At 58.5% G+C, this 56,555-nt stretch carries 46 protein-coding genes, 2 tRNA genes, 2 pseudogenes and 1 riboswitch (1 of these 51 only partly in view); of the genes and pseudogenes, 19 read left to right on the top strand and 31 right to left on the bottom strand.

The annotated features are described in order from the left end of the window. Nucleotides 1-142: 142 nt before the first annotated feature. From HU755_RS17565 to ltaE, 6 genes are all read right to left on the bottom strand, one after another. Nucleotides 143-219 (bottom strand) — tRNA-Arg (locus HU755_RS17565). Between the two features lie 107 nt (nucleotides 220-326). Next, a tRNA-Ser gene (locus tag HU755_RS17560) sits at nucleotides 327-417 on the bottom strand. 62 nt (nucleotides 418-479) lie between these two features. Continuing rightward, nucleotides 480-668, bottom strand: a complete 189-nt coding sequence (csrA, locus tag HU755_RS17555) for a carbon storage regulator CsrA (RefSeq protein ID WP_002554426.1) — start codon at nucleotides 666-668, stop codon at nucleotides 480-482. A gap of 188 nt (nucleotides 669-856) precedes the next feature. Next, nucleotides 857-2,098, bottom strand: coding sequence for an aspartate kinase (locus tag HU755_RS17550; RefSeq protein WP_016773595.1), 1,242 nt, complete (start codon nucleotides 2,096-2,098; stop codon nucleotides 857-859). Nucleotides 2,099-2,188: 90 nt separating this feature from the next. Then, the gene (gene alaS / locus HU755_RS17545; RefSeq protein ID WP_186634881.1) at nucleotides 2,189-4,807 is read right to left on the bottom strand and encodes an alanine--tRNA ligase; all 2,619 of its coding nucleotides are present in this window, start codon (nucleotides 4,805-4,807) and stop codon (nucleotides 2,189-2,191) included. Nucleotides 4,808-4,953: 146 nt separating this feature from the next. Continuing rightward, nucleotides 4,954-5,958 (bottom strand): low-specificity L-threonine aldolase, encoded by a 1,005-nt coding sequence (gene ltaE, locus HU755_RS17540; protein ID WP_186634878.1) that lies wholly within the window; start codon nucleotides 5,956-5,958, stop codon nucleotides 4,954-4,956. Nucleotides 5,959-6,234: 276 nt separating this feature from the next. Continuing rightward, a riboswitch (FMN riboswitch) is annotated at nucleotides 6,235-6,407 on the top strand. Between the two features lie 103 nt (nucleotides 6,408-6,510). On the opposite strand from ltaE, the gene HU755_RS17535 reads away from it, so the two are divergent. After that, on the top strand, nucleotides 6,511-7,020 hold the full coding sequence (locus HU755_RS17535; RefSeq protein WP_186622111.1) for a 6,7-dimethyl-8-ribityllumazine synthase: 510 nt from the start codon (nucleotides 6,511-6,513) through the stop codon (nucleotides 7,018-7,020). Nucleotides 7,021-7,156: 136 nt separating this feature from the next. Here HU755_RS17535 and astE read toward each other — a convergent pair whose 3' ends face one another. The 7 genes from astE to HU755_RS17500 form a co-directional block, all read right to left on the bottom strand. Then, a complete protein-coding gene (astE, locus tag HU755_RS17530; protein ID WP_186634875.1) occupies nucleotides 7,157-8,167 on the bottom strand; it encodes a succinylglutamate desuccinylase in 1,011 nt (336 codons plus the stop codon). A gap of 12 nt (nucleotides 8,168-8,179) precedes the next feature. Next, the gene (locus tag HU755_RS17525; RefSeq protein ID WP_122612066.1) at nucleotides 8,180-8,470 is read right to left on the bottom strand and encodes a topoisomerase II; all 291 of its coding nucleotides are present in this window, start codon (nucleotides 8,468-8,470) and stop codon (nucleotides 8,180-8,182) included. Between the two features lie 57 nt (nucleotides 8,471-8,527). Continuing rightward, on the bottom strand, nucleotides 8,528-9,874 hold the full coding sequence (gene astB, locus HU755_RS17520; RefSeq protein WP_186634872.1) for an N-succinylarginine dihydrolase: 1,347 nt from the start codon (nucleotides 9,872-9,874) through the stop codon (nucleotides 8,528-8,530). 139 nt (nucleotides 9,875-10,013) lie between these two features. Next, the gene (gene astD, locus HU755_RS17515; protein ID WP_186634887.1) at nucleotides 10,014-11,483 is read right to left on the bottom strand and encodes a succinylglutamate-semialdehyde dehydrogenase; all 1,470 of its coding nucleotides are present in this window, start codon (nucleotides 11,481-11,483) and stop codon (nucleotides 10,014-10,016) included. Continuing rightward, nucleotides 11,480-12,505, bottom strand: coding sequence for an arginine N-succinyltransferase (gene astA, locus HU755_RS17510; RefSeq protein WP_186551455.1), 1,026 nt, complete (start codon nucleotides 12,503-12,505; stop codon nucleotides 11,480-11,482). The genes astD and astA overlap by 4 nt, the downstream gene beginning before the upstream one ends. Before the next feature lie 51 nt (nucleotides 12,506-12,556). Continuing rightward, nucleotides 12,557-13,576 (bottom strand): arginine/ornithine succinyltransferase subunit alpha, encoded by a 1,020-nt coding sequence (aruF, locus tag HU755_RS17505; RefSeq protein WP_186551456.1) that lies wholly within the window; start codon nucleotides 13,574-13,576, stop codon nucleotides 12,557-12,559. 203 nt (nucleotides 13,577-13,779) lie between these two features. After that, on the bottom strand, nucleotides 13,780-15,000 hold the full coding sequence (locus tag HU755_RS17500; protein WP_186634869.1) for an aspartate aminotransferase family protein: 1,221 nt from the start codon (nucleotides 14,998-15,000) through the stop codon (nucleotides 13,780-13,782). A gap of 304 nt (nucleotides 15,001-15,304) precedes the next feature. Between HU755_RS17500 and HU755_RS17495 the strand changes: the two genes are divergently transcribed. After that, complete coding sequence (locus HU755_RS17495) at nucleotides 15,305-23,089, top strand: leucine-rich repeat domain-containing protein (RefSeq protein WP_186634866.1); 7,785 nt, start codon at nucleotides 15,305-15,307, stop codon at nucleotides 23,087-23,089. Here the strand turns inward: HU755_RS17495 and argR are convergent. The 7 genes from argR to acs form a co-directional block, all read right to left on the bottom strand. After that, the gene (gene argR, locus HU755_RS17490) at nucleotides 23,086-24,066 is read right to left on the bottom strand and encodes a transcriptional regulator ArgR (protein ID WP_186551459.1); all 981 of its coding nucleotides are present in this window, start codon (nucleotides 24,064-24,066) and stop codon (nucleotides 23,086-23,088) included. The genes HU755_RS17495 and argR overlap by 4 nt on opposite strands. A gap of 236 nt (nucleotides 24,067-24,302) precedes the next feature. After that, nucleotides 24,303-25,067 (bottom strand): ABC transporter ATP-binding protein, encoded by a 765-nt coding sequence (locus tag HU755_RS17485; RefSeq protein ID WP_007912705.1) that lies wholly within the window; start codon nucleotides 25,065-25,067, stop codon nucleotides 24,303-24,305. 27 nt (nucleotides 25,068-25,094) lie between these two features. Continuing rightward, on the bottom strand, nucleotides 25,095-26,207 hold the full coding sequence (locus HU755_RS17480; RefSeq protein ID WP_186634863.1) for a succinylglutamate desuccinylase/aspartoacylase family protein: 1,113 nt from the start codon (nucleotides 26,205-26,207) through the stop codon (nucleotides 25,095-25,097). 1 nt (nucleotide 26,208) lies between these two features. Beyond that, the gene (locus HU755_RS17475) at nucleotides 26,209-26,907 is read right to left on the bottom strand and encodes an ABC transporter permease (RefSeq protein WP_101155916.1); all 699 of its coding nucleotides are present in this window, start codon (nucleotides 26,905-26,907) and stop codon (nucleotides 26,209-26,211) included. After that, complete coding sequence (locus tag HU755_RS17470; RefSeq protein WP_186551461.1) at nucleotides 26,904-27,593, bottom strand: ABC transporter permease; 690 nt, start codon at nucleotides 27,591-27,593, stop codon at nucleotides 26,904-26,906. The genes HU755_RS17475 and HU755_RS17470 overlap by 4 nt, the downstream gene beginning before the upstream one ends. A 91-nt stretch (nucleotides 27,594-27,684) precedes the next feature. Continuing rightward, nucleotides 27,685-28,458, bottom strand: a complete 774-nt coding sequence (locus HU755_RS17465) for an ABC transporter substrate-binding protein (protein WP_186622123.1) — start codon at nucleotides 28,456-28,458, stop codon at nucleotides 27,685-27,687. 710 nt (nucleotides 28,459-29,168) lie between these two features. Continuing rightward, entirely contained in the window at nucleotides 29,169-31,124 is a 1,956-nt protein-coding gene (gene acs, locus HU755_RS17460; RefSeq protein WP_186551463.1) for an acetate--CoA ligase, read from the bottom strand. Between the two features lie 444 nt (nucleotides 31,125-31,568). Between acs and HU755_RS17455 the strand changes: the two genes are divergently transcribed. Further along, the gene (locus HU755_RS17455) at nucleotides 31,569-31,829 is read left to right on the top strand and encodes a DUF2790 domain-containing protein (protein ID WP_186634860.1); all 261 of its coding nucleotides are present in this window, start codon (nucleotides 31,569-31,571) and stop codon (nucleotides 31,827-31,829) included. Between the two features lie 562 nt (nucleotides 31,830-32,391). After that, entirely contained in the window at nucleotides 32,392-33,642 is a 1,251-nt protein-coding gene (locus tag HU755_RS17450; protein ID WP_095126160.1) for a ribonucleotide-diphosphate reductase subunit beta, read from the top strand. A 121-nt stretch (nucleotides 33,643-33,763) separates the two neighbouring features. Here the strand turns inward: HU755_RS17450 and HU755_RS17445 are convergent, their stop codons facing one another. The 3 genes from HU755_RS17445 to HU755_RS17435 form a co-directional block, all read right to left on the bottom strand. Beyond that, nucleotides 33,764-34,201, bottom strand: a complete 438-nt coding sequence (locus HU755_RS17445; RefSeq protein WP_186634857.1) for a hypothetical protein — start codon at nucleotides 34,199-34,201, stop codon at nucleotides 33,764-33,766. Between the two features lie 107 nt (nucleotides 34,202-34,308). Then, nucleotides 34,309-35,454, bottom strand: coding sequence for a hypothetical protein (locus HU755_RS17440; protein ID WP_186634854.1), 1,146 nt, complete (start codon nucleotides 35,452-35,454; stop codon nucleotides 34,309-34,311). Further along, a complete protein-coding gene (locus HU755_RS17435) occupies nucleotides 35,451-35,948 on the bottom strand; it encodes a DUF4365 domain-containing protein (RefSeq protein ID WP_186634851.1) in 498 nt (165 codons plus the stop codon). Before HU755_RS17435 ends, HU755_RS17440 begins: the two co-directional genes overlap by 4 nt. A 459-nt stretch (nucleotides 35,949-36,407) precedes the next feature. Here HU755_RS17435 and HU755_RS17430 point away from each other — a divergent pair. The 3 genes and pseudogenes from HU755_RS17430 (at nucleotide 36,408) to HU755_RS17420 (ending at nucleotide 39,075) form a co-directional block, all read left to right on the top strand. Next, nucleotides 36,408-36,940: pseudogene (locus HU755_RS17430) on the top strand (Bro-N domain-containing protein). A gap of 114 nt (nucleotides 36,941-37,054) precedes the next feature. Next, on the top strand, nucleotides 37,055-37,789 hold the full coding sequence (locus HU755_RS17425; protein ID WP_186634848.1) for an HNH endonuclease: 735 nt from the start codon (nucleotides 37,055-37,057) through the stop codon (nucleotides 37,787-37,789). Nucleotides 37,790-38,088: 299 nt separating this feature from the next. Next, nucleotides 38,089-39,075 (top strand): hypothetical protein, encoded by a 987-nt coding sequence (locus HU755_RS17420; RefSeq protein WP_186634845.1) that lies wholly within the window; start codon nucleotides 38,089-38,091, stop codon nucleotides 39,073-39,075. A gap of 8 nt (nucleotides 39,076-39,083) precedes the next feature. Here the strand turns inward: HU755_RS17420 and HU755_RS17415 are convergent, their stop codons facing one another. The 4 genes from HU755_RS17415 to HU755_RS17400 all read right to left on the bottom strand — a co-directional run bounded on the left by HU755_RS17415 (nucleotide 39,084) and on the right by HU755_RS17400 (nucleotide 42,360). Next, nucleotides 39,084-40,274: a hypothetical protein gene (locus tag HU755_RS17415; protein WP_186634842.1), complete on the bottom strand. Its 1,191-nt coding sequence runs from the start codon at nucleotides 40,272-40,274 to the stop codon at nucleotides 39,084-39,086. Nucleotides 40,275-40,385: 111 nt separating this feature from the next. After that, nucleotides 40,386-41,078, bottom strand: coding sequence for a hypothetical protein (locus HU755_RS17410; RefSeq protein WP_186634839.1), 693 nt, complete (start codon nucleotides 41,076-41,078; stop codon nucleotides 40,386-40,388). 33 nt (nucleotides 41,079-41,111) lie between these two features. Then, on the bottom strand, nucleotides 41,112-41,474 hold the full coding sequence (locus HU755_RS17405) for a hypothetical protein (RefSeq protein ID WP_186622154.1): 363 nt from the start codon (nucleotides 41,472-41,474) through the stop codon (nucleotides 41,112-41,114). A 70-nt stretch (nucleotides 41,475-41,544) separates the two neighbouring features. Continuing rightward, complete coding sequence (locus tag HU755_RS17400) at nucleotides 41,545-42,360, bottom strand: sulfite exporter TauE/SafE family protein (RefSeq protein WP_186634836.1); 816 nt, start codon at nucleotides 42,358-42,360, stop codon at nucleotides 41,545-41,547. A gap of 111 nt (nucleotides 42,361-42,471) precedes the next feature. On the opposite strand from HU755_RS17400, the gene HU755_RS17395 reads away from it, so the two are divergent. The 4 genes from HU755_RS17395 (at nucleotide 42,472) to HU755_RS17380 (ending at nucleotide 44,369) form a co-directional block, all read left to right on the top strand. Continuing rightward, nucleotides 42,472-43,239 carry a helix-turn-helix domain-containing protein gene (locus HU755_RS17395; RefSeq protein ID WP_186634833.1) on the top strand — a complete coding sequence of 256 codons (768 nt, stop codon included), beginning with the start codon at nucleotides 42,472-42,474 and terminating at the stop codon, nucleotides 43,237-43,239. Nucleotides 43,240-43,332: 93 nt separating this feature from the next. Continuing rightward, the gene (locus HU755_RS17390; protein WP_186551474.1) at nucleotides 43,333-43,650 is read left to right on the top strand and encodes an XRE family transcriptional regulator; all 318 of its coding nucleotides are present in this window, start codon (nucleotides 43,333-43,335) and stop codon (nucleotides 43,648-43,650) included. 43 nt (nucleotides 43,651-43,693) lie between these two features. Next, on the top strand, nucleotides 43,694-44,062 hold the full coding sequence (locus tag HU755_RS17385; protein ID WP_186634830.1) for a type II toxin-antitoxin system RelE/ParE family toxin: 369 nt from the start codon (nucleotides 43,694-43,696) through the stop codon (nucleotides 44,060-44,062). Then, complete coding sequence (locus HU755_RS17380; RefSeq protein ID WP_186634828.1) at nucleotides 44,052-44,369, top strand: helix-turn-helix domain-containing protein; 318 nt, start codon at nucleotides 44,052-44,054, stop codon at nucleotides 44,367-44,369. Before HU755_RS17385 ends, HU755_RS17380 begins: the two co-directional genes overlap by 11 nt. A gap of 10 nt (nucleotides 44,370-44,379) precedes the next feature. On the opposite strand, the gene HU755_RS17375 is transcribed toward HU755_RS17380, so the two are convergent. Continuing rightward, on the bottom strand, nucleotides 44,380-45,435 hold the full coding sequence (locus tag HU755_RS17375) for an MBL fold metallo-hydrolase (RefSeq protein ID WP_186634826.1): 1,056 nt from the start codon (nucleotides 45,433-45,435) through the stop codon (nucleotides 44,380-44,382). A 213-nt stretch (nucleotides 45,436-45,648) separates the two neighbouring features. Between HU755_RS17375 and HU755_RS17370 the strand changes: the two genes are divergently transcribed. Both HU755_RS17370 and HU755_RS17365 read left to right on the top strand, forming a co-directional pair. After that, entirely contained in the window at nucleotides 45,649-46,257 is a 609-nt protein-coding gene (locus tag HU755_RS17370) for a TetR/AcrR family transcriptional regulator (protein WP_186551478.1), read from the top strand. Between the two features lie 243 nt (nucleotides 46,258-46,500). After that, the gene (locus HU755_RS17365) at nucleotides 46,501-47,820 is read left to right on the top strand and encodes a PAS domain-containing methyl-accepting chemotaxis protein (protein ID WP_186634823.1); all 1,320 of its coding nucleotides are present in this window, start codon (nucleotides 46,501-46,503) and stop codon (nucleotides 47,818-47,820) included. Between the two features lie 150 nt (nucleotides 47,821-47,970). On the opposite strand, the gene HU755_RS17360 is transcribed toward HU755_RS17365, so the two are convergent. Continuing rightward, nucleotides 47,971-48,912, bottom strand: a complete 942-nt coding sequence (locus tag HU755_RS17360) for a LysR family transcriptional regulator (RefSeq protein WP_186634884.1) — start codon at nucleotides 48,910-48,912, stop codon at nucleotides 47,971-47,973. 15 nt (nucleotides 48,913-48,927) lie between these two features. Here HU755_RS17360 and HU755_RS17355 point away from each other — a divergent pair, with 15 nt between their 5' ends. After that, nucleotides 48,928-49,632 carry a CTP synthase gene (locus HU755_RS17355; protein ID WP_186634821.1) on the top strand — a complete coding sequence of 235 codons (705 nt, stop codon included), beginning with the start codon at nucleotides 48,928-48,930 and terminating at the stop codon, nucleotides 49,630-49,632. Further along, nucleotides 49,632-49,937, top strand: a complete 306-nt coding sequence (locus tag HU755_RS17350; protein ID WP_186551482.1) for an antibiotic biosynthesis monooxygenase — start codon at nucleotides 49,632-49,634, stop codon at nucleotides 49,935-49,937. Before HU755_RS17355 ends, HU755_RS17350 begins: the two co-directional genes overlap by 1 nt. 126 nt (nucleotides 49,938-50,063) lie before the next feature. Here HU755_RS17350 and HU755_RS17345 read toward each other — a convergent pair whose 3' ends face one another. Continuing rightward, a complete protein-coding gene (locus HU755_RS17345) occupies nucleotides 50,064-50,390 on the bottom strand; it encodes a DUF2025 family protein (protein WP_186634819.1) in 327 nt (108 codons plus the stop codon). A gap of 217 nt (nucleotides 50,391-50,607) precedes the next feature. Between HU755_RS17345 and HU755_RS17340 the strand changes: the two genes are divergently transcribed. Next, the gene (locus HU755_RS17340; protein WP_186634817.1) at nucleotides 50,608-51,735 is read left to right on the top strand and encodes a glycerophosphodiester phosphodiesterase; all 1,128 of its coding nucleotides are present in this window, start codon (nucleotides 50,608-50,610) and stop codon (nucleotides 51,733-51,735) included. Nucleotides 51,736-51,890: 155 nt separating this feature from the next. Beyond that, nucleotides 51,891-52,196: a PepSY domain-containing protein gene (locus tag HU755_RS17335; protein WP_186634814.1), complete on the top strand. Its 306-nt coding sequence runs from the start codon at nucleotides 51,891-51,893 to the stop codon at nucleotides 52,194-52,196. 185 nt (nucleotides 52,197-52,381) lie between these two features. On the opposite strand, the gene HU755_RS17330 is transcribed toward HU755_RS17335, so the two are convergent. Beyond that, nucleotides 52,382-54,004: a methyl-accepting chemotaxis protein gene (locus HU755_RS17330; protein ID WP_186634811.1), complete on the bottom strand. Its 1,623-nt coding sequence runs from the start codon at nucleotides 54,002-54,004 to the stop codon at nucleotides 52,382-52,384. A 276-nt stretch (nucleotides 54,005-54,280) separates the two neighbouring features. Here HU755_RS17330 and HU755_RS17325 point away from each other — a divergent pair, with 276 nt between their 5' ends. Both HU755_RS17325 and HU755_RS17320 read left to right on the top strand, forming a co-directional pair. Continuing rightward, on the top strand, nucleotides 54,281-55,309 hold the full coding sequence (locus HU755_RS17325; protein ID WP_186634808.1) for a transporter: 1,029 nt from the start codon (nucleotides 54,281-54,283) through the stop codon (nucleotides 55,307-55,309). A 225-nt stretch (nucleotides 55,310-55,534) separates the two neighbouring features. Further along, nucleotides 55,535-56,555 (top strand): annotated as a pseudogene (locus HU755_RS17320) (inorganic phosphate transporter) (it continues 589 nt past the right edge of the window).

Below are 56,555 nucleotides of genomic sequence, written 5' to 3'. Positions count from 1 at the left end.
ACTCGACAGGATTCGAACCTGTGACCGCTCGGTTCGTAGCCGAGTACTCTATCCAGCTGAGCTACGAGTGCATTTGTGTTTTTAGCCCAGACCACAACTGGATGAAGCCGAGTTACCTGCATTGCTGCAACCAACTCTTAAATGGTGCACTCGACAGGATTCGAACCTGTGACCGCTCGGTTCGTAGCCGAGTACTCTATCCAGCTGAGCTACGAGTGCATTTGTTGCCGCGCATTATAGGCCGTCTAATCTCTATGCCAACCACTTTTTCTAATAATTTCAACAACTTACAGAAAAAGCCAGATTACGACGTACTAAGCAAATAATGGCGGAGAACGGGGGATTCGAACCCCCGACACCCTTTTGAGGTGTACTCCCTTAGCAGGGGAGCGCCTTCGGCCACTCGGCCAGCTCTCCGCAACACGGGGCGTATATTAACCAGCTTCTTCCCCGTTTGCAAACATAAAAATCGATAAAAATTAATGGCTTGGTTCTTCGTCCTTCTCTTTCTTTATACGCAGGTAAATTTCCTCACGGTGCACGGCAACCTCTTTCGGGGCGTTGACGCCGATACGCACTTGGTTTCCTTTAACGCCGAGCACGGTCACGGTGATTTCGCCATCACCGATAATCAGGCTTTCTGCGCACCGACGAGTCAGAATCAGCATACCTTTCTCCTCATGCATTTCAGTTCAGGGACAACAGTCTGCAAAAAAAAGGCACCCGACCTACAACCGGAGCGATCGTAGCCCTACATGCCTGAGTATTGACCAGCGCGAGCAAAAGAACAGTTCAGGGGCTCGCGCCATTCAAAAATAAAGGGCGCGGTCAGACCGCGCCCTTCACAGAATTGGAATTACTCGCCCTGGCGGGCCGGAGCATCCAGTTCGAAAGCCGTGTGCAGGGCGCGCACGGCCAGTTCCAGGTATTTCTCTTCAATCACCACGGACACCTTGATTTCCGAGGTCGAGATCATCTGGATGTTGATGCTTTCCTTGGCCAGGGATTCGAACATACGGCTGGCCACGCCTGCGTGGGAACGCATGCCGACGCCGACGATCGAGACCTTGGCAATCTTGGTATCGCCTACCACTTCCCGGGCACCGATCTCGCGAGCGGTGTTTTCCAGCACGGTCTGTGCGGCCTGGTAGTCGTTGCGGTGCACAGTGAAGGTGAAGTCGGTGGTGTTATCGTGCGCGACGTTCTGCACGATCATGTCGACTTCGATGTTCGCGGCACTGATCGGGCCGAGAATCTTGAACGCCACGCCCGGGGTGTCTGGCACGCCACGGATGGTCAGCTTGGCTTCATCGCGATTGAAAGCGATGCCGGAAATGATCGGCTGTTCCATGGTTTCCTCTTCATCAATAGTAATGAGGGTGCCCGGACCCTCCTTGAAGCTGTGCAGTACGCGCAGCGGAACGTTGTACTTGCCGGCGAATTCCACCGCGCGAATTTGCAAGACCTTGGAACCGAGGCTGGCCATTTCCAGCATCTCTTCGAAGGTGATCTTGTCCAGACGCTGAGCGACCGGCACGACACGCGGGTCGGTGGTGTAGACACCATCGACGTCGGTGTAGATCTGGCATTCATCCGCCTTCAGTGCTGCGGCCAGGGCCACACCTGTCGTATCGGAACCGCCACGCCCGAGGGTGGTGATATTGCCGTGCTCGTCGACGCCCTGGAAACCAGCGACAACCACCACGCGTCCGGCTTTCAGATCACCCCGGATTTTCTGGTCATCAATCTGCAGGATACGCGCTTTATTGTGGGCACTGTCCGTCAGGATCCGCACCTGATTACCGGTGTACGACACCGCCGGCACACCGCGCTTGATCAGCGCCATGGCCAACAGGGCAATCGTCACCTGCTCACCGGTGGAAACGATCACGTCCAGTTCACGTGGAACCGGTTGCGCCTCGCCACTGATTTGCTTGGCCAGATCGATCAGACGGTTGGTTTCGCCGCTCATTGCAGACAGCACAACCACCAGGTCATCGCCGGCATCGCGGAATTTCTTAACCTTGTCGGCGACCTGCTCGATTCTCTCGACAGTGCCGACCGAGGTGCCTCCAAATTTCTGTACGATCAAAGCCATTTCAAAGCCGCCTCTGCCCATGAAGGGCGCCCAATAATCTTTCGAACAGCCGCCGGATCCGCCACTAGACTGCGGACCCGGCGGGCCGTCTTATAAACCCTGCTCGACGAATGGAACGGTCAGCGCCAGCGCGCCATCCAGCGCGGCGGCATCAACCCCGCCACCTTGCGCCATGTCCGGACGACCACCGCCCTTCCCGCCCACTGCCGCAGCAGCCTGTTTCATCAAATCACCGGCTTTGAGTTGGCCAGTCAGGTCCTTGGTTACGCCTGCAACCAGTACGACCTTTTCCTCATGGACACTGCCGAGCAGGATCACTGCGCGGCCGAGTTTGTTTTTCAGTTGATCGACCAGCGCCAGCAGCGCCTTGCCATCCTGACCATCCAGACGGGCGGCCAGCACCTTCACATCCTTGACGTCCACCGCCGAGGCCGACAGATCGTCGCCCGCAGCGCTGGCTGCCTTGGCTTGCAACTGCTCGAGTTGTTTCTCCAGCAGACGGTTGCGCTCCAGCACAGCCGAGAGCTTGTCGATCAGGTTGTCGCGGCTACCCTTGACCAAGCTGGCCGCTTCCTTGAGTTGTTCTTCGGCAGCGTTCAAGTAGGCCAGTGCTTGCGCCCCGGTGACTGCCTCGATACGACGCACGCCCGAGGCCACACCGCCTTCGCTGATGATCTTCAGCAGGCCGATGTCGCCGGTACGGTTGGCGTGGATACCGCCGCACAGCTCGACGGAGAAATCGCCGCCCATGCTCAGTACGCGCACGCTGTCGCCGTACTTCTCGCCGAACAGCGCCATCGCGCCTTTGTTCTTCGCGGTCTCGATGTCGGTTTCTTCGGTTTCAACCGCGGAGTTCTTGCGGATCTCCGCGTTGACGATGTCTTCCAGTTGCTTGATCTGTTCCGGCTTGATCGCTTCGAAGTGACTGAAGTCGAAACGCAGGCGCTGACTGTCGACCAGCGAGCCTTTCTGCTGCACGTGGTCGCCCAGCACCTGGCGCAAGGCTGCATGCAGCAAGTGGGTGGCCGAGTGGTTCAGCGCGGTGGCGTGACGCACTTCAGCGTCGACATGTGTTTCCACCGGCGCGCCAATGATCAGGCTGCCCGAAGCCAGCACGCCGTGGTGCAGGAACGCGCCGCCGGTCTTGGTGGTGTCGCGCACGTCGAAACGGCTGTTGCCGGCCTGAATGAAACCGCAGTCGCCGATCTGACCGCCAGACTCGGCGTAGAACGGGGTCTGATTGAGGACGATCACGCCCTCCTGGCCTTCGCTCAGAACGTCTACCGACTGGCCATCCTTATAGATAGCGACGATTTTCGCCGAACCGCTGGTGGCCGCGTAACCGGTGAATTCGGTGGCGACATCAACCTTGACCAGGGTGTTGTAGTCCAGACCGAACGAGCTGGCCGAACGCGCGCGAACACGCTGGGCTTCCATCTCGCGCTCAAAACCAACTTCGTCGACGGTCAGGCCGCGTTCGCGGGCGATGTCGGCGGTCAGGTCCATCGGGAACCCGTAGGTGTCGTAGAGTTTGAACACCACATCGCCCGGCACCACGGTGCCTTTGAGCTCGGCCAGATCCTGTTCGAGGATTTTCAGGCCGTGTTCCAGGGTCTTGGAGAACTGCTCTTCTTCGGCCTTGAGCACGCGCTCGATGTTGCTCTGCTGCTTTTTCAGCTCCGGGAAAGCTTCGCCCATCTCGGCGACCAGCGCCGCGACGATCTTGTAGAAGAAGCTGCCGGTGGCGCCCAGTTTGTTGCCATGACGGCAGGCGCGACGAATGATCCGGCGCAGCACATAACCGCGACCTTCGTTGGACGGCAGCACGCCGTCGGCGATGAGGAAACCGCAGGAACGGATGTGATCGGACACCACTTTCAAGGAAGACTGATCGCCGTTTTCGCAGCCGATCGCTTCGGCCGAAGCCTTCAGCAGGTTCTTGAACAGGTCGATGTCGTAGTTGGAGTTGACGTGCTGCATCACCGCACTGATCCGCTCCAGGCCCATGCCGGTGTCCACCGACGGCGCTGGCAACGGATGCAACACGCCATCGGCGGTGCGGTTGAATTGCATGAACACGTTGTTCCAGATTTCGATGTAACGGTCACCGTCTTCTTCCGGTGAGCCCGGCGGGCCGCCCCAGATGTGTTCGCCGTGATCGTAGAAAATCTCGGTGCACGGGCCGCACGGGCCGGTATCGCCCATGGTCCAGAAGTTGTCGGATGCGTAAGGCGCGCCCTTGTTGTCGCCGATGCGAATCATGCGCTCGGCCGGGACACCAATCTTTTGCGTCCAGATGTCATACGCTTCGTCGTCAGTGGCGTAGACAGTGACCCAGAGCTTTTCCTTTGGCAGCTTCAGCACGCCAGTAAGGAAGGTCCAGGCGAAGGTAATCGCTTCGTGCTTGAAATAGTCGCCGAAGCTGAAGTTACCGAGCATTTCGAAGAACGTGTGGTGACGCGCGGTATAACCGACGTTTTCCAGGTCACTGTTCTTGCCGCCGGCACGCACGCATTTCTGGCTGCTGGTGGCACGGGTGTATGCACGTTTTTCCTGGCCCAGGAAGCAGTCCTTGAACTGGTTCATCCCCGCGTTGGTGAACAGCAGGGTGGGGTCGTTGCCCGGAATCAAAGAGCTGGAGGCTACACGGGTGTGGCCTTGCTCTTCGAAGAAGCGAAGGAAGGCTTCACGGATTTCTGCGCTTTTCATTAGGTTCTTCCACGGAGGCTGCGGCCAAAGGCCTGTTCGAAACGTCTACAGACGAAGCGACGGCAAAGGGCCGCATTATATCGGCCCTGCGCGCGGGGTACAGCGTGTTTATACGATAGAAACGCTCAATTGGACGGCTGACGCTGTCACTGGCGCGAAAACTCGATAAATGTCGCGATCACTTGCTCGATTTGCACGCGATTGACGTCCATGTGCGTGACCATGCGCAAACGCGCAGCGGCGCTGAGCTTGATTCCGCGTTCGCCGGCAAAGGCCTTGAGCGCTTCGGCCTTGTCGCCCATTTGCACATAAACCATGTTGGTTTGCACGGGTTCGACGACGAAACCGGCCTCACGCAGACCATCGGCCAAGCGCTGGGCATTAGCGTGGTCGTCGGCCAGACGCTCGACATGGTGATCCAGCGCGTACAAGCCCGCCGCCGCGAGCAACCCGGCCTGACGCATGCCGCCGCCGACCATTTTGCGCAACCGGCGCGCCTTGCCGATCAGTTCGACTGAGCCACACAACACCGAACCGACCGGGGCACCAAGGCCTTTGGACAGGCACACCGACACCGAGTCGAAATACTGGGTGATCTCCCGCGCATCGACACCGAGCTTGACCGCCGCGTTGTACAACCGCGCGCCGTCCAGGTGCAATTGCAGGCCATGATCCTGGGTGAACCGTCGGGCACGCGCCAGATAGTCCAGCGGCAGCACCTTGCCTTGCATGGTGTTTTCCAGTGCCAGCAGGCGGCTGCGGGCGAAATGGAAGTCATCGGGTTTGATCGCTGCCGCCACCTGTTCCAGATCCAGCGAGCCGTCAGCCTGTACCTCCAGCGGCTGCGGCTGAATCGAACCGAGCACCGCCGCACCGCCACCCTCGTACTTATAGGTGTGGGCCTGCTGACCGACGATGTATTCGTCGCCGCGTTCACAGTGCGCCATCAAGCCCAGCAGGTTGCTCATGGTTCCAGTCGGCACGAACAGTGCGGCAGCGAAACCCAGACGCTTGGCCAATTCGGCCTCCAGACGATTGACCGTCGGATCTTCGCCGTAAACGTCGTCACCGGTGTCCGCTGCGGTCATGGCATCGAGCATGGCGGGAGTCGGTTGGGTAACGGTGTCGCTGCGAAGATCGATAACGCTCATGAACCTGGCCTCTGGTAGCAGGGGGAATCCCTTTGTGAAGTGGGATTACTGCGGTCATCGGGCGGATTAATCAAGCCTTCAACGAGGAAAAATCACCACCCTCAGAAAAAAGCACAATCCATGTGGGAGCGAGCCTGCTCGCGAAAGCGGAGTAACAGTCAGCATATTCGTTGGATGTGAAGCCGCTTTCGCGAGCAGGCTCGCTCCCACAGGTTGTGTGCACGGCTGGAAAATATGTGTTACAAACTTGCCGCCGCCCGGCTTATGGGCGGCAAAAAACGTTCTCAGGGCGGGGTGCAATTCCCCACCGGCGGTAATTGCGCGCAATGCGCATAGCCCGCGAGCGCTTGGCGACGCACCCGGCATTGGTCGGTGAGCGGCGGCAAGGTCAGCAGACCCGGTGTGATTCCGGGGCCGACGGTCATAGTCCGGATGAAGAGAGAACGGGATTGACGCCAAAGGGCCGTCCGCGGGCATTCGTGCGTGCGTTCGTACCCTTGAATCCCTTTCGATTCATAACGCCCTGTTTTTCACACAAACAGGAGTCAGAACATGCAACCCACCGCTATCGACAGCAAAAGCAAACACCCGCAGGGCGAGCGCGTCGCGTTCATCCAGGCTTGCTGGCACAAGGAAATCGTCGACCAGAGCCGCAAAGGCTTCGTCGCCGAAATGATCGCCCAGGGTTATCAGGAATCAGACATCGACTTCTTCGAAGTCGGCGGCGCCTTTGAAATGCCCTTGCACGCCAAACTGCTGGCCAAGACCGGCCGTTACGCCGGCATCGTCGCGGCAGCCCTGGTCGTCGACGGCGGCATCTACCGCCACGAGTTCGTCGCCCAATCGGTGGTCAGCGGCCTGATGCAGGTGCAGCTTGAAACCGAAGTGCCGGTGTTCTCGGTATCGCTGACCCCGCATCACTTCCATGCGGGTGAAGAGCATCAGAAGTTCTTCTTCGAGCACTTTGTGCACAAGGGTCAGGAAGCGGCGCGGACTTGCGCGGATACGCTGCAGAAGATTCGTGCATTGCGGCGTACGGAGCCGCGGGCAGTGGCGGTGTAACGACCGACATCGAACCAAAATGTGGGAGCGGGCTTGCTCGCGAAGGCGGTGTATCAGTCAGCACATAAGGCGCTGATAGACCGCTTTCGCGAGCAAGCCCGCTCCCACATTGGGTATTTGCCAGGCCAAGATTGGCTCAGGCGAGGTTTTCGTCGGTGGCCGGGACGATCAGGATGCCGGCGCGCAGGCCGTTCTTGACTTTGGGATTAGGGAAGATGATTCGTGCGCCCTGCTCTTCGATGATCCAGCGGGTATTAGCCAGATCCTCGGCCAACACGTAGCCCATTTCCAGCTCTGAAAAGTTTTCGATGTCCTGCGGCAGGTTGAGGCGGAACGCATCACTGTGTTTGATGATTTCCCGCGCGACGCTGAACAGCTGCAAGCCGTCCAGGTTTTCCTCTTCCGACTCCGGCTCGGTGCCTTCGATGATCTGCTTGAGACGGGTTTCCAGCAGCGAGACGTTGACGCCGTCGTTCTGCCCGAACGGTCGCGCCTTGCCCAGTTCCAGAGTGAAAGCCTCGGCGTCGAGCTTGTCATAAGTGTAGGAACTGAACACGATCGACGGTTTGTTCTGCAACAGCACCGCCTCCATGCCGGCCGCGCGCAGGCGCGCCAGTTCGCGGCGGGAATGCTGACGCCCTTCTTTCCACGGGTACAAGGCGAACTGCTCGATCTTCGAGCCGCGAATCGCCGTGTGCAGGTCGTAGTGCAGACGCTGGCGATCGGGTTTGCTGAAAAAACTCGCTGCCAGACGCTCCAGTTCACAGGCGCGCAAAGCTTCCGAACCACTGCTTTGTTCATGACGGCCGTTGAACAGCCGATTGACGTCCTGCTCGACGAAGCGCTCGCCCTTGCGAATCGCCTCGGGGTTGCCGAACAGAAACAGAATGCGTGCGCGCGGCTTCAAGTCGCCGCGGGCGATGTCGTGCAGCAGCCGATCGAGCAACTCGATCGGCGCGGTTTCGTTGCCATGAATGCCTGCCGACAGCAGCAGGTCCAGGCCATTGTCGCGCGCTTCCGGGGGCCGGACTTCCAGCGCCCCTTCGCTCAACCAGCGCATGCGCACGCCTTCGACAGTCAGTTGAGTCTTCTCCGCCGGTTCGCGGCCGGCGAGGGTCAGTTCAAGCAGTTTGCCGAGGGCGAGCATAGAGCGGTTTCCTTAGTGGTCGTGGTTGCAATCCGGGCCGTGTACATGATCCTCGTCAGCGCCGAGGTCAGCCGGTTCCATTTCCAGTTGCAGACTTACCAGATTAGTCGCCAATGGGCGCAGCAGCAGGTTGGCGTACTCGTCGTCACCTTCCTCGACGTCCACGCCGATCAGCAACTGGCCGCGGCCATCCTGCTGAATCCACAGCTCTTTGCCTTGCCACATGACCGCGACGCGGGTGCACGAGGTTTGCAGTTGCGTGCCGTCGGTGTCTTCAAGGATCAGCTGCAGGGAATCGCTCATGTTTTTACTCTCTTGGGGTGACACGCCGCGCGTCGCGTTCAGGCGACGCGCCGGCCATCAATTGATCTGGAAAGGATAAACCGCGCCCAGTTTAAGGATTTGCGTCAGTTCATCCAATGCCGTCCGGCATTCAAGCAGCAACTGCGGATCCGTCAGATCGGTTTCGCTCAGGCGGTCGCGGTAGTGCTTTTCAACCCATGCGGTCAACGAACCGTACAACGGGGCGGTCATGATAACCCCTGGATTGACCGCCGCCAGTTCGGTTTCATTCAGCGCCACGCGCAGACGCAGACACGCCGGGCCACCGCCGTTCTGCATGCTTTGCTTGAGATCGAAGACTTTCACCTCGCGGATCAGGCCGCCGGCGCTGGTCAGGCTTTGCAGGTAAGTCCATACACGTTCGTTGGCCTGGCACTCTTGCGGCACGATCAGCAGCATCGAGCCATCAGGACGCGACAGCAATTGGCTGTTGAACAGGTAGGAACGCACCGCGTCATCGACGGTGACTGCCGAACGTGGCACGCACACCGACTGGAAGTTACCGCCGACCTTGGCGAGCTTGCCTTGCAGCTCGGCGAGCATCTTGTCGGTCTCAAGGAACGCGTCCTCGTGATAGAACAGCACTTCACCGTTGCCCACGGCGATCACGTCGTTGTGGAACACGCCCTGATCGATCACATCGGGGTTCTGCTGCGCGTAGACCACGCCTTCGTCACGCAGACCGTGCAAACGCGCCACGGCTTGCGAGGCTTCGAGGGTCTGGCGCGCCGGGTATTTCTGCGGTGCCGGGAAACGGTTGTCGAACGCACTGCGGCCGAACACGAAGAACTCGACGCCCGCCTCGCCGTACTCGCGGCAGAAGCGCGTGTGGTTCGCCGCGCCCTCGTCGCCGAACTGTGCCACCGCTGGCAATGCGGCGTGATGGGCGAAGTGCTGCTGATTGGCGAACATTGCACCGAGCACGCGGCTGGTGGTCGGGTGCTCGATGCTGCGGTGGTATTTGCAGTTGAGGTTGGCCGCGGTGAAGTGCACGCGACCGTCGGCTGTGTCGGCACTCGGGCTGACCGTGGCGGCGTTGGCTACCCACATGCTCGACGCCGAGCAACTGGCGACCAGCAGCGGCATGGCCTCTTTGGCGGCGCGCTCGATCACTTGCGCATCAGTCCCGCTGAAGCCCAGACGGCGCAGCGCGGCCACGTCGGGACGTTCCTGCGGCGCCAGCACGCCTTGCTGGAAGCCCATGTCCATCAGCGCTTTCATTTTCGCCAGGCCTTGCAGCGCCGCTTCCTTCGGATTCGAGGATTGCTGGCTGTTGCTCTGCGAGGCGACGTTGCCGTAGGACAGACCACCGTAGTTATGGGTCGGCCCCACTAGACCGTCAAAATTGACTTCATAGGATTTCATCAGCGAGGCTCCACGAGAATCTGTTGTTATAGGCTTCAGGTAACAATTCAGTCAGACCGCGTCGCGGCTATCGCGAGCAGGCTCACTCCTACATGGAAATGCATTCCACTGTAGGAGTGAGCCTGCTCGCGATCGGCCGTTACGCCATCTTCACGCCAGGCGTCAGGGCCGATGGCAACACCAGGCTCGGCGTTTCCAGCGACGCCACCGGGTAGGCGCAGTAATCCGCCGCGTAGTAGGCGCTGGCGCGATGGTTGCCCGAGGCACCGACGCCACCGAACGGCGCGCTGCTCGCGGCGCCGGTCAGTTGCTTGTTCCAGTTGACGATGCCGGCGCGGCTTTCCAGCCAGAACTGCTGATAACGCGCTTCGGAATCCGAGAGCAAACCTGCGGCCAACCCATAAGCGGTGTTGTTGGCTTCGCTGATCGCCGCTGCGAAATCGGCGTAGCGGATCACTTGCAGCAACGGCCCGAACAGTTCTTCGTCCGGACGCTCGGCCACAGCGCTCACATCGAGAATGCCCGGCGTCAGCAACGCCGACTGCGCCTGCGGCTGCGTCATTGCCAGCAGCGACACCGCGCCGTTGGCCAGCAGTTGCTCCTGCGCATCCATCAGCGCTTTCGCCGCGCCGAGGGAGATCACCGAGCCCATGAACGGCGCCGGTTGTTGATCGAATGCACCGACCTCAATCGTTGCACTGACTTCCACCAGACGCTTGAGCAGGCTGTCGCCCCACGCGCCCTGCGGCACCAGCAGACGGCGCGCACAGGTGCAGCGCTGGCCGGCGGAAATGAATGCCGACTGAATGATCGTGTACACCGCCGCGTCGAGGTCCGCGACCTGATCGACCACCAGCGGATTGTTACCGCCCATTTCCAGCGCGAGAATCTTGTCCGGACGCCCGGCGAATTGCTGGTGCAGATGATTGCCGGTACGGCTGGAACCGGTGAAGAACAGGCCGTCGATGCCCGGATTCGCCGCCAGCGCAATGCCGGTTTCGCGCGCGCCTTGCAGCAGGTTCAACACGCCCGCCGGAAGCCCCGCTTCGATCCAGCACTTGACGGTCAGCTCGGCGACTTTCGGTGTCAGTTCGCTAGGCTTGAACAGCACACTGTTACCGGCCAGCAGCGCCGGCACGATGTGACCGTTGGGCAAGTGGCCCGGGAAGTTGTAAGGGCCAAACACCGCGACCACGCCGTGCGGCTTGTGCCGCAACACGGCAGTGGCATCGCCCAATGGACCGCTCTTCTCGCCGGTACGCTCGCGGTAGCTCTGCACCGAGATAGCAATCTTGTTGACCATGCTGGTCACTTCAGTCGCGGATTCCCACAACGGCTTGCCGGTTTCTTCACCGATGGTGCGAGCCAGCTCGTCAGCGTGGTGTTTCAGCGACGCGGCGAAGGCCTCAAGCACGCTGATGCGCTCGTCCAGCGTACGACGGGCCCAGCCCGGAAACGCCTGACGGGCTGCCTGCACCGCCGATTCGACCTGCGCGGCCGTAGCGCCCTCACCCGACCACAGCACTTGCTGAGTCACCGGATTCAGCGACTGAAAGGCCTCGCCCTGACCGGCCAGCCACTCACCTGCGATGTATAGCGAATTCATTATTTCGACTCCCGTGCTGCGGACAACGCCACGGCGCGCACTTGATCACCGGCGTTGAGTTGAAGGCGTTTGGCGGTCTGCGGATCGACCACCAGCGTGCCGGCAGCCAGACGCGCAGGCGCTGCGGTGATGCGGCAATCTTCGCGCTTGCGGTTGTGGATGATGAACGGCGTGGCGTCATCGCCCGGCGTGCCCACGGCCAGCACCAGCGCTTCGCTGTCACGCACTGCGCGGATCTTGCTGGTTTCGCATTCGATGGCCGGACCTGCGTCGAAGATATCGACGTAACCCTGATAGCTGAAACCTTCGCTCTTGAGCATCGCCAGTGCCGGCTCGGTGTCCGGGTGCACCTGGCCAATGACGTTGCGCGCATCCGGCGAAAGGAAGCAGGTATACAGCGGGAATTTCGGCATCAGTTCGGCGATGAACGCCTTGTTGCCAACGCCGGTCAGGTAGTCGGCCTGGCTGAATTCCATTTTGAAGAAGTGCCGACCGAGGCTCTCCCAGAACGGCGAACGCCCGGCGTCATCGGACACACCGCGCATCTCGGCGATGATCTTGTTGCCGAACAGTTCCGGGAACTCGGCGATGAACAGCATGCGCGCCTTGGACAACATGCGCCCGTTCAGGCCATTGCGGTAATCGGCGTGCAGAAACAGCGAGCACAGCTCGGAATTGCCGGTCAGGTCGTTGGCCAGAAACAGCGTCGGAATCTCGCGGTAGATGTTCAGCTCCTGCGAAGCACTGACGGTCAGGCCAACGCGGAAGTTGTACCACGGCTCACGCAGACCGACCGCGCCGGCAATGGCGGAAATCCCCACCACACGACCGTTGTCATCTTCGAGCACGAACAGGTAGTCCGCATCGCCACGCCCGGCTTCGCCGCGAAAGGTCTTCTCGGCCCAGCCGACCCGGTGAGTCAGGCGCTCTTCGTTGGCCGGCAAGGTAGTCAGGCCGGTGCCGGTGCTGCGGGCCAAGTCGATCAGCGCGGATAAATCGCTGCTGCGTACGGGACGAACAATCATGCTATCTCCTCAAACGGGCCGCTCGCGCCACCCGTGAAACTCGCTAAGGCGTTAAACCGCCACCAGGCGCACGCTGGCACCTTCACCGACGCCCAGGGCTTCGGCCGCTTGCAGATCCAGAGTCACCGGTTTGCCCGGCGCGTAATCCAGCTCCAGCAACACCGCGCGGTAATCCTGCAACTGCGCGTTCGCTACCAGATACTGGCGCCCGGCACCTTTGACCGGCTCGCCGATCTTCACCGGCACCACGCGGCTCTGGGCGATCGAGCGGATCCCGGAAACCCGTGCGTGCAGGGTCGGGCCACCGTCGAAGATGTCGATGTAGTGATCAGTCTCGAAGCCTTCGCGCATCAGGATGTCGAAGGTGATCTGCGCACGCGGGTGCACCTGGCCCATCGCTTCTTGTGCGGAGTCCGGCAGCAGCGGCACGTAGATCGGGTAATGCGGCATCAGCTCGGCGAGAAACGTGCGGCTTTTCAGCCCGCACAGGCGCTCGGCTTCGGCGTAGTTGAGGTCGAAGAAGTTACGCCCGATGGCGTCCCAGAACGGCGAGTCGCCATTCTCGTCGCTGTAACCGACGATCTCGGTCACCACCGAATCGGCAAAACGCTCCGGGTGGCTGGCAACGAACAGCAGGCGACCACGGGAATTGAGCTCGGCCCACGGCGATCCGACCAGTTCGCGCTGCACGTAGAAACTGGTCAGCAAGCTGTTGCCGGTCAAGTCGTGGCACTGCGAGAGCACGTGGATCTTGTTGTGAATCTTCAGCTCGCGAGAGGCATGGACGAAGGTCTCGTTACGGAAGCTGTAGAACGGCTCCGAGTAACCGGCCGAAGCAACAATGGCCGAGCACCCGACCAGTTTTCCGGTGGCCGTGTCTTCCAGGACAAAGAAATAGCTCTCTTCACCGTTGAAGCTCACTTCGGCGGCGAACGACGCTTCGCTCGCGGCGATCTTGTCGCTCAGACGTTCCACGTCATCCGGCAAGGAAGTGACACCAATCGGGCTGTCCGCAGCCAGACGCTGTACCTCGCCCAGATCAGCCATTTGCGCGGGGCGCATCACCAGCATGGTGTCACTCCTTTTCTCTTCAAAAAATCACAGAAAAAACACCGGACCTTGTAGGAGTGAGCCTGCTCGCGATAGCGGTGTATCAGTCGACATTGATGTGTCTGATACACCGCTATCGCGAGCAGGCTCACTCCTACAGTTGAACGTGCCCGGTATCAAAAATTTGATCGGCGCCTGAAAAACTCCAGGCGCCGAAGGGTCTATCAGGCTTGCGTCAGTTTTGCCGCGGCACGTTCGAAGCGGTCGAGACCGGCATCGATATCGGCGTCTTCGACCACCAGGCTCGGGGCGAAACGGATCACGTCCGGACCGGCTTGCAGAATCATCAGGCCTTCCTGTTCGGCGGCGTTGAAGATCTCCTTGGCCTTGCCTTTCCAGGCTTCGCTCAGCACGCAGCCGATCAGCAGGCCGAGGCCACGGACCTGAGTGAACAGGCCGTACTTCTCGCCGATCTGTTGCAGGCGGGTCTTGAACTTGTCGTGCTTGGCGTTCACGCCGTTCAACACCTCAGGGGTGTTGATCACGTCGATGACCGCTTCAGCCACCGCGCAGGCCAGCGGGTTGCCGCCGTAGGTGGTGCCGTGGGTACCGACCACCAGATGTTTGGCCAGCGCTTCGGTGGTCAGCATCGCCGCGATCGGGAAACCGCCGCCCAGGCTCTTGGCGCTGGTCAGGATGTCCGGGGTCACGCCGTAATGCTGATAGGCGAACAGCTTGCCGCTGCGGCCCATGCCGGTCTGCACTTCGTCGAACACCAGCAGCGCGTCGTTCGCGTCACACAATTCACGGGCACCTTGCAGGTAGGCCAGCTCGGCCGGCAGCACGCCGCCCTCGCCCTGGATCGGCTCGAGCACGACCGCGCAGGTCTTCTCGGACACTGCCGCTTTCAGCGCGGCCAGGTCGTTGTAGGGAACGTGGGTGATGCCGGTGATTTTCGGGCCGAAACCGTCGGAATACTTCGACTGGCCACCGACATTGACGGTGAACAGGGTACGGCCGTGGAAGCTGTTGAGCGCGGCGATGATTTCGTACTTCTCGCTGCCGAAACGGTCGAACGCGACGCGACGGGCCAGCTTGAACGCGGCCTCGTTGGCTTCAGCGCCCGAGTTGCAGAAGAACACGCGCTCGGCGAATGTGGCATCGATCAGCTTGTGCGCCAGGCGCAGGGCCGGCTCATTGGTGAACACGTTGGACACGTGCCACAGCTTGTTCGCCTGTTCGGTCAGTGCGCCGACCAGCGCCGGGTGCGCATGGCCCAGTACGTTGACGGCAATCCCGCCAGCGAAGTCGATCAGCTCGCGGCCGGCCTGATCCCAGACCCGGGACCCGGCGCCACGCACCGGAATGAAAGCGGCAGGCGCGTAGTTGGGAACCATTACCTGGTCGAAATCGGCGCGTTGTACCGCAGCGTGCTCAACGGACATCGGAGTCTCCTGATGAGGGCCACCCGCCTGAAACTGGCGAGCGATGGGGGGATTGTAAGGACAGTTTTCGGCCCGGCCTTGTCGCCAAGCGACAACTTGTTATAGCGCAAACCCCGGATTTTCCCGGGTTTACGGCAATGCGACATATAGCGTCGCCAAGGCGCAGTTTAAACTGCCGTCGCCGGTTTGCGGCAGGCTTTGCAGGATATCAATTGGCGGGCGCGGCACTGGCATACATATGTACCGCACGGGCGCGGCAACATTTTGATTTGCTGGATGCTTTCCCAACGCCAAGGACTGGCCCATGCAATCGATTGACCGAACTCAATCAAGCAACGACTCCGCCAACGGGCACCAGCCTGACATTCACTATCTGCACTGGCAGCTCAGCCTTCCGGCATGGCTGGGCAAATCCTCCAACGCCCGGCGCCAGGCATTGAAAGAAACCCGGCCTGCGCTCCCGCTCAAGCTGCAATCGGTTTCGCCGAGCCGGCTTGCACAGCTGACCACGCTGAACACCGGCCACTTGAATGCGCAAAACGAGGTCGACCAACTGCTGGCGCAATTTCGGGACGTCAACGCCTTTGCCGAGCCGCTGCTCAAGGCCGAGATCAAGGCCCGCTTCGATCTTGATCTGGACGTCAAATCGACCTTCCTGCGCCTGTATGTTCCGCAGACTGCGGCGATATTTCCGGTCAAGACCGGGGCCCGCACCTGGACGCTGTCGCTGCTCGACGCGGCGCTGCACAACTTCGAGGAAAAGGAGACTCGCGAAAACGCCTTTGAAGCCCCGTCGACGTTTATCACCGAACCCTCGGCCAGCGGACAGTTCGACACGCTCCCCTGGGTGAAGGCCAAAATAAGTATCGAAGCCTTCACCGCAATGTGCCGGGAGCTGGACATCGGTGCGCAGTACAAAAGATATCTGGACGAACACCTCGGCATTACCGACGCCGAGAAAGGCGCTGCCCTGCGTAAACAAGTCGACAAAAGCCAGAAAGCCGCGCTCAAGGCCGCCCTGCACTTCGCCCGGATCAACGGGGACATCAGTGCCACTTACTTTCGCACCATCAATGCGCTGATCGATGGCGTGCCGAATCTGCGCATCGCCAGGCAACCCGTGTCGTGTCACGCTTTGACGATGATGTCCGCACCGCTCACCGGCCCCATCATATTCGGCCCCGGACCGGATACCGCGGACGAATCAGGCAGCCTGGCGCGCATCGTCGCCTACGTGCCTGACGATCCGCAGCATCCGGTCAAGGAGTACGCCTCCTCGGCCGACTTTGAAAAGGCGCTCACCGACCAGTTGCGCTCGGCCGATTACCGCAAATTCTTCAGCCGCTTCATCAATCACGAACAGCGCGGCGCGTTCTTTGCCGCCCTCAACGCTCGTCTCGGACGGGTGAAGTGGCATGAACCGGTGCGTGGCAGTTCAGAGCCGGTCTGGCGCGACGAGCCATTCGACAAGCCCGATCTGCAGCTGTACTCGACCCCGATCAGCAATGATCTGTGGCAACACCTTTACGAAAGCAAACTGGACAAGATCCTCAACGACGCCCGGGTCATCGCCGTGGCGACGGCCAGTGTGGACACGAAAACCCGCTGGGCGCTGTGGGACTCACTTGTCGGCATCGCCTCAACCATCCTGCAGGCCGCCGCGTTTGTCATTGCGCCGTTCGTGCCGGTGCTCGGGGAAATGATGATGGCGTACATGGCCTATCAGTTTCTCGACGAAGTGTTCGAAGGCATCGTCGAGTGGGCGCAAGGGCAAACGGCCGAGGCGATCCAGCACCTGATCGGCACCGTTGATTCGCTGCTGCAACTGGGCATGTTTGCCGTCGGCGGTGCGATTGCCGTGGGTGAATTTCGCAAAGTCCTGCCCAAAGAAGTGGTCGCGTTCATCGACCGTTTCAAACCGGTCAGACTGGACAACGGGCAAACCCGCTATTGGGATGCGGACCTGAGCCGTTATCAGCAAAAGTCCCTGCCACCCGCTGGCTCGAAACCGTCGAAACTGGGTTTGCATGAGGTTCAGGGCAAACAGATCTTGCCGCTGGAGGATGCGCACTATGCCGTGCGCCAATCCGCGACACCCGGCCAATACCGCATCGAACATCCTACCCGCCCAAACGCCTACAAACCGGTGGTGCGGCACAACGGCGACGGCGCCTGGCACACGGAGCTCGAAACGCCGCTGCAATGGGACAAGGCAACCACGCTGCGCCGCACCAGCCATGAGATGGAAACCTTCACCCCGGCGCAACGCGAACAGATCCTGCAAGTCAGCGGCTACAACGAAAACGCACTGCGCAAAATGCATGTCGATCGGGAACCGATGCCGCCGCTGCTGGCCGACAGCATCACGCGCTGGCGGATCGATCGGGATCTGCAAGTGTTCATCGACCAACTGGCGAGCGATCAGCCCGAACAGTATTGCGCCGCCGATTCGGCGACCCAGTTGCAACTGCTTGCCGAACATGGCCGCTGGCCCGCCAACCAACGTCTGCGTCTGCTCGATGCCGAGGGCGCAACGGTGTGGCAATCGTCCAGTGACGAAACCTTGCCGTTCACCGACCTGCACCAGGACAACCTGTTGGAAGGTGACCTGCTCAAGACCTTGCTGCGCAGCCTCGACGAAGCGCAAGCCAAAGCCCTGCTCGGCGAAGACTTCGGCGACCCCGAACTGTCGCTGCAAGCGCGCAGCCGCAAGCTGCGCGCACAGCTGCTGCAACTGGCCAAGGCACAACGTGGTGCGCTGTTCGAAGCGCGCTATCAGGCCGAAACCCAAGTCGACGATCCCCTGCACACCGCGCTGGCCCAGTACGATCCGGCACTGCCGCCGCGCGTCACCCAGGAAGTGCTCGACACCACCAGCAGCGACGAGCTGCTGCAAATCAGCGAGGGCCAGTTGCCCCCGCGCCAGCAAGCGCTGCTGGACATGGCCAGTGAGGAGGTGCGCGTCGCCCGAGCGTATGAAGGCCTGCTGCTGGACTCGGTGAACAATCCCGACACCGACACTCTGGCACTGCACAGCCTGAGGAACGTGCCAGGCTGGAGCGGTGACGTACGCCTGGAAATCCGTGACGGAAGGTATGAGGGCAGGATGCTCGACAGTACCGGCCGTGCAGACGCACCAGAACAAAAAGTGCTGGTGCGCCAGAGCGATGGCCGCTATCAGCCGTTCGATGATCGCGGCCAGCAATTGCATTCGGCCACGGATCTGTATTCCGGCATTCTTTACGCCCTGCCGGACGCTGAGCGCCAGGCCCTGGACATCGGAATCGGCGAGGCCGCCAAGCTTAAAAACGCGATCCGCGCCCAACCGCTTGAGCGCAGTGAATTGCGCTTGGCGATTGCTCTGGAGCCGGTGCCGGAACCGACGGTCGACACACTGCGCCTGCTGGGCCGCGAAGGCTACAGGCAGATGGAGCCTTTCGTTGACGCACCTTCGCTTCCAGAACCGACCCGTGCCGCGCGGGTCCAGGAGATTTTACGCGGTTTCAGTATCGAAGAAGCCCGGGCCTTTGCGGCCCGGTTCACCCAAGTCCCGCGAGGTCTTACCAACGAGCTTGCGCGCCTGCGCAACGAGTTCAGCGAAATGAGCGCAACCCTGCGGCGCTGGGAAACCGATATCCCGGTCACCGATCCACACACCCGACGGCGGCTGACGCCCACGGAACGTCGTGCCGCCCAGCGCAGCCGCGCCGCCCTCAGGGACGTACTGGAACGCTGCTGGCGCCGGGAAACCCGCGACGTCTATGGTTATGCGCTACAGATTCGCGACCCGATTACCGGTGATCTGCCTGCGCTGCGCGCCGACTTCAGCCATGTCAGATCCATGGTGATCGATGGCAGCGTCAGTACCCGTGCCATCGATCCGTTTTTGCAGAGGTTTCCACAGCTGATATCGGTCGAAGCGCGCAATCTTCACCTGCCGGACTTGCCCCAAGCCCTGGCGTCGATGCCGGCACTGCGGCGTCTGGTCATTCGTAACAGCCGCATCACCATGAGTCCCGCGAACCGCTCGCTCCTGGAGTCACTGCCACAGTTGTCCTTTCTGGACCTTGCGCGCAACCCGCTCGGCGGGCCGCTAGATATTCACAAGCTGCCGGCATTGGGTTACCTCAACCTCGATAACACCGGCATCAGCGTCCTTCCGGATCGCTTGCTGGAGCATCCAGGATTAGTCACCGGGCGCTTCGCTGGTAACCAGATCAGAGAGATTCCCGAGGCGTTGTCCAACCTGAACGGCACCCTCGCCGACGGTTTCAGTCTTGCGGGCAATCCACTGTCCCCGACCAGCCGGGATCTGATCAAAAACTACTATCGGCGGACCCACAAGCACTTCGGGGTATTGCCTGAACAAACGGATATCGATCAAGCGATCACCCTCTTCCCTTCACTGAGCGTTGATGACGCGGTCGAGGTGATTTACCAGTTGCCCGGTTCACTGGCGCAAGGGCGTGCGCAATTTTCCGCTTGGGAAACCGAATTCAGCCGGTTGCAAAGCGATCTGGCGGACTGGATCAGGGACGTCCCGCAACACGCTCCGGCGACCGGTGAGCCGTTGAACATCAATGAGCAGACCAGTGAGCTGCTTGCCAGGGCGGCGTTCAGCGATAAATTGCAAAGCTTCTGGCGCGAAAGATGGTCGTTCCCCCCTTTCACCAGAAGCATCGCTCTGGAGGCGACGCTCGGTTTCATGGGGGGCATGCCGCTACTCGATGCGGACTTCGGTCATGTCTTGAATCTGACACTACGTGGCAATAAAAACGTTTCGGGCATGCTGGCGTTCCTGCAACGTTTTCAGAACCTGACGCTGCTGGATCTGCGCCGCCTTGACCTCGACCCGGGCACCCTGTCCATTCTCGATCTGCCCGAGCTGCACACGCTGAAGCTGAACGATTGCGGGGTGGTGATGACACCGGAAAACGAGGCCAGACTCCTGTCAATGACCAACCTGACCATACTGGACCTGAGCAACAACCCGCTGGGGACGTTTCCCGATTTCAATCTGCTGCCCGAACTGAGCCATATCGACTTGTCCAACACGGGCCTGGCGCACGTGCCAGCGGGCCTGGCGGACCATTCCGGGCTGGAAGTCGCCAATTTCAGCGGCAACCTGATCAGCATACTGCCCGACGTCTTGTTCGAACTGCCGGCCACCCGCGCCAACGGCATGGATTTCGCTGACAACCCGCTGAGTGCGGCGATGCGCGACCGGATCAAAACCTACCACAGCCAGACCGGGCAGGACTTCGACGTACTGGCCGACCCGGCAGACATCGCCCTGGCCCGGCAGTTGTTTCCCAGCCTGGACAAAGTCACCGCCACCGATCTGATCTACACGCTCCCCGGCAGCCTTGCCGACAGCCGTACTCAACTGATGGGCTGGCACGAAGAACTGCGCGACTTGCAGGCCGATCTGGACATATGGGCCGATCAGGTACCCACTCACCACCCGGTGATCGGCGCGACGCTCAGCGCTGCCGAAATGCAGGCCAACCGCGCCTCGCGAGCGGATTTCGCGCAACAACTGGTGAGTTTCTGGCGCAGCCTCTCGGCCGACGCCGATGCACGCGATGATGTTTTCGAGGCGACCCTGACGTTCCAGGGCGATCTGCCTGTGCTGCGTGCCAATTTCGATCACGTGGCCCGAATCACCCTGCGCGGCAATCCAGACGCTACCGCAGTGGGCGCCTTTGTCGGGCAATTCCCGTATGTGGACATCGTGCAACTGCACGACTTCGCCCTCGGCGAAATACCGCAGACCCTCTCCAGCCTGCCGGAACTCAAGGACCTCACCCTGGCCAACTGCAACCTGACGCTGACAGCGCAAGGGCAATCAGTACTGGAGTCGTTGTCTGAACTGGAGCGCCTGGACCTGAGCCATAACGCGCTGGGCCAAGCTCCGGACATCGCCAACATGCCGCTGCTCAATGACCTGCGCCTGTCCGACACGGCAATCGACACGCTGCCCAACGGCATCGCCACGCACCCCAACCTGCGCACAGCAAATCTCGACGGCAATGCGATCACCGAACTGCCGGAAACCTTCTTCGCCCTGAACATGGATCTTGCCGACGACACGGACCTGAGCAACAACCCCTTGTCATCGACGGCGCGTGATCGCATCAAGGCCTATTACCGCGAAACCGACCTGCACTTCGGCGTGCTGCCCGACCTGGGCGACATCAACCTGGTCACCTCACTGTTCTCCGGGTTGAGCAACGGTGATGCCATCCGCATTATCTATCGCCTGCCGGGCACACTGGCGGACAGCCATGCGCAACTGCTGCGCTGGCGCACCGAGTTCGCGCGGATGCACAGTGACCTGGACGCCTGGTCGCAGCGAGCATCGCTGTACGACCTTGATGGACAAGTCATGAGCATGGCTGAACGGACGATACAGCTCGGACACAGGAGAACGTTCAGTCAGCAAATCGAACAATTCTGGCGCAATCGATACCTCGATGGCCCCGACAATCCGATCACCGCCATGTTGTTCTACGGCGATTTGCCGGCGATAGAGGCGGACTTCAGTCACGTTATTCAGTTTGCACTGACAGGAAACAAGGGATTAAAAGACGTTAACGCTTTTCTGCGCGGCTTCACCCGAGTCAGGGTGCTGGAGTTGCGCGACTTCGCCTTGGGTCGATTCCCCGAAAATATCGCCCCCAGCGTCGAAACACTGTTACTGAGCAACTGCGGCATGGTTTTCGATGAGACAGGCCAGGCTGCACTGTCCTCGTTGACGCAACTCGAATCGCTGGATCTGTACGACAATCCATTGCGCCACGCTCCGGACATCAGCTTGCTGCCGAACCTCAAATACATCGACCTCGCCAGCACCCAGATTGACCGGCTACCGACCGGGTTGACTGGGCACCCAAGGCTGAGGACCGCGATCTTGAGCGACAACAACATCACCGAACTACCGCAAGCCCTGTTCGAGCTGCCCGGCGATGTCAGTCTGGGTTTTGACTTGAGCAACAATCCGCTGTCGCCGACCGCACGCGACCTGATAAAAAACTATCGCCAAACCAAGGGCGGCGACTTCAGCGTTTCGATCGAGGCTGAGGACATCGAGCTGGCACACAGGCTATACCCCCGTTCGAGCCCGCAAAGCCTGAGCGACATTGTCTACAGCCTGCCCGGCACGCTGGCTGAGGGACGTGCGGAGCTGGTGCGCCGACAGACCGAGATTGCCACGCTATCCAGTGATCTCGAAGCGTGGGCCAACCTGATCCCGCTCGACAACCTTACGGGCGAGCCGGTGCAGGGCCTCAGACTCGAGCGGGAGGCAGCCAACCGCCAACAGTTCAAAGAGCGTCTGGAGCAGTGCTGGCGGCGGATCGTCCCGGAGGGCGGGGCAGAGTCAGAATTTTCGTTCAATCTGCCTTTGCGGGGAGAACTACCTGCGCTGTCGGCGGATTTCGGCCATATCATGGTAGTGAAACTGATATGCAGCGACCTTGAAGTTGTTCCCCAACTCGGTCAATTCCTTGCTCACTTCCCCCATTTGCGATCGCTGACGATCCAGCGGTATCTGCTAGGGAACATCCCCGAGGTGGTCTTACGCATGACAGATCTGACAGCCCTCAGCCTGTCGGACTGCGGTATCACCCTCACCCCGCAAACCGTGAGCGCACTGGGTGGAATGAACAATCTAAGCAGCCTGACGTTGCGTGGCAGTTACCTCAAGCAGACACCCGACCTGCGCCACATGACGGCGCTGACCTGGCTCGACCTGAGCAGAACATTGCTGAAAGAACTCCCGCCAGGAATACTCGATCGCCCCTACTTGAGGTATGCCGATTTGTCTTATAACCACATCAGGGAACTGCCTGAGGAGCTGGCGAACCGGAAAAATACGCACTTCGTTTTTACCGGCAATGACCTTTCCGAAACCGCCAAGCAGATTCTGGCCGATCAGAACCTGGCAAGACTACGCGCAGGCGGTGGATTACCAGAATGGGCGGGACAAGCCGGCGAGGTTGAAGGCTCTGACTATTCCAATGCCGGCAGTCGTTCAGGCACACCGACCGTATCAACGGATTCTTCCGAAGAGTCCGACGGAGCCTAACCGCGCTCGGGTGGCACTGACGATAATTCAAACGGGCTGCTGCTGCGCCGCTGGTTGCGATCTTCCCGTGGCGTGGCACCGAAGAAATTGCGATAGGCGCTGGAGAAATGCGGCCCCGAGGAGAAGCCACAGGACAGGCCGATCTGGATGATCGACTTGCTGGTCTGCATCAACATCTGCCGGGCCTTGTTCAGGCGCAGTTCCAGGTAGTACTGGCTCGGCACACGGTTGAGGTACTGCTTGAAGATCCGCTCCAACTGCCGGCGAGACACGCACACGTGCTGGGCGATTTCGTCGGTGGTCAGCGGCTCTTCGATGTTGGCTTCCATCAGCAGCACCGCCTGGGTGAGCTTCGGATGGCTGGAGCCGAGGCGATTCTGCAACGGAATGCGTTGGCGCTCGCCACCCTCGCGGATACGTTCGACCACCAGTTCTTCCGACACGGCACCGGCCAGCTCCGCACCGTGATCGCGGGCCAACACAGCCAGCAGCAGATCAAGCACCGACATGCCACCACAGGCGGTCAGGCGATCGCGGTCCCAGTCGAACAGATGGCTGGTGGCGATGACTTTAGGGAAACGCTCGGCGAAGTCGTCCTGCCAGCGCCAGTGCACGGCGGCGCGATAACCGTCGAGCAAACCGAGTTGCGCCAACGGATAGACACCGGCCGACAAACCGCCAATCACACAGCCAGCACGCACCAGTTGCTTGAGCGCGCTGCTGAGTGCCGGCGCCAGCGTGGTCGGCGGCTCATCGGCGAGCAAGAACAGCTTCTGGAAATTTTCCAGTTTGCCGGCCCAAGGCTCACCGGGCAATTGCCAGGCGCCGTCGGCCGGCGGCTCGGCCTGCAGAAACGAAAGTTCGTAAACCACGTCCGGGTGCACCCGCTGAGCAACACGCAAGGCCTCCTCTGCCAGCGCCAGCGTCAACGCTTTAGTGCTGGGCCAAATCAGGAAACCAATTCGATGGGCAGTCATGGGCGGGCAATCCGAAACGAACAACGGTGATGAAGGCATGGGCCAATGCTAGCCCGTAATCGAAACTGTCGCAGATCCATTGTGGGAGCGGGCTTGCTCGCGAATGCGGTGGTTCAGACAGCAATGATGTTGACTGACACACCGCTTTCGCGAGCAAGCCCGCTCCCACAGCGGATTTGGGTCAGGCTTCGGATCGCGAAGCATGACCTAATCTGGTGCACAACGGCAGCCCTGTTTTATTTCAGGCTACCCGACAGGAACTGCTGCAAGCGCTCCGACTGCGGATTGACCAGCACTTCGCGCGGGTTGCCGCTTTCTTCGACGACGCCTTTGTGCAGGAACACTAGCTGGTTCGACACTTCACGGGCGAAGCCCATTTCGTGGGTCACCACAACCATGGTGCGGCCTTCCTGAGCCAGCGCCTGCATGACTTTCAGCACGTCGCCAACCAGTTCCGGGTCGAGGGCCGAGGTCGGTTCGTCGAAGAGCATCACTTCAGGTTCCATCGCCAGCGCACGGGCAATCGCCACGCGCTGTTGTTCGCCGCCGGACATGTGCCCCGGGAAGGCGTCCTTACGGTGAGCCACGCCGACTTTGTTCAGGTAGTACTCAGCCTTTTCGCGGGCTTCATACTTGGGTACGCCGAGCACATGCACGGGCGCTTCCATGATGTTTTCAATCGCGGTCATGTGCGACCACAGGTTGAAATGCTGGAACACCATCGACAGGCGCGAACGCATGCGTTGCAGCTGCTTCGGATCGGCAGCTTTCAGTGCGCCGTCCTTGTTCGCCACCAGTTTCAGCTCTTCGTTGTTGAGCAGGATCTTGCCGGCGTGCGGCTGCTCGAGCAGGTTGATGCAGCGCAGAAAAGTACTTTTGCCGGAGCCACTGGAGCCGATGATGCTGATCACATCGCCGGCGGCCGCTTTCAGGGACACGCCCTTGAGCACTTCGTGACTGCCATAGCGTTTATGCAGGTCTTGGACTTCAAGTTTGTACATGCGGTCGGTTCTCACAAAAACAGTCAGTCAGTCGTTGAGCAAGCGCCCGTGACGCAGCGCTTCGCGCCCCGCCACCTTGGCCAGCCAGAAACCGGGTTGGGCATAGCGCAGCCGTTCAATGGCAAACAGCACCCCGGACGTACCAGCACACACCGTGCTGACCCGATCGGACACAGGGTCGATCACTTGAAAAATCTCGTCGCCCGCCTCGACCCATTCGCCGGGTTTGCGGGAAAAACTCACCACACCGGGGTGCGGTGCAAACAACAATTCGGTGCCTTCGAACGGCATGCCTTCGCACGGCTCGAAGGCCGGGTTCGGCCACTCGCCGGTAATCAGGCCTTGCTCGGCGAGGAACGCCAGAATGCCGTCAGCATAAGCCTCGGCCTCGACGCGACCGGTGTCGGCCTGTCCGCCCAGTTCGATGGTGGTCGCCAGGCACGCCAGCGGAATCTGTGCATCCGGGAACTGCCGCGACAGGCGCAGCCACGGCAGCGAGCAGGCTTCGTCGAACGAACTGCCGCCGGAATCTTCCGCCAGCAAACCGACCTTGACGTTCAGGTGCGCTGCCAGCGAACGCCACTGCGGCCAGTGCTGCGGCAACGCGTACATGTGCAGCGCGGCTTCGGCATCGCAGTGCAAGTCGAGCACGACGTCGGCGGTGCAGGCATGGCTGAGCAACACACGCTGCATGCCTTGCAACTGGCTGCTCGCCTCAGGCAATGCGGCCAGATGATCGGCCATGGCCTGACGGATCAGCCGCACATTGGCATGTGGATCATCACCGAGCTTGTCGCCCAGCGCCGCCGCGACCGGCGCACTGAGTTCGACGAAGTCACGGTTGAAATTTTTGCCGCTGCCCGCTTCGAAACGGCCCTGGAAATTGCCTTGCAGCAATTGCCCAAGACCCAGCGGGTTGGCGACCGGCACCAGCTCGATCACGCCATTGAGCAGGCCTTGGGCTTCGAGTTCGCCCAAGCGCTTTTTCAGCTCCCAGGCGGTGCGCATGCCCGGCAACTCATCAGCGTGCAGGCTGGCCTGAATATAAGCCTTGCGCTCGCCTTGTCCGAAGCGGAATACCGAAACCTTGCGCTCGCTGCCCAGATGGCTCCAAGGCAATACGTGATCGATGCGTTGCATATCAGTGCTTCCGTGGCGCGAGGTAGCTCAACCAGCGACGCTCGGCCAGCTTGAACAGCTTGACCAGAATGAAGGTCAGGCACAGGTAGAACACGCCGGCGGTGATATAGGCCTCGAACGGCAGATAGAACTGCGCATTGACCGTACGCGCCGCACCGGTGATGTCGATCAGGGTCACGATGGACGCCAGACTGGTGGTCTGCAGCATCATGATCACTTCGTTGCTGTACTGCGGCAGCGCCCGGCGCAGGGCCGACGGCAGCAGGATGCGCTTGTACAGTTTGAAGCGCGACATGCCCATGGCCTTGGCCGCTTCGATCTCACCGTTCGGCGTGGCCTTGAGGCTGCCGGCGATGATCTCTGCGGTGTAGGCGCTGGTGTTGACCGCAAAGGCCAGACACGCGCAGAACGTTGCGCTGGACAGCCACGGCCACAAGAAGCTCTCGCGTACTGCTTCGAACTGAGCCAGACCGTAGTAGATCAGGAACAGCTGAACCAGCATCGGCGTGCCGCGAATCACGTAGGTGTACAGCCACGCGGCGCCGTTGACGATCGGGTTCTTGGAGACACGCATCAGGCCCAGCGGCAGTGCGGCGAGCAAACCGAAGAACAGCGACAGCGCGAGCAGTTTGAGGGTGGTCAGCAGCCCGCCGAAGTACAGCGGCAGCGCCTCCCAAATGACGTTGTAGTCGAAGATCATAGATCAGCCGCCCTTACGCCTACCGAGTAGCGCTTCTCAAGTTGACGCAGGATCAGCAACGACACGCTGGTGATCACCAGGTACATCGCCGCCACAGCGAGGAAGAAGGTAAAAGGCTCACGCGTGGCATCCGCCGCCTGCTTGGCCTTGAACATCATGTCTTGCAGACCGACCACGGAAATCAACGCGGTGGCCTTGGTCAGTACCAGCCAGTTGTTGGTGAAGCCGGGAATCGCCAGGCGAATCATCTGCGGCACCATCACCCGGAAGAACACCTGAAAACTGCTCATGCCGTACGCCACGCCCGCTTCGGCCTGGCCCTTGGGGATCGCCATGAACGCGCCGCGAAAGGTTTCCGACAGGTACGCACCGAAGATGAAACCGAGGGTGCCGATACCGGCGGCCAGCGGGTTCAGGTCGATGTAGTCGTCATAGCCGAGCATCGGTGCGACGCGGTTGAGCAGATCCTGGCCGCCGTAGAAGATCAGCAGGATCAGCACCAGATCGGGAATCCCGCGGATCACCGTGGAATACAAATCGCCCAGCCACGCCAGCCAGCGCACCGGCGACAGGCGCAACGCGACACCGATCAGCCCGAGAACGATGGCCAGGGCCATGGACGACAAGGCGAGCTGAAGCGTCAGCCATGCGCCATCGAGGATGACAGCCCCGTAGCCTTTCAACATGATTCAGGTCCTCGAAAGTTGGGATGAAAAAATGGCGCAAACCGCAGAGATTCTGTTGCTTGCGCCATTTCGGACTTGTCGCAGGGACGTCTTACTTGCCGTAGATATCGAAGGCGAAGTACTTGTCCTGGATTGCTTTGTATTTACCGTTTTCACGGATGGCCGTGATGGCGCTGTTGATCTTGTCTTTCAGCGCATCGCCCTTACGGACCGCGATGCCAACGCCGTCGCCGAAGTATTTGACGTCAGTGAACGCCGGACCAACGAACGCGAAGCCTTTGCCGGCGTCGGTTTTCAGGAAGCCGTCGTCCAGCAGGGTAGCGTCAGCCACGGTGCCGTCGAGGCGACCGGCGGCCACGTCGAGGTAGATTTCGTTCTGCGAACCGTACGGCTTGATTTCGGCACCCAGCGGAGCCAGCACTTCGCGGGCGAAACGCTCGTGGATCGAGCCGCGTTGTACGCCGATGTTCTTGCCTTTGAGCTCAGCCAGACCTTCGCTGACCTGAGTACCGGCCTTCATGACCAGACGTGCCGGGGTGTTGTAGTACTTGTTGGTGAAGTCGACCGACTTCTTGCGATCTTCGGTGATCGACATCGACGACAGGATCGCATCGATCTTGCGCACTTTCAGTGCCGGGATCAGGCCGTCGAACTCTTGCTCGACCCACACGCACTTGACCTTCATTTCTTCGCACAGCGCGTTGCCGATGTCGTAGTCGAAACCGACGATGCTGCCGTCCGGCGCTTTCGAGGCGAACGGAGGGTAAGCCGCTTCGATACCGATTTTCACAGGCTTTTCGTCAGCGACGGCATTCAGCGAGAGCACGGACAGTGCCAGGGCGCCAAGCAGCACAAGTTTCTTCATCTTGGGACTCCATCGGTAAAGGGCAAAAACGGCAGAGTGAGCAACAGCCCAATATGCGAATGGTGAATCAGGAAATCGGTGCCGCATCGGTGGGAAATTTCCGATTGAAACCGAAGGAGGTTTCAACATCAGCCACGATGAGCGAGTGATCGGCATTCTAACGACAGGCCCGAAGCCGATATTTCTTCAATGCGACAACTAATTACAGATGCACCGAGAAAGCGACTTGAGCTCATTGACAGCCCTGCAATTTCATGCAAGAGCGAAAGACAGTGAACCGATCTATGCTGCAAATTGCGGGCCTATTATTCGCAAACCCTTCTAATCCGGCAAGCGTAGCGTTATGTCTAATTTTTCACCGGGGGGCTTACAGCTCTAGAATGGGGCGTGGCGTTTCCCTTTGCCCCGTTGCGGGGCGGCCGGTTACACATTGGGCTGTGCTGGGTAACATCGGGAAAGGTCTGACGGCGCAGATCGATAATTATTGGCTGGGCGGTTTCGGTTTCCTACAGGCGGCCACAGCGGTGTCTGACAGATTGCTATCGCGAGCAGGCTCACTCCTACAGTTGACGGCATTCCAACTGAAGAAACTCGATCCATTGTAGGAGTGAGCCTGCTCGCGATGAGGCCAGCCCAGCCACCACAAAACCCCCAGCCACAAAAAAGCCCCATCCAGCATCACCGGACAGGGCTTTTCTCCAAGCTACGACTTACGCCACATTCATCGTCTTGTGCGTATCAATCAAATGCTGCACCACACCCGGATCCGCCAGGGTCGAGATATCGCCCAATCCGTCGTATTCCGCCGTGGCAATCTTGCGCAGAATGCGCCGCATGATCTTGCCCGAACGGGTTTTCGGCAACCCCGGCGCCCACTGGATCACGTCCGGCGAAGCGATCGGCCCGATCTCCTTGCGCACCCAGTTCTTCAGCTCCAGACGCAACTGCTCGGTCGGCTCTTCACCATTCTTCAAGGTCACATAGACATAAATGCCCTGCCCCTTGATGTCATGCGGCACGCCCACCACCGCTGCTTCGGCGACTTTCGGGTGCGCCACCATCGCGCTCTCGATCTCGGCCGTGCCCATGCGGTGGCCGGAGACGTTGAGCACGTCGTCCACACGCCCGGTAATCCAGTAATAACCATCGGCATCGCGACGCGCGCCGTCACCGGTGAAGTACATGCCACGGAAGGTCTTGAAGTAGGTATCGACGAAACGATCGTGATCGCCATACAGCGTACGTGCCTGGCCTGGCCACGAATCAAGAATCACCAGATTACCTTCGGCCTCACCCTCGATAATGTTGCCGAGGTTGTCGACCAGCGCCGGCACCACACCGAAGAACGGCCGCGCCGCCGAACCCGGCTTCAGCGCGTGAGCACCCGGCAGCGGACTCATCATGTTGCCGCCGGTCTCGGTCTGCCACCAGGTATCGACGATCGGGCAACGCGACTTGCCAACATTTTTGTAATACCAGTCCCAGGCTTCCGGGTTGATTGGCTCGCCCACCGAACCGAGCAGACGCAGGCTGCTGCCATCGGCGCCCTCAACGGCGGCCTGACCCGAAGCCATCATCGCGCGGATCGCGGTCGGCGCGGTGTAGAGGATGTTGACCTTGTGCTTGTCGATGATTTTCGCTACCCGGGTGATATCCGGATAGTTCGGCACGCCTTCGAACAACAGAGTAGTCGCGCCATTGGCCAGCGGGCCGTAGACGATGTAGCTGTGGCCGGTGACCCAGCCGACGTCGGCGGTGCACCAGTAGATTTCGCCCGGGCGGTAGTCAAACACGCGCTCGTGGGTCATCGCTGCATACAACAGATAACCGCCGGTGGTGTGCTGCACGCCCTTCGGCTTGCCAGTGGAGCCGGAGGTATAAAGGATGAACAGCGCTTCTTCGGCGCCCATCTCTTTCGGCGCGCAAACGGTGCCCGCGACTTTCATCAGGTCTTCGTACCAGATGTCGCGATGCTGGTTCCACTTGATGTCGCCACCGGTGCGCTTGCACACGATGACTTTCTGGATGCTGCTGGTTTCCGGGTTGGTCAGCGCGTCGTCGACGTTGGCCTTGAGGGAAATCTTCTTGCCGGCACGGATGCCTTCGTCAGCGGTAATCACCACTTTCGAACGGCAGTCGATGATGCGACCGGCCAAGGCTTCCGGCGAGAAACCGCCGAACACCACCGAGTGAATCGCGCCGATCCGGGTGCAGGCCAGCATGGCGACCACGGCTTCGGGGATCATCGGCATATAAATGGTCACCACGTCGCCACGGTGCACGTCCTGTCCACGCAGGGCGTTGGCGAGTTTGCACACTTGTTCGTGCAGTTCGCGGTAGGTGATGTTGCGGCTTTCGGACGGGTCGTCACCTTCCCAGATGATCGCGACTTGATCGCCGCGCTCGGCCAGATGACGGTCGAGACAGTTGTAGGAAACGTTCAGGGTGCCGTCGGCAAACCACTTGATGTCGACATGGTGATCGTCGAACGACGTTTGTTTCACCGTGGTGAAAGGCTTGATCCAGTCAAGACGCTTGGCCTGCTCGCGCCAGAAACCGTCAGGGTTGACGACCGACTGCTGGTACATGGCTTTGTAGGTCGCCTCGTCAGTCAGCGTGTTAGCCAGAACCTCGGGACGAACGGGATACAGAGAAGCCGCACTCATCTTTCCTACCTCGGTGTAATAGTTGTTTTTGTATGATCCCGTTGTAGCCGGGTGGGCCCAATAGAACCATTCGACGATGGTAGTAACAAGCCCCTACAAAATATCCAGACATCCACTCCTGCTGACTTGAAATACCCTTTCGGGCCGCACGCCATCCTTGTGGGAGCTTGCCTGCAAGCGATGCAAACACCACGGTGTGTCAGACAAACCCACCCAGCCGATTGTTACCAAATCTGCGAAAAGTGTTTATCAAAACCCGCTCTGTTTACCCTCGCCTCGTCCCCCTAAAATTCACCTCGCCAACAAGGCAAACGCGATTAACAACGTTACAGCCCCCACGAAGGCCGTTAATCCAGCTCTCCAAGTAACGCACCAACCATGAAGCTCCACACGCAACCCTAAAAAGGTTGCGTGACCCCACTCGACCTCAAAAAGGTGAATCAGATGAAAGCTTTATTAGTTCTGGCCCTCAGCAGTCTGTGCGCAACCGCCATGGCAGACGAGGCCCAGACTGATGTCGCACAGCAACAACCGGTTATCGAGCAATACACTTATTCCACACACCTGGACATCACCAAAGTTGTATCGATGAGTGAAGTGCCGAATGTCTGCGAAGTAGTACCGGCAAAAATGGAATACGACGACTCCAAAGGTCAGCGCCACATTCTGCGCTACAGCATCATGGGCAACGGCTGCACGAACTGAATCAGACTGCACCGAATCGGACCACTCAGCGCCACATTGAGGGTCGATTCCAGCCCGGCTTCGGTCGGGCTCAGTTGTGTCTGGAGTCGTTGAAAAGGCTTGCAAAACACAAGATATAGTGAAAAACGCCATTTTTTGCTCATTTCTTGAACAACCAGGCCCCCGCGAAAAAATTAATCAAAAAAAATTCTCAGCGGCCAATCCCAGTGAAAGCCCTGTAATCCCTCGCTCCGAGCAAAATCCCCCTGCCGCTTGACCGCCCTGCGCGCTTTCGCCCTCCCCCACACCCCCGATTTTTTCCCTATAATGCCGCCCTAATCGGGTCAGCAATATTCCCTTACAGGGAGGAAAAGCCTGTCTGAAGCCCCGCAGCCGCGTTTCACGTGATCTGCGCCCGTCAGAGGCTCTCGGAAAACCCGTACAAAATTCTGTTTTATTGCCTGCGTATAGCTGCTGCAAAAAACGATTCCTTAAGATCCAACGCGGTCTGTACGACCGTGTGAAAAACCAACCAATCAGGTTTCACACGGGCGACAGGCCCTCACGCAGGAGACGACACGTCATGCTGAGCTGGGACGAATTCGACAAAGAAGACAGTGAAGTAGCCGCAGTGAAAGGCGCCAACGCCGGCCACGCGAGCGAAGCCAACATGGACCGCCTCGACAACGCCGGCGGCGCCGCTGCACTCGAAGCCCGCGCCGTGACCGCCGACGACTCGGCCGCCGTGGCCCGCGCCAAGGCTGCACTGAACTCCCTCGACGTCGCCGAAGGCCTCGCCGAACTCGAAGGCGCCTCCGCCCGTGTCGCCGTCGACGAAAAGCGCATGATCAACTGCCGCGCCGACCTCAACCAACTCGTACCCTTCAAGTACGACTGGGCCTGGCAGAAGTATCTGGACGGCTGCGCAAACCACTGGATGCCGCAAGAAGTCAACATGACCGCCGACATCGCCCTCTGGAAAAACCCGGAAGGCCTGACCGACGACGAACGCCGCATCGTCATGCGCAACCTCGGCTTCTTCTCCACCGCCGACTCCCTGGTTGCCAACAACCTGGTCCTGGCCGTGTACCGCCTGATCACCAACCCGGAATGCCGCCAGTACATCCTGCGCCAGGCGTTCGAAGAGGCGATCCACACCCACGCCTACCAGTACTGCATCGAATCGCTGGCCATGGATGAAGGCGAGATCTTCAACATGTACCACGAGATCCCGTCGGTCGCGAAAAAAGCCGCCTGGGGCCTGAAGTACACGCGTTCGATCTCCGATCCGAAGTTCGAAACCGGCACTCCGGACACCGACAAAGAGTTGCTGCGCAACCTGATCGCCTACTACTGCGTTCTGGAAGGCATCTTCTTCTACTGCGGCTTCACCCAAATCCTCTCCATGGGCCGTCGCAACAAAATGACCGGCGTCGCCGAGCAGTTCCAGTACATCCTGCGCGACGAATCCATGCACCTGAACTTCGGCATCGACGTGATCAACCAGATCAAAATCGAAAACCCGCACTTGTGGGATGCTGAGATGAAGGAAGAAGCGACCCAGATGATCCTGCAAGGGACTCAGCTGGAGATTGAATACGCTCGTGACACCATGCCTCGCGGGGTGTTGGGTATGAACGCGGCGATGATGGAGGATTATCTGAAGTTCATTGCTAACCGTCGTTTGAGCCAGATTGGTTTGAAAGAGGAATATCCAGGGACGACGAATCCGTTCCCTTGGATGAGCGAGATTATGGACTTGAAGAAAGAGAAGAATTTCTTTGAGACTCGGGTTATTGAGTATCAGACTGGTGGGGCGTTGAGCTGGGATTGATTACCTAATCGATAGTATTCCACTCAAAATCATCTATCAAAAAAAAGCCCTGCATACAGGGCTTTTTTTATTTCAACACTTTTATGTAGTAGAAAAATCAGAATCTACAATAGATATCCCACTACAAATTATGCACAAGTGTCTCTAGCGATTTTATATAGCTATCAAACCCATCGAGCCTTGACAACAGAATCGACTCCTTGTGCTTAATATCAACCTCTAGTGATTTAGCAACTTTCTCCCACGCAAGCGAATCAGAAAAATTCTTTGCGTACGATTCCGCCTGCTTAGTTCTCGCATCATTCAATTTCTGGCTCAGCACAGCTATCTCTGACTCAGCCCCAAACTTCATTTGCTTTAAATCTAGCCTAGCCTCTTTAAACTCATCTACCATTCTAGATTTTGGCCCAGGCCCAATTTTTGGCGGCCAAAACTCAACATTCCTCTCAGTCCAAACAGCAACAGCCCCCAAGACCCCGACATAAACTGCCAACAAAATCAGCACAGCTGATAAAACCCTCGCAGGTATACGCTTCGCAATCACATCTAAAAACCCCATAGATCTCTCTCAACCATATTTATGAATTAATAATTACACACGATACATTTCATGATTCACGCTACAGCCTTGATACCGTCCAATTCGCCAACTACAACCCAAGCTTATCAATCATCAAAAAGTCCTCCTGCGCCACTAACAGAAAATTTAATTGGCTCTAGCAACTGCGCAGACCTCGGATTAACATTCAAACTCCCCACACAGGAAACCATTCTTCCTTGTGCATGAGCAACAAGAGCCTCCCAATACTCACCCATATCCAATTGAATTGATATAATTCGTTCCACACCATTTACCAGGGACTTTACTGAAATAACTCCAAAGTCCTCACTTTGCAAATGCTTCATACCTGTAACCACACCATAGGCCTGATAATTTTTTATAATATAATTCCCCTTATAAAAATCCGACGCACCTTTCAGATAGGGCATCATTACCGCATCAAAACTATGAACCAAAGGAATATTTTGCCACTCAGCCTCACCGCCGCCAGGCTGAATACTAATAATTAAATCCCTCGTGTGTTCCATACCACTTAAGCCGATGAGGGCATCACACAAGTTAGCACTAACCCCTTTAGATACGGCCTCTTCAAAATAAATAAAATCTTCCGACTCCCTGAAAGACTCCATTGAGCGCTGCACTGCAGAAAGACTTCGAGCAAGGTTCATTGTGACAGCACGCCCGAGCGATATCCGATCACTGTCTTCCTGAACAAAAACCTCATTAGAAATCGGAGCCAAAACATTGACAATAAAGCTTCCAATTTCAGTCTGCCCCAATCGAAGCTTATCTAAATAAGCTTGAACCTCGTGACTGCGATTACCAGAAAAATACTTTTGTTTTTTAAACGCAGACATCGTAGTTGCGGCAAGTAGATCCCTTGTTTTTTCCACTAAAAGCACGCCGTCATCTAGTGGAATACTCCCCCCCTCCACGTCTGAATGGATAACTCTAACCTTCACCATATCAGAATAAAAATTCTGCACACTTTCAATTACCGCTGCCATTTCACGCTCTTCGAAAGCGGCCAGCGATTTCAGCGCTTCATAAAGCCGCTGCAGATAACCCTTGACACTCTTGACCCTAGGTAGCACAACTTCAAAAATATAATTTTCTTTTTCTGGACGATGCCAAATAGACGCCAAACCTTCTATATCACCATCATCAACCCACCCTGCTCCCTTCAGATAGTTCTCAAAAATATCGCAATTAATTTGATCGAGTTGCCTCCGCATTTTGGAGATATTCAAAAAACACCTCCTGAGCCTGCAGAACTCATCAAACTTCGCATGCTCTCAGCAGTCAAAATTTGAGTTTTTGGTATACTTATGGTTACACTTGTACTATTTCCAACTTCAGGCAACTCGGATAGAGACATCCAATAGCAAAAATGCTTAATCTTCGCATGATCCACATCATGCGTTACCCAATCGTTACATGCTTCAGGCACCACCAATACGAATACATACCGAGGGCACAGGAGATTATCCCCTCGCAAATCATTATAGTTCTTCAATGAAAGTTGAAACTTTAGAAATTTGTCATCTTTTCCGGCATCAGCAGTACACTTCAACTGTACCTCAAGTTGGGGATTCCTAATCTTCGACTGAAAACCTCTCGCCTTCAAGATAATATCAACACTATCATGATCCACATCAGGGATAGATGTTGTAAACCCAACTTGAGCTGCAAGCGCCTTAACATAAGCAACACTAAATAGTGCTTTTTTTTGATTCTCATCCATTAGTGCAAAACTTCCAAATCGCGATCAGATCATGTCTGAGTGCATCATCCTGAGGTGCAAAGCTACTAATTCGCCATCATGTTGTCTAGCTCAACGTTGTAGTTTTCGGACTCATCTGCTTCCTTGACCAGAAAGCCTTCGGTCTACCCTCCTGAACGGTGCCTAAGAAACACCTACACACAGCGGAACGTCCGCCCCCGAAAGCAGCGGCTATTTTGTGCCTGCCGCCTCCCCGTGAGCATCAAAAACGCTGTTATGCCGGGAGTGGGCGAATAGAAGACCCGAAAGGGAAATATGCCGGCCCTCTGTGTGGGGTTTCTTAGCTCCCGGCACCCAGCCTTAAGAAAGCTGACATCACACAGAGGTAAATGGATATGCCTAAAAATGTCTCCTTCGGCCCGAAGGAAATCAGCCTCAACCTCAAGATGATCTACATGCTTCCAGCATTGGAGGCCTGCCATGTCTGAACCTAACATTTCGACTGTCTTCACTCTGCACAAACTCTCTCTCCACGCCCTCCTCCTTGAAGGCCTGCCATGGTTTTGCGCACGCGATATTGGCCGCTTGATGGGCGTCCATCTCAGTGATCGGATGGTCAGCAAACTGGACAAGGATCAGCATCGTTTTCTGTGGATTGAGTATCACCGGCGACCTGAGAAGCAGCTGGCGTTCAGTGAGTCCGGTGTTATGCGCTGTTGGTATATCGCTACGTCCCAGGTAATCGTCTGTTGCGTGAATGGCTGACCCATCAGGTGGTTCCAGCCTTACGCGATGCTGCGTCCTCGGAGAAGTCCGATCTACCTATGCTGAGTTTTTTGAAGTGGTCTGAGATGTCAGTGGGTCTGTTGCATTGGCAGGATGAAAGCTGGATTCGGCTACGAGATATGCCGTATCTGTTGCAGGGTCAGACACAGCAGCGAGCGAATGCCCCGAAGTCTTGGTGGCGGAAGGCTGCAGAGGTATTTCAGTCGTCGAAGCATCTGATGAGTTAGGTGCTGCTTGTGAGATCACTTGCGAGAACTGTCGCAAATCTCTGTAGGAATTTTCCTAGACAGCCGTGATGGCCACTCAGTATCGTCCGAGTGTTTTCAACCCTCGGCGATTTTATGAGCGACAAGAAAAAAGACACTGACTGGACTGTTGCTGAGATTGAGGCAGCGGTTGATGCCTATCTGAAAATGTTTGAGCTTGAGCGAATCGGCCAAAAATTTAACAAAGCACATGAGAATCGCGTGCTGCGTGCATCTGCGTTGCACAACCGCACTGAAGGCTCAGTTGAATTCCGCATGCAGAACATCTCTGCCGTTTTATTGAGAATGCATAGGGAATACATCAAAGGGTACAAGCCAGCCAGAAACGTTGGGACTAACGTTGAGCCAGCCATTCGGGCAGTGTTGATTGCCAAAGGGGTCACGCTTGGGGATCCAACGGTTGCGACTGCGGATGAAGAAGCACTAGAGCAGAGAGCTCTTGCGCTAGAGAAGCTGCCTCTTGAAGACGAACCTGAGGGGATTGTGAAGCCGAAGCGCGCTCCCGCCCAAAGCACTGCATTTATACGTGACCCGAAGGTTAGAGCCTGGGTCCGTAAGAAAGCCAAAGGGATATGTGAAGGGTGCGGTGAACCGGCGCCATTCACTAAAAATGACTCCCCTTACCTTGAAGTTCATCACGTGAGGCATTTGGCGAATAAGGGCTCTGATCGAATTAGCAATGCTGTAGCGCTTTGTCCGAACTGTCATCGGCGCTGCCATCACTCGAATGACAGCAAAGAGTTCACCGAGTCGCTTTATGACAGAGTTAAACGGTTGAAGCGTGAGCCCCCGAACCGCAAAACTACGTGACGATAGAACTTGCTCCCGATCGGCCACGGAGCGGTCGCCAATCTCATAATTTGCTCTGTTTAACTCATCGCATTTATCTTTTTTTGGGGCTGCTTCGCAGCCCAGCGGGAGCAAGCTCCCTCACCACAGGGGATGCGTGGCCTGCGATGGCAGTGTGAGGATTGAGATCCGGTTGATGCCGAGAATCACCAGCAGCCTGGCTCCCACAGATTCTGCATCATCCTGAAAACAATCAGTGCAACCCGCGCCGCCTCCCGCTATTAATACCCCCTCCCCCACTCAAGGACCCGAGCCCCACCATGAAATTCGATCTCGCCTACTGCCTCAGCCTCGACGACAAGTTGTCGATCTATGATGTTCGCGATCTCAATTTCGATGAGACGGTGGCGTTTGACTCTGCGAAGGAACACTTCCAGTGCCCCAACGATGCCTGTCGTTCGGCGTTCGGGGCTTCCAACGAGTTGGGTACGTTCAACGCCAAGAACGTGAATTACGTGCGCACGCCGCACTTCAAGAATCTGCCCACTACGCAGCATGTGGTGGGTTGTCCGTATGTGAGTTTGAAGGCGTCGGCTTCGGGCGTTGAGACGGCAGATGGCGAGGCGGATGACGCGCGTGAGGAACACTTTCCGTCAGAGCTGCTGCTGACCCGGCGTGAGTATGTGCGCAAGCCTGCCGCGCCAGCGGGGGCGGCGGATGTGTTGCGGGATGATCCGGTTCGGGTGGCGGCGGACGCGGGTAAAGAGTCGTCGGGGCGTGAGTCGGCGCCGGACAAGACCAGTGTGTTTGCGCATCCGGTGGAGTGTTTTGTTTCCAACTTCGCCGACAAGGATCTGCTCAAGCGCATGCCCTTGAAGGTCGGCGAGCACACGGCACCGTACAGTTCGTTCTTCAAGAAGATCGAGTATCTGACGGACAACAAGGGGCTGATTTACTGGGGGCGGATCAAGAAGATCGAGGACTTCCACAGTGCCAGCTTTCGCATCGATTTCGAGGACAAGGTCTGGTTCAAGAAACCGGAGGACAGCAAGAAGAAGCCGTATCCGGTCAGTGTTTATCTGAACAAGAAGTTGATCGACAACTACCGCAAGCGCAAGGCGTTTCTGGAAGAAATCAAGCATGCGGTGGATAGCGACAAGGCGTTGTTCTGTTTCTTCTATGGGGTGACGCCGGAGTTGAAGCAGGTGCCGGGCAAGAAGAACCCCGAAAAGCCTTTCGAGGTCTTCAATGCCGATATCGAGAACCTGGATCACTTCATTATTCGTGAAGCGCCGGGTCTGGAGTGAGGGTTAGTTCAGGGCAGTTGCAGTTTGACGGCGCCGGGGTGTTGTTTGACCAGTGAGTACGGCAGGGTTGACCAGTCGGGTGCATCGCAGGCGCGGGCCACTCGGGCGAAATACGGGCTGAGGTACAGGCCGCTCTCGGTGAAGTACCAAGCTGAATAGCCCCAGATGCTTTCATCGCTGTAGTCACAGGCGTTGTCATCGCCCTCTGCGGGCTTCTTCATTTCATTGGGGTGGAGTGTGGCGAACTGTTTGATCAGCCAAGGCACCAGCACTTCGCGCTGATACGTTGAGTAAGCATCGCTTTGCGCGGTGCTCAGCGGCTGGTCACCTGGGCTGTCGCGGTCGGCATGCAGAATTGGCGCGCCTTCTCCTGCCCATAACACGTCGCCCAGCGATAGCGGATGACCGGTTTTTACATCGATGTTGAGCGGTGAGTCACCAAAATCCGGATGCGCGCCACCGCAATAATAACTGGTGGAAACGTTCAGGCTGACCACTGCGGGGGAGATCAGTTTTGGTTCGACTTGCTGCAGGAAGTCGGTGTTGACGCCGCCTTGCATCAGGCAACCGTGATAACGGATAACCTCTTGCCAGAGTCTGGCGAGCAACTGTTGATTGACTTGCTGTCGCTCATCTTTGGGTAACCCGGACTCAATGCTGAACAGCGAGATCGTTGTTTCAGGTTCCGTCCACCACTGCAGTTCGTAACCCATGAAGTGCTCTTTCTTCGCGGCTTTGAGCTTGAGCCCCTGTAAGCGCAAATACTCGTACGGATTGCTGTGCTGCAACGTGGCAATGAACGGCAACGTTGTTGATGTCGGCGCAGGAACTTTGGCCTCGATCAACTTCACAGGGAGCTTCTTGCCCTTCGGACTTTGCCATTCGCCCTGCAAGCCATCGGCGGTCTCTTCCAGCTTTAACGTTGGCAGCGGCTGCGCTTCGCCATAGCGGTTTTCACCTTCTATCAGGCTCAGCGTGCCTTCATGCAAAGTGCCACTGAGGAGCAGGTCGCGATGGTATTTCTCGTAAAAGTAGCGACCGACGACTTCGTCCTGTTGCTGGGTATTGAGTTCGAGCACGATCGGCGTTTTTCCCAGCGTGCCGGTGAATACACGTTGACGGTCATCAGCGTGAGCGGTGTAAATCACCGAGAACAGCGCCGCGACGCAGAGCGCCTGGCGCCTCAATCCCTTGAGCATTGATCGATCCTTGAAAGAGGTAGGGCGGCCCCGACACTGGAACGTCGGGGCCGAAAATAAGGAAGCGGATTATGGCGAGGAGTTGTTCTGGAATCGAGCGTCATCACTCGATCAGTTCACACGCAACCCGTCCTCAAACGCACGAATCTCCCGCGCTGCTTCCGTGCGTCGAGCAAGCGCAGCCTGGACACCCGCGTCATCGACAGCACAGTACTGACGCAACCAGTGAGCGATCATTTCCTCATCCGGCCTGAAGTAATCCTTGCGCCCCTTGGCGTTCCGAATATGCGAGTTCATTTTTGCATCGAAAGCGATGGCAGCACGTTCGCCTTGAGGCAAACAGCCCCACTCCGCAGCGCAGTCCTCGAAAAACCAGGCGATTTGTTCGATGTGCTTTTGTGCACCGCGATGGCTGCGGCGATAAAAACGATGCTCTGCACAGCTCGGCTCAAAACGGTCCGTCATCGACCCGGCATCAGCCCATTGCATGAGGTCATGATTGATCGCATCACGTATCAACCCTTCCCGCCAGCGCTCGATAAACCACGCCACAAACCCTTCGGCGTCAGCCTTTTTGGCATCGGCAAAGATCATGCAATAACGCGTTCTGACATGAATGACAAACAGCACATGTTTACGCTGGACGGTGATCGCGTGCACTAGCCACTGTTCGTCAAAGCTGTTCGGTTCATCGTCTTCTATAACTGGCGACGGCGGTTTAGCGCTCACCGGCGTGATTGTTTTGCCTTTGTGGACACGGCTGAAAAACTTGCCGGCGGCTTCGGTGCAATTGAAGATCAACATACGGGTTCTCTTGGAAGCGCGGGTGGCACTGGGTCAGTCATCTCGAACAATCTCTTCTACCCATTCAATTTCGTATTGCCGACGTTCGATACCGGAGGTCAGTTTCTGCGTTTCTTCGCTCAGAATCGACAACTCCGCGTCGGTCAATAAGTCATGCGAGACCATGAGGGTCAGTTTCCACAACGCGGAGGAGCGAGCCAGGCCATCGAACATGCGAGCCATGTCGTGGTTTCGATCATTGATCAAGCCGTAAATCATGCCGTAACGGGCATGGGCCGACAGTGCACCGTGCTGGGTGATTGTCTTGGTGTCGGCGAGCACGCCCTGGCAAAATCGGTCGAGCGCAATCTTGCGCAATTGTTTGAATTTCTTCCAGTCACTCTCACTGATCGACATGAGTTTCCCCCTGTTTTCTGTTTAACCTCGGGAATGCTTCCTCGGGTTAATGTTGAAATCAAGCGATAGCTCATCGTGTCCACATACCGAGCATCACTATAACCAGCAATCCAATATAGACCCGGGCATGTATCCGGTCAGGTATCCGCCCTATCCACGGCGCAGCCAATCTGATGCCCAGTAACGAGCCAACCGTCAGCACCGCGAGTGCCAGCATGTCCACATACCCGATATACCAAACACCCAGTTCAGCCCCGGTGAACCCGGCCAGCGCCATGTACGTCAACGTCCCGGCCAATGCCACCGGCACGCTCAGCGGATTGGCCATGGACGTGGCTTGCGACATGCTCAGCCCGCAACGACGCAACAGCGGCACGGTCATGACGCTTCCTCCTACGCCGAGGAACGTCGCGATGGCGCCGATGCCTACGCCGCCTGCGGATATTTCCGTTGCGCTCAATCGCCGTGGTACGACACCTTCGGACTGCGTAAGGAATCCGCGACGTAGCAAGCAGTCAACGATGGTCACGCCCAGGTAGGCGATGAAGGCATAACGGATCACTGCACCGCTGACCCACATCGCGGCGATTGCACCGACGACTGCGCCCGCAGCGATGAAACCACCCAATGGCCACAGATAGTCAGCCATGAGATTACCCGCGCGGTGGTGTTTGCGCGTGGCGACCAGGGCGTTAACGGTCATCACACAGGTCGAGGTGGCAACGGCGATGTGCATCGCCGATTGCGCGATGGGGTCGTTGACGGCGTGGCTGGCGGTGAGCATCTGGTAGAGCAGCGGCACGACAACGAAGCCGCCGCCGAAGCCGAACAGCACGGCGCTGATACCGGTCAAGCAACCAAAGAACGTGAGCAAAAGATAGAACATGGCGAACGTCCGCGAATGGAGAGCGCACGACGATAGGCCGACAAGGGCTGGCCTGCTTCAGCAAGTCGGCCAATACTGTTTGCGTTTACGCCAATCGCTGGAAGCCGTTCGATGCGCAATATCTCGATCAATGAGTTGGACGACACGCCCCGCTCGGTCGTGGCAATCGGTACGGATTATTCCCACGGCCACCTACTCCCGTTTCATACGCATCGTCGGGCGCAATTGTTGTATGGCGCCAGCGGTGTGATGCAGGTCAGCACCCATGACGGTAACTGGTTGGTGCCGCCGCAGCGGGCGGTGTGGATTCCGCCGGGCATGGCCCATGAGGTGCTGATGCTGGGGGTGAGTACGCGCAGCTTGTACATCGAGCCTGAGACGGTGGATCTGGGTGGGCGTTGTCAGGTAGTTAGCGTGTCGCCGCTGCTGCGGCATTTGCTGATGGAAGCGGTTGAAGTGCCGTTGAACTATGACCTGGCGGGCCGCGACGGAGCGTTGATCAACCTGCTGTTACATGAGCTGAAGCGGAGTACGCCCCTGCCCTTGCACATTCCTATGCCGACCGAAGGAAAACTCCTCAGTCTGTGTCAGACCTTTCTGAACAAGCCCAACGCCCATCAATCACCACAGCAATGGTCCGAGCAGTTACACATAAGCTTACGAACCTTTAACAGATTGTTTCGTCAGCAGACCGGGTTCAGCTTTCGCCAGTGGCGGCAACAAGCCTGCGTCGTGCAGGCGCTGGCACGGTTGGCGGCGGGCGAAGCGGTGACACGGATCGCGCTGGACTTCGGTTATGAAAGCCCGGCGGCGTTCTCGACGATGTTTCGACGGGTACTTGGTCAGGCGCCGTCCGTCTGGTTGGAGGCGGCGAATTAGGGCAAATCAAAAAATGCGTTTGATCCCGGCCAAAAACAACTGTACAAAAACACAGTACATTTTCAATCAGCACTTTTGAGCCCGGAGCACACCATGGCCTCTCTTGCGATGAACCACATTCTCGAACGCGTTGCCCTTTTCCAGTTCACCCCCACTCACTGTGTCCAGGCCCGAGCGATGCTGGGCTGGAGCGTGGAACAGCTATCGCGCGAGGCGCAGGTGCCGGTTGAAGACATTCAACGATTCGAGGCACAGCAAGAGGTCGCGGATGCAGCGCGGCTGGCGCTGGCCTATCGCTTCGAGGCGCTGGGGTTGGTGTTCTTTCCGGGATTTCGGCCGGGGCGTCGTGCAAGCTTGAACGAGGTGAATCCAGAATCAGTGGGGCGTGGAGATTATGCGATGGCTGATTGAAAAGACGAGGTTGGTATTTATCCCTAAATAGGTATATTTTCGCATGAGTGCAAGGAAGCCGCTCTTGTGGGTCTGCAGTAGCAAGAAAGATCTCAAGCAGATGCCCACAGAGGTACAAGATGTTTTTGGTCACGCACTGGATCTGGCTCAATGTGGCTTGAGGTTTTCAGATGCAAAACCATTGAAAGGGTTTGGAGGTGCGGGTGTCCTGGAGTTGATAGAAGACTTCGACACTGACACCTACCGCGCCATTTATACGGTTCGTTTTGGCAGTGCTATCTACGTTTTGCACTGCTTTCAGAAAAAGTCGAAAAGCGGGATCAAAACCGCCCAGTCAGACATTGATCTGATCAGAAACAGACTTCGAGCCGCTCAGGATCATGCGAAAGGAATAGAAAGCTATGGAGATTGAAGTAGGCAGCGCAAACGTCTATCAAGATCTGGACTTACCCAATGCCAGCGAAATGCAGGTCAAGTCGCAGCTCGCAGCAAAAATTGGCGCAATCATTAAAGCGCGTCATCTCACTCAAATTCAGGCGTCGGAAATTTTGGGGCTTCCACAACCCAAGCTTTCCGAAATGTTGCGTGGCAAATTTCGCGGAATCAGTGAGGCAAAAATGATGGAGTGTCTTTCTCGTCTCGGACGAGATGTGCAGATCGTCGTAAAATCGGCCCCCCGATCACGAAAAGAGGGCCGTATTGAGGTGGTATTCGCTTGAAGCGAACCCATCAGGCATTCTGAGCCACCACCTCACTTTCCCCTTCAACCGCCAACCACCAAGCGCTGCCGCGTTGCGGTTGAGCAATGTTGAACGCCTCGCCCATCTGCGGCGTGGTGATGGCGACGCTGCGTTCCCACGCCAGTGCGAGGATGCGGTCGAACGGTTCATACCAGGCGTGCATCGCCAGGTCGAAAGTGCCGTTGTGGATCGGGAAGAGCCAGCGGCCTTTGAGGTCGATGTGCGCTTGCAGGGTTTCTTCCGGCTGCATGTGCACGTGAGGCCATTCGACGTTGTAGGCGCCGGTTTCCATCAGGGTCAAGTCAAACGGGCCGTATTGTTCGCCGATGCGTTTGAAGCCGTCGAAGTAGCCGCTGTCGCCGCTGAAGAAGATGCGTGTGTCGGCGTCAATCATCACCCATGACGCCCACAAGGTGCTGTTGCCGTCGAACAGGCCGCGGCCGGAGAAGTGCTGCGACGGCGTGGCGATGAAGCGGATGCCGGCGATTTCGGTGCCCTGCCACCAGTCGTACTGGCGCACCTTGCTGGCGTCGATGCCCCATTTGATCAGGGTGTCGCCGACGCCCAGCGGCGTCAGGAAGTAAGTCGTTTTGGCCGCGAGTTTGAGTACGGCCTCGTAGTCGAGGTGGTCGTAATGATTGTGCGAGAGGATCACCGCTTCGATCGGCGGCAGTTCGTCAATGCTGATCGGTGGCTGATGGAAACGTTTCGGACCAGCCCATTGCACCGGCGAGGCACGCTCTGCAAAGACCGGATCGGTGATCCAGAATTTGTCGCGCATTTTGAGCAACAGGGTCGAGTGGCCGAGGCGATACACGCTGTGGTTTGGCGCTGCCAGCAGGTCTTCGCGGGTCAACGGCTGCACCGGGATCGCCGCAGCAGGTCGGGTGTTGTGTGGTTTGTGGAAGATCATGTTCCACAGAATCCGCAGCATTTTTCGCGCGCCTTCACGCTGCACGGGCGCGTGGTTGCGAAACGACCCCTGATCCTGACGAGAGGCTTCAGGCGTGGAAGTGTTATCCGGAAGAGAAACTGGATTGGCCATGACTGAATGACTCCAGAAAAACCGTGTCACGCACGGTTTTTCACGCTGGGACGATAATAGGCCAAGCTGCACGCATCGGCCGAACTGCCCGGTTTTTAGACTGCTTGGATTAACGCAGCATTACACTGAGCGGTGTAGTTTCCTAGGTTGCATCAAAGCCGATGCCAAGTAAACTGCCAAGTGTAATTTCCTTTCCCCTGCCGAAGCCTGCTCATGACAGCCCCACAGCGACTCACCGACCGTAAACGCGAAGCCATCATTCAGGCAGCGATCAGCGAATTCCGCAGTCACGGTTTCGAAATCACCAGCATGGACAAGATCGCCGCCACCGCCGGTGTGTCCAAACGCACGGTGTACAACCACTTTCCCAGCAAGGAAGAGTTGTTCGCCGAGATCCTCAATCAGCTGTGGGCGCGGATCATTGCCGAGCCATCGGTCAGCTACAACCGCGAGCAGCCGTTGCGCGAGCAGTTGCGGCAAATGCTGCGAGAAAAAATGCAGATGATGGCCGATGAGAATTTCCTCACCCTGGCTCGGGTGGCGATTGCAGCGACCATTCATTCTCCGGAGCGCGCGCAAAACATGATCGAGCGCATGGGCGAACGTGAGGAAGGATTGACCGTCTGGATTCGCGCCGCTCAGGCCGATGGCCGCTTGCAGGCGGTCGATCCGGAGTTTGCCGCGCATCAGGTGCAGGGCTTACTCAAGACCTTCGCGTTCTGGCCGCAGGTGTCGATGGGGCGCGCGGTGCTTGATATCGAGATGCAGCACAGCGTGGCGGAATCGGCACTGGACATGTTCTTGGCGCGTTATCAGCGCTGAATCATTTTGTCGCCAAGGAAACGTCGAATGGTGTACAACTAAATTCGCAAAAAGTTATACAAGCTCGCGAAAAATTCCTTTCTTGTACAAGTTTATGAAGTTTTGTATAAGTAGCCAACTGCCAGTAACGGAACGCTGGCATTGAGCAGTCATCGCCGAATGCCCTGTGCGCACTTCGGTCTGCCGGCGCAGGAATAGGGACTGAATCCTTCGATTTCCCCCCACTTTCCGAGTATCGCAAGCATGTTTTTCAACCGTTACAAAGCCGCCCTCGAAGATCAGCAGCGCACCCTCACTGAGCAATCTGGACTGCTTGAAGCGATCAACCGCTCAATGGCGGTGATCGAATTCGATCTTGATGGCGTGGTGTTACGGGCCAATGACAATTTTCTCAAGACCATGGGTTACACCGCGGACCAAGCCATCGGTCAGCCGCACCGGCATTTCTGCACCCCGGAATTCGGACGCAGCGCCCAGTACAGTGAGTTGTGGTCTCGCCTGAAGAACGGTCAATTTCAGTCCGGCACGTTCGAGCGGGTCAACGGCAAAGGCCAGCCGATCTGGCTGGAAGCCAGTTACAACCCGATCAAGGATGCGGCAGGACGGGTGACGAAAGTGGTCAAGTACGCGATGGATGTCACCGCCAAGGTCCAGCAGGAAAACGAAGCCAATGCCAAGCTGCAGGCAATCGACCGGGCAATGGCGGTGATCGAATTCGACCTCGACGGCAATATCCTTACGGCGAATCAGAATTTTCTGACGCGCATGGGTTACACCCAGGCCGAACTCCGCGGCCAGCATCACCGCTTGTTCTGCCCAGCGGCAATGGTCAACAGCAGCGCCTACCAGGACTTCTGGCGGCGTTTGAATCTCGGCGAATTCTTCCACGGGCAATTCGAGCGCGTGGACAAACGCGGCCAGACCGTCTGGCTGGAGGCCAACTACAACCCGGTCTACGACGCCTCGGGGCGGCTGTACAAAGTGGTTAAATTCGCCTCCGACGTAACCACCCGCGTCGTCCAGCACGAACAGGACGCGCGCAGCGCCAGCGCCGCTTATCACATCTCGGTAGCGACCCGGAAAGTCGCCGAGCAAGGCACTCAGGTCATCCAGCAAGCCGCCAGCGAAATGCGCGAAATCGCCGACGACATCAGCCAGTCTTCAACCCTGATTGCGCAACTCGGCGAGCGCTCCGAGCAGATCACCGCCATCGTCAACACCATCCGCGCGATCGCCGACCAGACCAATCTGCTCGCCCTCAACGCGGCCATCGAAGCCGCGCGCGCCGGTGAACAGGGCCGTGGTTTTGCCGTCGTCGCCGATGAAGTGCGCCAACTGGCGGCGCGCACCAGCGGCTCCACGGCCGAGATATCCAGCATGATCGGCTTGATCCAGAGCGAAACCCGGCAGGCGATCAAAAGCATGGAAGGCACCCGCGAACGCGCGGCTGAAGGCGTGGCGCTGGCGAATCAGGCGGGTACGGTGATTCTGCAGATCCGCGATGGCGCCAGTGAGGCGGTGGATGCGGTGAGTATGTTTGCCAATGAGCGAATGCCGGGCTGATGGGGCCTGGCTTGGGTTCGCAGGTGGATCAAGAGGGTGACCAGCGATCAACCAAGGTGCCGCCTTCGCGAGCAGGCTCGCTCCCACATGCGTTCACAAATCCCCTGTGGGAGCGAGCCTGCTCGCGAAGAGGCCAGCATGAGCAACGCTTTATGGCAGGCGCAACGCCCGCCCCAGTTCATCGAACAGGGTCACTACCGAACGCAACGCCCGGCAATCGGGCCGGGTCAGTAGCCACAGCGCCGTGTCGTAACCGTGCAAGGGTTCGCTCAACGCCTGCAATCCGTCGTTGATCAGAAAGTCAGGCAATGCCGCCACGCCGAGGCCGGCGCGAACCAGTTGCGTCACGCTCAGCATGCTGTTGCAGCGATAAGCCGGCACCACCCCGGGCAGGTGCTGGCGCCGCCAGGCCACGGTTGGGTGATCCGGCAAGAACTCGTCCGGGGCAATCCAGGTAAGCGTCGTCAGATCCGCCTCCTCAACATTCTCCAGATAACGCTGACTGGCGCAGACCCGGTAGGAAATCTCCGCCAATTGCCGTCCGACCAGATGCTCCGGTGGCGTACGCGTCAAGCGCAAGGCAATGTCGGCATCGCGACGACTCAAGTTGGCGAAATCGTTTGAGGTACTCAATTCGATCGTCAGCGCCGGGTAGTTGGGCATGAACTGCGCCAGCGCCGGGAGCAACAAGCCTTGCAACACCGAATCGGTGCAGGTCAGGCGCACCGTGCCACTGACCACTTGCCCGCCTTGCTCAGCCCCGATCCGCGCCGCTTCCAGTGCCTGCTCGGCGCGTTCGGCTTGCTCGGCGAGCGCTTGCGCCAGGGTGGTCGGCAGGTAACCGGCGCGGCTTTTTTCGAACAGTTGCTGGCCAAGCGCTGACTCCAGTCGGCGTACGGCGCGAAACACCGTCGACACGTCAACGCGCAGCAACTGGGAAGCGCGTGCCAGTGAGGTGCCGCGCACCAATGCGAGAACCAGCGCCAGGTCGGCATAGTCGAGTCGATAGTGCGCTGGTGCATTGATCACTTGGGTAAACGCCAATATTGAGTGCGTGAACGCCAATCTATAGTGAGCACCATCCATCAGCAAGCGCAGGGAAATCCCATGGAAAATCGCGCCATTCGCATCGCCCTGATTGGCGACTACGACCCGCAGGTCACCGCCCACCAAGCCATCCCGGTTGCTCTCGAACGGATCGCCGAAGATCTGCAGCACACCGTGCAATTCGAGTGGCTGGCCACCGATCAGATCCACGCCGGCACAGCACTCGATCTCTACGATGGTTTTTGGTGCGTGCCGGCCAGCCCCTACAAAAGTGAACAAGGCGCACTGCGCGCCATTCGCTTTGCCCGCGAACAACGGCGTCCTTTCCTCGGTACCTGCGGCGGTTTTCAGCACGCGATTCTGGAATATTCGCGCAATGTTCTGGGTTGGGCCGATGCGGTACATGGCGAAACATCGCCAGAATCAGAACGCGCGGTACTCACGCCGCTGGCCTGCTCGCTGGTCGAAGCCGTGGACCGCATCCATCTGCGGACCGGTTCGTTGATCGCCAAGGCGTACGAAACGTCTGAAATCGAGGAAGGCTATCGCTGTCGCTACGGTGTGAATCCACAGTTCGAACAAACATTGTTGAGCGACCGGCTACAAGCGGTCGCCCATGATTCGGCAGGTGATCTGCGCGCTGTCGAACTGAAAGATCATCCGTTCTTCGTCGCTACGCTGTTCCAGCCGGAACGCGCAGCACTGAAGGGGCAAGTGCCGCCGCTGGTTCGGGCGTTTGTCGAAGCCTGCGGGGAGCTACGTTGATGACGGCGTGCTTTGCGGTGATTTTCACCTCGACCCGCACCGAGGGTGACAACGGTTATGCCGCGGCGGCGCAGCGCATGGCTGAGTTGGTACGCGAGCAGCCGGGTTTTCTTGGCGTGGAATCGGTTCGAGGCGCGGACGGCCATGGCATCACCGTGTCGTATTGGCAGAGCGAGGCGGCCATTCTGGCGTGGCGGGATCATCCCGAGCATCGGTTGATCCAGGCGCGTGGGCGCTCGCAGTGGTATTCAGCGTTTCATACGCGGGTGTGCCGGGTTGAGCGGGAGTATGCATTCGGACAGTGAGGATGTCGGCGCCAACCAAGCCGCCTTCGCGAGCAGGCTCGCTCCCACAGGGATTTTGTGAACGCCACAGATCCAATGTGGGGGCGAGCCTGCTCGCGAAGAGGCCCGCGTCCGCACTGCAAAACCTCAGCCGCGCACCAGACTCCGCACCGCAACGATCTCCGGCACCTCGACTTTGTTCATATAAACCCGCAACGGCTCGGTGATGTTGATCCGGTCGTCGATGTGTTGGTCCAGCAATAGCTGAATCAACTCACGCTTCAACGTCATGGTCGTTGCCGAAACGGGCGCCCAGACAAATTCACTGGCCGCAATGATGCCGTCATCGGCCACGTCCATGCCGAACGAATCCTCGCTGAAGCGCACGATGTACTGGCCGGTCTTGCGGTTGAGGCCGACGAAGCCCTTGAGATCGTCGGCGGCCTGGCAGATGAGTTGGGAGGTGATGCGCATGGTAAACCTCACGATAGATGATCGATGGTTTACACGCAGGGCAACTGCGGCGCGCCCTCTGCCGGGGCGTCTGCCGAGGGCAAGCGTACTGCAAACGGCGCCACAAAAGTGCAGGAAAAATCGCTTTTAATACGTTTATGTCGGTCCTGCGCTAGCACGCCATCGATTCAGTTGTTAAAACGTACGTCTTGAAAAAACCTGCGAAAGGAACTCGACCATGCCTGCCACTTTTACCCAAAGCGCCTTGGTGCTGAGTCTGTTGCTCGGCCTCGGTCAGGCGCACGCCGACACCCATCCCGAACCCAAGGCCATCGCTGCGGCGCATGGCATCCCGCACCCGGCGGTCATCGCCCATCGTGGCGCGTCCTTTGATGCTCCGGAGTCCACCGCGGCCGCCTACCGGCTGGCGCGCGACCTCGGCGCTGACTATCTGGAGCTGGATTTGCAGCGCAGCAAGGACGGCGTGCTTTTCGCCCTGCACGACGACAACCTGCAACGCACCACTGACGTCGCCAGCAAGTTTCCAGAGCGCAAGGACAGCCCGGCCACGGCCTTCACCATGGCCGAACTGAAAACCCTTGATGCCGGCAGCTGGTTCAACGCCAAGTATCCGGATCGCGCGCGTGCGTCCTACGCCGGGCTGAAAATCCTCACCCTCGATGAAATCATCGACATCGCCCGCGCCAATCCGCAGCACAAGCCGGGCCTGTACATCGAAACCAAAGAGCCGCAACTGTTCCCCGGCATCGAACATGACCTGAAGGAAAAGCTGCAGGATCGCGGCTGGCTCAGCCCGGCTGGGTCCAAACTGGCGAAAAGCGCATTGGGCGTCGGTCAGGGCAAAGGCAAGGTGATCTTGCAGACCTTCGACAAGTCCAGCCTCGAACTGCTGGAAAAAGAAATGCCGCAAGTGCCGAAAATCCTCCTGCTGTGGGTCGGCGAAGGCAGCATCGAGCCGAAATCCAGCGTGACCTTTGCCGCGTCCGGCGAAAAGGACAAAAACGTGTTCTACGGCAAGCAGGAGCCGAAATCCGAAGCCGAGTTCAAGCAATGGATCGATTACGCCAAGGCCCAGGGCGCCATCGGCACCGGCCCGTCGGCGAAGCTGACCCATGGCGGCGATCAGAGCTACTCCGATCTGGTGCAACCGTGGATGAACCAGTACACCCATGACCAAGGCCTGCTGGTGCATGTCTACACGGTTGACGAGCCGGTAGACTTCGAGAAAGTCATGGCCGCCGGCGTCGACGGCATCTTTACTAATCGCGCCAGCGAACTGTTGAAGTTCTATAAGCGTCCCGCGTTTAGCAGTGTTGATCAGGTATTGAAGAACAACGGTTTCTGATCAGCAATCGAGTTGCCTGTTTTCGCGAGCAGGCTCGCTCCTACAAGAGCAAGTTGCTCGCGATGCCGGGATTAAGGGTGAATTAAGTTGCGCTGGTTAATCTGAACCCACTTACACAGATCAACCACTTCAACGCACAACCAAGGAATGACCCGATGAAAACTTTGACTGCCCTGTTTACTGCCGCTGCCCTGACCCTCACCGCTGGCCTGGCTCAGGCTGATGTTCGCATCGACCAAGTGCCGCAACTGGTCAAGGATGGCAAGATCAAGTCGCTGGAATCGATGAACGCCGAAGCGCTGAAACTGCACCCGGGCGCAACGATTACCGACACCGATATCGATAACCACTTCAACGGTTATGAGTACGAAGTTGAACTGAAAACCGCTGACGGCAAAGAGTTCGACGTGGACTTTGATGCCACCACCGGTAAAGTGCTGAGCAACAAGCAAGACACTTGATAGATCGCTGATAAAGAGCCGCACGATTTAATGATCGTGCGGTTTTTTTATGGCCGGCAAAAATCATTGTAGGAGTGAGCTTGCTCGCGATATTGGTAAGCCAGCGACATCAATATTGACTGTTCCACCGCTATCGCGAGCAGGCTCACTCCTACAAAGGGTTGCGCAGATGCTTAGACTCGCAATCAAGCACTCAACCGCGCCGTCACCTCATTCAGCTGCCCCGACAAACCATGCAGATTCTGACTGGCACTCTCGGTGCGCTGCACGTTGTCCAGGTTAGTGCTGGCAATGGCGGTGATTTCAGTCAGGTTGCGCGAGATGTCCTCGGCCACCGAAGTCTGCTCTTCTGCCGCCGTGGCGATTTGACGGTTCATGTCGCGAATCGCTTCCACCGCCAGGGTGATGCGCTCCAGCATCGCTCCGGCCTGCGTCACCTGCTCGACGCTTTCATCGCTGCGCGACTGGCCGCTTTCAATTGCCTGCGCGGCGTCCACCGCCCCCGTCTGCACGTTCTGAATGATCTGGTTGATCTCAATGATCGACTCGGCGGTGCGCTGCGCCAGGTTGCGCACTTCATCGGCGACCACGGCGAAACCACGCCCGGCCTCACCGGCCCGTGCCGCTTCAATCGCCGCGTTGAGCGCCAGCAAATTGGTCTGCTCGGCGATGCCGCGAATCACTTCAAGCACCTTGCCGATACGGCCGCTGTCGGCTTCCAGACGACGGATGACTGTCGCGGTGTTGGCGATCTCGCCACGCATCTGTGTGATAGAGCGAATGGTGGTTTGCATGACCTTTTCACCCTGCTGCGCCGACTGATCGGCATCGTCAGCGGCACGCGCGGCATCGGCGGCGTGACGGGCAACCTCCTGGGCCGTGGCGGACATTTCGTTCATCGCCGTGGCCACTTGATCGGTACGGTTGAACTGCTCGTTGGTGCCGCCGGCCATGGTCGTGGCGATCGCGTTCAACTCGCCACTGGCGCTGTCCAGCTCGCTGGCGCTGCGCTGCAATCGGGTGAAGGTATCGGCAAGGAAATCACGCAGGGTGTTCGCGGCGGCGGCGAGATTACCCAGCTCATCGCGACGGTCGCTGACCACTCGTTCGGCCAGTTCGCCACGGCTCAATCGGCTGACGTAATCAATCAGCTTGCCGATCGGCTCGATCAGATTGCGATTGATCAGCCACAGGCTCAGCAACCCGATCAGCAGACCCGACGCCAGCATCACCAGCAGCCCCAGCCACACCGTACGATCGGCGTTGGCACTGATCAGCGCCGACTGCGCGGTGCCTTGCTTACGCAACTCGGCGACCAGCTCGCTCATTTGCTCGCTGGTGGCACGGTCGAGGCCTTTGACCGCCGCGTCACCGGCTGCCGCTTCACCATCGGCCGCCACGTAGGCGTCACGGCCCTTCTGGTAAGCGCCGCCCAACTGACGGTGCTCGTCACGCAGACGTTCGATGCGCGTTTTAAGGCTTGGGTCGATGCCCTTCTGGCTGGCGAGTTCGCCGAGCAGGTTCTGCACATCGCGCTGGCGTTCTTCGAACTGGCCCCAATATTTGGCCAGGTCCGCCGGCTGCTTGCCGCGCAACAAAACGTTTTTCCATTCCTGCACCTGCACCTTGAATTGCAGGTTGGCCTCATCGATGAGCTGCGAGGTGTGCAGCGGTCCAGCGATCAACTGGCTATAGCTGTGCACGCCGCTGGACAGGAAATGAAAACAGGCCAGCGCGATCAACAGCACCGCCAACAGGCTACCGCTCAGCAGGGCGAGAATTTGCGCTCTCAGGGATTTTTGCAGCATTGCAAGGTACTCAAGACAGGGATGAGACACGCTTCGAACGAGCGTGAAAAAGGGCCGGACTTCCCTGTCGACGAACCTTGGCGAAAGCCAATGGCGCGCAACCTAACGCACCTGAAGTCGGCGCGCCAGAGCGCTTCTTGAGAAACTTCCGACAGTCGGTAACGCTTTGATTTGACGTCATTTTGTTGTCATAAAACGGTCATGTGAGGTTGCGATGATGCCGCACGGGTGAACCTGAAAATCCCGCAACAGACACCCTTCTCGCAGCGAGCCGCCATGAACCACAGCCTCGACATCAGCCATCGCGATCCGGACCTGTTTGGCTTGTTGTACGGCTTTCGTTTTTTGCCCAGCGAGCGTGGCCGTGAAATCGATTCGGCGACCGCGCTGCGCTGCTTGCAGGACGACAACGACCACGACAACGGCGAATTTCTCTGGCTACACCTGAACCTGGCCCATGCCGCGTGCGAGCGCTGGATGAAAAGCCATCTGCAATTGCCCGAGGAGTTTTTCGAAGCGCTGCACGAAGGCTCGCGTTCGACACGCATCGAGCATGTCGATTCGGCGCTGCTGGCGGTGGTTAACGACGTGGTGTTCAACCTCAGCAGCATGGTCTCCTCGGACGTCTCGACGCTGTGGGTCTGTGTGCGCAGCAAGCTGATTGTCAGCGCGCGCCTGCAACCGCTGCACTCGGTGGACAAATTGCGTTCGTCGGTGAAGGCCGGCGAGTGCTTCCGCTCGCCGTCGGAACTGCTCGTGCACCTGTTGCGCGATCAGGGTGAAGTGCTGACGCAGATCGTGCGCAAGACCAGCCTCAGCGTCGATCAGGTCGAAGACGAGTTGCTCTCCTCGCGCCTGTCGACCAACCGCGCCGAACTGGGTGCCAATCGTCGCGTGCTGGTGCGCCTGCAACGGCTGCTGGCGCTGGAGCCGGGTTCATTGCTGCGCCTGCTCAATCGCCCGCCGCCCTGGTTGCAGAAGGAGGACGTCAAGGAACTGCGCAAATCCACCGAGGAGTTCGCGTTGATCATCAACGACCTCACCGCCCTCGGCGAGCGGATCAAACTGTTGCAGGAAGAAATCGCCGCCAACCTCAACGAACAGAGCAACCGCACGCTGTTCACCCTGACCGTGGTGACGGTGCTGGCCTTGCCGATCAACATCATTGCCGGTTTCTTCGGCATGAATGTCGGCGGCGTGCCGCTGTCGCAGGATCCGCACGGGTTCTGGGTGCTGGTTGCGTTGGTGGCGACGTTCACGGTGATTGCCGGGCGCTGGGCATTTCGCAAGCGTGGGGATTACTAATATCAAAAGATCGCAGCCTTGATCGTTCCCACGCTCTGCGTGGGAACGCATCTGGTGACGCTCTGCGTCACTGGGACGCGGAGCGTCCCGAGCGGCATTCCCACGCGGGAGCGTGGGAACGATCGGTCAGACTAATCAGGCAAACACTGACCTGACGCAGTCTCTCTGTAACATTCTGCAATGATCATGGGCGACATTCCTTCCCTCGCTCAGGATTGTCCGCGCATGGCTACTCCCTCCCTGACTGCCAGCCCCGCCACCGCCAGCGGCAGGCCGGCCCTCGACAAGAAACCCGGTCCGTTCACTTACGTGATTTTTTTCGCCGTGCTCGCCATGGGCATGCTGTTCACCGCTTACAGCCTGATGCACGACATGCACGAACTGGGCACGGTGGTCACCACCTGGACGCCGTTTCTGCTGCTCGGTGTGGCGTTGCTGATTGCGCTGGGCTTTGAGTTCGTCAACGGCTTCCACGACACCGCCAACGCCGTGGCAACGGTGATCTACACCCACTCGCTGCCGCCGAATGTTGCCGTGGTCTGGTCGGGGTTCTTCAATTTTCTCGGCGTGCTGCTGTCGAGCGGTGCGGTGGCGTTCGGCATCATCGCGCTGCTGCCGGTGGAGTTGATTCTGCAGGTCGGTTCGTCCGCCGGTTTTGCGATGATTTTCGCCCTGCTGATCGCGGCGATCCTGTGGAATCTCGGCACCTGGTGGCTGGGCTTGCCGGCGTCGTCTTCGCACACCTTGATCGGCTCGATCATCGGCGTCGGCGTGGCCAACGCCTTGATGCATGGCCGCGACGGCACCAGCGGCGTGGACTGGGCACAGGCGACCAAAATCGGCTACGCGCTGCTGCTGTCGCCGCTGGTGGGTTTCGGCTGCGCGGCGCTGTTGCTGCTGGCGTTGCGTGCGTTTGTGAAGAATCGCGCGCTGTACAAGGCCCCCGAGGGCAACACCCCACCGCCGTGGTGGATTCGCGGTTTGCTGATCGTCACGTGTACTGGTGTGTCGTTCGCCACGGGTCCAACGACGGCCAGAAAGGCATGGGCCTGATCATGCTGATTCTGGTCGGCACGCTGCCAATGGCCTACGCATTGAACCGCACCATGCCGGAAGAACAATCGCTGCAATTTGCCGCCGTGGCGCAAGTCACCCAACAAGCGCTGGTGAAAAGTGCCCCGCTGCCGGCGCCTGCCGATCCGCGTCCGATTCTCTCCGATTACGTACGCAGCAAGGAGCCCACGCC

The sequence above is a fragment of the Pseudomonas sp. SWRI111 genome (assembly GCF_014268555.1).
GTDB classification, from domain to species: domain Bacteria; phylum Pseudomonadota; class Gammaproteobacteria; order Pseudomonadales; family Pseudomonadaceae; genus Aquipseudomonas; species Aquipseudomonas hamedanensis.
Note: the sequence above shows the minus strand (reverse complement) of the source record. Positions and strands in the feature narration are given on the sequence as shown.

Bases quoted from the DNA above. Each gene is read 5' to 3' on its own strand.
- HU755_RS17420 (WP_186634845.1), top strand. From the start codon at position 38,089: ATGAAATTCGATCTCGCCTACTGCCTCAGCCTCGACGACAAGTTGTCG.
- HU755_RS17455 (WP_186634860.1), top strand. From the start codon at position 31,569: ATGAAAGCTTTATTAGTTCTGGCCCTCAGCAGTCTGTGCGCAACCGCC.
- HU755_RS17325 (WP_186634808.1), top strand. From the start codon at position 54,281: ATGAACCACAGCCTCGACATCAGCCATCGCGATCCGGACCTGTTTGGC.
- HU755_RS17525 (WP_122612066.1), bottom strand. From the start codon at position 8,470: ATGAGCGATTCCCTGCAGCTGATCCTTGAAGACACCGACGGCACGCAA.
- HU755_RS17380 (WP_186634828.1), top strand. From the start codon at position 44,052: ATGGAGATTGAAGTAGGCAGCGCAAACGTCTATCAAGATCTGGACTTA.
- HU755_RS17410 (WP_186634839.1), bottom strand. From the start codon at position 41,078: ATGTTGATCTTCAATTGCACCGAAGCCGCCGGCAAGTTTTTCAGCCGT.
- alaS (WP_186634881.1), bottom strand. From the start codon at position 4,807: ATGAAAAGCGCAGAAATCCGTGAAGCCTTCCTTCGCTTCTTCGAAGAG.
- astA (WP_186551455.1), bottom strand. From the start codon at position 12,505: ATGATTGTTCGTCCCGTACGCAGCAGCGATTTATCCGCGCTGATCGAC.
- HU755_RS17335 (WP_186634814.1), top strand. From the start codon at position 51,891: ATGAAAACTTTGACTGCCCTGTTTACTGCCGCTGCCCTGACCCTCACC.
- astE (WP_186634875.1), bottom strand. From the start codon at position 8,167: ATGCTCGCCCTCGGCAAACTGCTTGAACTGACCCTCGCCGGCCGCGAA.
- HU755_RS17400 (WP_186634836.1), bottom strand. From the start codon at position 42,360: ATGTTCTATCTTTTGCTCACGTTCTTTGGTTGCTTGACCGGTATCAGC.
- HU755_RS17445 (WP_186634857.1), bottom strand. From the start codon at position 34,201: ATGGGGTTTTTAGATGTGATTGCGAAGCGTATACCTGCGAGGGTTTTA.
- HU755_RS17390 (WP_186551474.1), top strand. From the start codon at position 43,333: ATGGCCTCTCTTGCGATGAACCACATTCTCGAACGCGTTGCCCTTTTC.
- HU755_RS17550 (WP_016773595.1), bottom strand. From the start codon at position 2,098: ATGGCTTTGATCGTACAGAAATTTGGAGGCACCTCGGTCGGCACTGTC.
- HU755_RS17500 (WP_186634869.1), bottom strand. From the start codon at position 15,000: ATGTCCGTTGAGCACGCTGCGGTACAACGCGCCGATTTCGACCAGGTA.
- argR (WP_186551459.1), bottom strand. From the start codon at position 24,066: ATGACTGCCCATCGAATTGGTTTCCTGATTTGGCCCAGCACTAAAGCG.
- HU755_RS17330 (WP_186634811.1), bottom strand. From the start codon at position 54,004: ATGCTGCAAAAATCCCTGAGAGCGCAAATTCTCGCCCTGCTGAGCGGT.
- HU755_RS17405 (WP_186622154.1), bottom strand. From the start codon at position 41,474: ATGTCGATCAGTGAGAGTGACTGGAAGAAATTCAAACAATTGCGCAAG.
- HU755_RS17385 (WP_186634830.1), top strand. From the start codon at position 43,694: ATGAGTGCAAGGAAGCCGCTCTTGTGGGTCTGCAGTAGCAAGAAAGAT.
- HU755_RS17350 (WP_186551482.1), top strand. From the start codon at position 49,632: ATGACGGCGTGCTTTGCGGTGATTTTCACCTCGACCCGCACCGAGGGT.
- HU755_RS17425 (WP_186634848.1), top strand. From the start codon at position 37,055: ATGAGCGACAAGAAAAAAGACACTGACTGGACTGTTGCTGAGATTGAG.
- aruF (WP_186551456.1), bottom strand. From the start codon at position 13,576: ATGCTGGTGATGCGCCCCGCGCAAATGGCTGATCTGGGCGAGGTACAG.
- HU755_RS17485 (WP_007912705.1), bottom strand. From the start codon at position 25,067: ATGTACAAACTTGAAGTCCAAGACCTGCATAAACGCTATGGCAGTCAC.
- HU755_RS17345 (WP_186634819.1), bottom strand. From the start codon at position 50,390: ATGCGCATCACCTCCCAACTCATCTGCCAGGCCGCCGACGATCTCAAG.
- astB (WP_186634872.1), bottom strand. From the start codon at position 9,874: ATGAAATCCTATGAAGTCAATTTTGACGGTCTAGTGGGGCCGACCCAT.
- acs (WP_186551463.1), bottom strand. From the start codon at position 31,124: ATGAGTGCGGCTTCTCTGTATCCCGTTCGTCCCGAGGTTCTGGCTAAC.
- HU755_RS17450 (WP_095126160.1), top strand. From the start codon at position 32,392: ATGCTGAGCTGGGACGAATTCGACAAAGAAGACAGTGAAGTAGCCGCA.
- HU755_RS17480 (WP_186634863.1), bottom strand. From the start codon at position 26,207: ATGCAACGCATCGATCACGTATTGCCTTGGAGCCATCTGGGCAGCGAG.
- HU755_RS17535 (WP_186622111.1), top strand. From the start codon at position 6,511: ATGCAACCCACCGCTATCGACAGCAAAAGCAAACACCCGCAGGGCGAG.
- HU755_RS17395 (WP_186634833.1), top strand. From the start codon at position 42,472: ATGCGCAATATCTCGATCAATGAGTTGGACGACACGCCCCGCTCGGTC.
- HU755_RS17370 (WP_186551478.1), top strand. From the start codon at position 45,649: ATGACAGCCCCACAGCGACTCACCGACCGTAAACGCGAAGCCATCATT.
- HU755_RS17375 (WP_186634826.1), bottom strand. From the start codon at position 45,435: ATGGCCAATCCAGTTTCTCTTCCGGATAACACTTCCACGCCTGAAGCC.
- HU755_RS17475 (WP_101155916.1), bottom strand. From the start codon at position 26,907: ATGATCTTCGACTACAACGTCATTTGGGAGGCGCTGCCGCTGTACTTC.
- HU755_RS17415 (WP_186634842.1), bottom strand. From the start codon at position 40,274: ATGCTCAAGGGATTGAGGCGCCAGGCGCTCTGCGTCGCGGCGCTGTTC.
- HU755_RS17340 (WP_186634817.1), top strand. From the start codon at position 50,608: ATGCCTGCCACTTTTACCCAAAGCGCCTTGGTGCTGAGTCTGTTGCTC.
- HU755_RS17470 (WP_186551461.1), bottom strand. From the start codon at position 27,593: ATGTTGAAAGGCTACGGGGCTGTCATCCTCGATGGCGCATGGCTGACG.
- HU755_RS17435 (WP_186634851.1), bottom strand. From the start codon at position 35,948: ATGGATGAGAATCAAAAAAAAGCACTATTTAGTGTTGCTTATGTTAAG.
- ltaE (WP_186634878.1), bottom strand. From the start codon at position 5,958: ATGAGCGTTATCGATCTTCGCAGCGACACCGTTACCCAACCGACTCCC.
- HU755_RS17465 (WP_186622123.1), bottom strand. From the start codon at position 28,458: ATGAAGAAACTTGTGCTGCTTGGCGCCCTGGCACTGTCCGTGCTCTCG.
- HU755_RS17355 (WP_186634821.1), top strand. From the start codon at position 48,928: ATGGAAAATCGCGCCATTCGCATCGCCCTGATTGGCGACTACGACCCG.
- HU755_RS17365 (WP_186634823.1), top strand. From the start codon at position 46,501: ATGTTTTTCAACCGTTACAAAGCCGCCCTCGAAGATCAGCAGCGCACC.
- HU755_RS17495 (WP_186634866.1), top strand. From the start codon at position 15,305: ATGCAATCGATTGACCGAACTCAATCAAGCAACGACTCCGCCAACGGG.
- csrA (WP_002554426.1), bottom strand. From the start codon at position 668: ATGCTGATTCTGACTCGTCGGTGCGCAGAAAGCCTGATTATCGGTGAT.